Annotated in this window: 52 protein-coding genes (2 of these 52 only partly in view); 15 read left to right on the top strand and 37 right to left on the bottom strand. The window is 74.0% G+C overall.

What is annotated here, in order from left to right; translation table 11 throughout:
* On the top strand, window positions 1-253 hold the 3' portion of the coding sequence (locus tag ABGB11_RS07695; protein WP_347630261.1) for a hypothetical protein. 197 nt of this gene lie to the left of the window's left edge; only the last 253 of its 450 coding nucleotides appear in the window; the start codon falls outside the window, past its left edge; it ends in the stop codon at window positions 251-253.
* Window positions 254-295: 42 nt separating this feature from the next.
* Here ABGB11_RS07695 and ABGB11_RS07690 read toward each other — a convergent pair whose 3' ends face one another.
* Window positions 296-940, bottom strand: a complete 645-nt coding sequence (locus ABGB11_RS07690) for a hypothetical protein (protein WP_347630259.1) — start codon at window positions 938-940, stop codon at window positions 296-298.
* 126 nt (window positions 941-1066) lie between these two features.
* On the opposite strand from ABGB11_RS07690, the gene ABGB11_RS07685 reads away from it, so the two are divergent.
* Together ABGB11_RS07685 and ABGB11_RS07680 are read left to right on the top strand one after the other, a co-directional pair.
* Window positions 1067-1402, top strand: coding sequence for a hypothetical protein (locus ABGB11_RS07685; protein WP_347630257.1), 336 nt, complete (start codon window positions 1067-1069; stop codon window positions 1400-1402).
* A 20-nt stretch (window positions 1403-1422) separates the two neighbouring features.
* Window positions 1423-2598 (top strand): winged helix DNA-binding domain-containing protein, encoded by a 1176-nt coding sequence (locus tag ABGB11_RS07680; RefSeq protein WP_347630255.1) that lies wholly within the window; start codon window positions 1423-1425, stop codon window positions 2596-2598.
* 7 nt (window positions 2599-2605) lie between these two features.
* On the opposite strand, the gene ABGB11_RS07675 is transcribed toward ABGB11_RS07680, so the two are convergent.
* On the bottom strand, window positions 2606-3202 hold the full coding sequence (locus ABGB11_RS07675) for a hypothetical protein (RefSeq protein ID WP_347630253.1): 597 nt from the start codon (window positions 3200-3202) through the stop codon (window positions 2606-2608).
* Between the two features lie 169 nt (window positions 3203-3371).
* On the opposite strand from ABGB11_RS07675, the gene ABGB11_RS07670 reads away from it, so the two are divergent.
* Genes ABGB11_RS07670 through ABGB11_RS07660 form a run of 3 tightly spaced genes read left to right on the top strand, consistent with a single transcriptional unit; the run spans window position 3372 to window position 7228 of the window.
* Window positions 3372-4505: an acyl-CoA dehydrogenase family protein gene (locus tag ABGB11_RS07670; protein ID WP_347630251.1), complete on the top strand. Its 1134-nt coding sequence runs from the start codon at window positions 3372-3374 to the stop codon at window positions 4503-4505.
* Window positions 4505-5458, top strand: coding sequence for an acyl-CoA dehydrogenase family protein (locus tag ABGB11_RS07665; protein ID WP_347630249.1), 954 nt, complete (start codon window positions 4505-4507; stop codon window positions 5456-5458). The genes ABGB11_RS07670 and ABGB11_RS07665 overlap by 1 nt, the downstream gene beginning before the upstream one ends.
* 60 nt (window positions 5459-5518) lie before the next feature.
* Window positions 5519-7228, top strand: coding sequence for a CocE/NonD family hydrolase (locus ABGB11_RS07660; RefSeq protein ID WP_347630247.1), 1710 nt, complete (start codon window positions 5519-5521; stop codon window positions 7226-7228).
* A gap of 9 nt (window positions 7229-7237) precedes the next feature.
* Here ABGB11_RS07660 and ABGB11_RS07655 read toward each other — a convergent pair whose 3' ends face one another.
* The 9 genes from ABGB11_RS07655 to ABGB11_RS07615 all read right to left on the bottom strand — a co-directional run bounded on the left by ABGB11_RS07655 (window position 7238) and on the right by ABGB11_RS07615 (window position 14335).
* A complete protein-coding gene (locus ABGB11_RS07655; protein ID WP_347630245.1) occupies window positions 7238-8083 on the bottom strand; it encodes a hypothetical protein in 846 nt (281 codons plus the stop codon).
* A gap of 15 nt (window positions 8084-8098) precedes the next feature.
* Window positions 8099-8860: an imidazole glycerol phosphate synthase subunit HisF gene (hisF, locus tag ABGB11_RS07650; RefSeq protein ID WP_347630243.1), complete on the bottom strand. Its 762-nt coding sequence runs from the start codon at window positions 8858-8860 to the stop codon at window positions 8099-8101.
* Complete coding sequence (priA, locus tag ABGB11_RS07645; RefSeq protein ID WP_347630241.1) at window positions 8857-9576, bottom strand: bifunctional 1-(5-phosphoribosyl)-5-((5-phosphoribosylamino)methylideneamino)imidazole-4-carboxamide isomerase/phosphoribosylanthranilate isomerase PriA; 720 nt, start codon at window positions 9574-9576, stop codon at window positions 8857-8859. Before priA ends, hisF begins: the two co-directional genes overlap by 4 nt.
* Window positions 9577-9610: 34 nt before the next feature.
* On the bottom strand, window positions 9611-10246 hold the full coding sequence (hisH, locus tag ABGB11_RS07640) for an imidazole glycerol phosphate synthase subunit HisH (protein WP_347630555.1): 636 nt from the start codon (window positions 10244-10246) through the stop codon (window positions 9611-9613).
* The gene (locus ABGB11_RS07635; protein ID WP_347630239.1) at window positions 10243-10413 is read right to left on the bottom strand and encodes a hypothetical protein; all 171 of its coding nucleotides are present in this window, start codon (window positions 10411-10413) and stop codon (window positions 10243-10245) included. The genes hisH and ABGB11_RS07635 overlap by 4 nt, the downstream gene beginning before the upstream one ends.
* A gap of 2 nt (window positions 10414-10415) precedes the next feature.
* The gene (gene hisB, locus ABGB11_RS07630; RefSeq protein WP_347630237.1) at window positions 10416-11009 is read right to left on the bottom strand and encodes an imidazoleglycerol-phosphate dehydratase HisB; all 594 of its coding nucleotides are present in this window, start codon (window positions 11007-11009) and stop codon (window positions 10416-10418) included.
* Complete coding sequence (locus ABGB11_RS07625) at window positions 11006-12151, bottom strand: histidinol-phosphate transaminase (RefSeq protein ID WP_347630236.1); 1146 nt, start codon at window positions 12149-12151, stop codon at window positions 11006-11008. Before ABGB11_RS07625 ends, hisB begins: the two co-directional genes overlap by 4 nt.
* Window positions 12148-13455, bottom strand: coding sequence for a histidinol dehydrogenase (hisD, locus tag ABGB11_RS07620; protein WP_347630234.1), 1308 nt, complete (start codon window positions 13453-13455; stop codon window positions 12148-12150). The genes ABGB11_RS07625 and hisD overlap by 4 nt, the downstream gene beginning before the upstream one ends.
* 67 nt (window positions 13456-13522) lie before the next feature.
* Complete coding sequence (locus ABGB11_RS07615) at window positions 13523-14335, bottom strand: PhzF family phenazine biosynthesis protein (RefSeq protein ID WP_347630232.1); 813 nt, start codon at window positions 14333-14335, stop codon at window positions 13523-13525.
* 191 nt (window positions 14336-14526) lie between these two features.
* On the opposite strand from ABGB11_RS07615, the gene ABGB11_RS07610 reads away from it, so the two are divergent.
* On the top strand, window positions 14527-15189 hold the full coding sequence (locus tag ABGB11_RS07610; RefSeq protein ID WP_347630230.1) for an LON peptidase substrate-binding domain-containing protein: 663 nt from the start codon (window positions 14527-14529) through the stop codon (window positions 15187-15189).
* A gap of 23 nt (window positions 15190-15212) precedes the next feature.
* Window positions 15213-15710: a Cys-tRNA(Pro) deacylase gene (ybaK, locus tag ABGB11_RS07605; RefSeq protein ID WP_347630228.1), complete on the top strand. Its 498-nt coding sequence runs from the start codon at window positions 15213-15215 to the stop codon at window positions 15708-15710.
* Here the strand turns inward: ybaK and ABGB11_RS07600 are convergent.
* Window positions 15594-16196, bottom strand: coding sequence for a hypothetical protein (locus tag ABGB11_RS07600; protein ID WP_347630226.1), 603 nt, complete (start codon window positions 16194-16196; stop codon window positions 15594-15596). The genes ybaK and ABGB11_RS07600 overlap by 117 nt on opposite strands.
* A 128-nt stretch (window positions 16197-16324) precedes the next feature.
* Between ABGB11_RS07600 and ABGB11_RS07595 the strand changes: the two genes are divergently transcribed.
* A complete protein-coding gene (locus tag ABGB11_RS07595; protein ID WP_347630224.1) occupies window positions 16325-17020 on the top strand; it encodes a DUF6882 domain-containing protein in 696 nt (231 codons plus the stop codon).
* Entirely contained in the window at window positions 17007-17465 is a 459-nt protein-coding gene (locus ABGB11_RS07590; RefSeq protein ID WP_347630222.1) for a hypothetical protein, read from the top strand. The genes ABGB11_RS07595 and ABGB11_RS07590 overlap by 14 nt, the downstream gene beginning before the upstream one ends.
* A 4-nt stretch (window positions 17466-17469) precedes the next feature.
* Here ABGB11_RS07590 and dnaE read toward each other — a convergent pair whose 3' ends face one another.
* The 4 genes from dnaE to ABGB11_RS07570 form a co-directional block, all read right to left on the bottom strand.
* Window positions 17470-21000 carry a DNA polymerase III subunit alpha gene (dnaE, locus tag ABGB11_RS07585; protein ID WP_347630220.1) on the bottom strand — a complete coding sequence of 1177 codons (3531 nt, stop codon included), beginning with the start codon at window positions 20998-21000 and terminating at the stop codon, window positions 17470-17472.
* A gap of 173 nt (window positions 21001-21173) precedes the next feature.
* On the bottom strand, window positions 21174-22106 hold the full coding sequence (locus ABGB11_RS07580) for an RluA family pseudouridine synthase (protein ID WP_347630218.1): 933 nt from the start codon (window positions 22104-22106) through the stop codon (window positions 21174-21176).
* Window positions 22106-22714, bottom strand: a complete 609-nt coding sequence (gene lspA / locus ABGB11_RS07575) for a signal peptidase II (protein WP_347630216.1) — start codon at window positions 22712-22714, stop codon at window positions 22106-22108. The genes ABGB11_RS07580 and lspA overlap by 1 nt, the downstream gene beginning before the upstream one ends.
* A 68-nt stretch (window positions 22715-22782) precedes the next feature.
* Window positions 22783-23199, bottom strand: coding sequence for a TraR/DksA family transcriptional regulator (locus ABGB11_RS07570; RefSeq protein WP_347630553.1), 417 nt, complete (start codon window positions 23197-23199; stop codon window positions 22783-22785).
* A 790-nt stretch (window positions 23200-23989) separates the two neighbouring features.
* On the opposite strand from ABGB11_RS07570, the gene ileS reads away from it, so the two are divergent.
* Together ileS and ABGB11_RS07560 are read left to right on the top strand one after the other, a co-directional pair.
* Window positions 23990-27190, top strand: a complete 3201-nt coding sequence (gene ileS / locus ABGB11_RS07565; RefSeq protein ID WP_347630214.1) for an isoleucine--tRNA ligase — start codon at window positions 23990-23992, stop codon at window positions 27188-27190.
* A 105-nt stretch (window positions 27191-27295) separates the two neighbouring features.
* Window positions 27296-28063 carry a DUF1707 domain-containing protein gene (locus tag ABGB11_RS07560; RefSeq protein ID WP_347630212.1) on the top strand — a complete coding sequence of 256 codons (768 nt, stop codon included), beginning with the start codon at window positions 27296-27298 and terminating at the stop codon, window positions 28061-28063.
* Window positions 28064-28124: 61 nt separating this feature from the next.
* Here ABGB11_RS07560 and ABGB11_RS07555 read toward each other — a convergent pair whose 3' ends face one another.
* From ABGB11_RS07555 to mraZ, 19 genes are all read right to left on the bottom strand, one after another.
* Window positions 28125-29510, bottom strand: coding sequence for a hypothetical protein (locus ABGB11_RS07555; protein WP_347630210.1), 1386 nt, complete (start codon window positions 29508-29510; stop codon window positions 28125-28127).
* A 152-nt stretch (window positions 29511-29662) separates the two neighbouring features.
* Entirely contained in the window at window positions 29663-30589 is a 927-nt protein-coding gene (locus ABGB11_RS07550; protein ID WP_347630208.1) for a DivIVA domain-containing protein, read from the bottom strand.
* A 57-nt stretch (window positions 30590-30646) separates the two neighbouring features.
* The gene (locus ABGB11_RS07545; protein WP_021598409.1) at window positions 30647-30943 is read right to left on the bottom strand and encodes a YggT family protein; all 297 of its coding nucleotides are present in this window, start codon (window positions 30941-30943) and stop codon (window positions 30647-30649) included.
* Window positions 30944-30964: 21 nt separating this feature from the next.
* On the bottom strand, window positions 30965-31501 hold the full coding sequence (sepF, locus tag ABGB11_RS07540; protein WP_347630206.1) for a cell division protein SepF: 537 nt from the start codon (window positions 31499-31501) through the stop codon (window positions 30965-30967).
* Window positions 31502-31606: 105 nt separating this feature from the next.
* A complete protein-coding gene (locus ABGB11_RS07535; RefSeq protein ID WP_347630204.1) occupies window positions 31607-32335 on the bottom strand; it encodes a YggS family pyridoxal phosphate-dependent enzyme in 729 nt (242 codons plus the stop codon).
* Window positions 32332-33060: a peptidoglycan editing factor PgeF gene (pgeF, locus tag ABGB11_RS07530; protein ID WP_347630202.1), complete on the bottom strand. Its 729-nt coding sequence runs from the start codon at window positions 33058-33060 to the stop codon at window positions 32332-32334. The genes ABGB11_RS07535 and pgeF overlap by 4 nt, the downstream gene beginning before the upstream one ends.
* On the bottom strand, window positions 33057-34565 hold the full coding sequence (ftsZ, locus tag ABGB11_RS07525; protein WP_347630200.1) for a cell division protein FtsZ: 1509 nt from the start codon (window positions 34563-34565) through the stop codon (window positions 33057-33059). The genes pgeF and ftsZ overlap by 4 nt, the downstream gene beginning before the upstream one ends.
* A gap of 259 nt (window positions 34566-34824) precedes the next feature.
* The gene (locus tag ABGB11_RS07520; protein WP_347630198.1) at window positions 34825-35571 is read right to left on the bottom strand and encodes an FtsQ-type POTRA domain-containing protein; all 747 of its coding nucleotides are present in this window, start codon (window positions 35569-35571) and stop codon (window positions 34825-34827) included.
* Window positions 35572-35632: 61 nt separating this feature from the next.
* Window positions 35633-37042 carry a UDP-N-acetylmuramate--L-alanine ligase gene (gene murC / locus ABGB11_RS07515; RefSeq protein WP_347630196.1) on the bottom strand — a complete coding sequence of 470 codons (1410 nt, stop codon included), beginning with the start codon at window positions 37040-37042 and terminating at the stop codon, window positions 35633-35635.
* Window positions 37039-38133 (bottom strand): undecaprenyldiphospho-muramoylpentapeptide beta-N-acetylglucosaminyltransferase, encoded by a 1095-nt coding sequence (gene murG, locus ABGB11_RS07510; RefSeq protein ID WP_347630194.1) that lies wholly within the window; start codon window positions 38131-38133, stop codon window positions 37039-37041. The genes murC and murG overlap by 4 nt, the downstream gene beginning before the upstream one ends.
* A gap of 38 nt (window positions 38134-38171) precedes the next feature.
* Window positions 38172-39371: a putative lipid II flippase FtsW gene (gene ftsW, locus ABGB11_RS07505; protein ID WP_347630551.1), complete on the bottom strand. Its 1200-nt coding sequence runs from the start codon at window positions 39369-39371 to the stop codon at window positions 38172-38174.
* Window positions 39372-39426: 55 nt separating this feature from the next.
* Entirely contained in the window at window positions 39427-40881 is a 1455-nt protein-coding gene (murD, locus tag ABGB11_RS07500; RefSeq protein ID WP_347630192.1) for a UDP-N-acetylmuramoyl-L-alanine--D-glutamate ligase, read from the bottom strand.
* On the bottom strand, window positions 40863-41921 hold the full coding sequence (gene mraY / locus ABGB11_RS07495) for a phospho-N-acetylmuramoyl-pentapeptide-transferase (protein ID WP_347630189.1): 1059 nt from the start codon (window positions 41919-41921) through the stop codon (window positions 40863-40865). The genes murD and mraY overlap by 19 nt, the downstream gene beginning before the upstream one ends.
* Window positions 41918-43300 (bottom strand): UDP-N-acetylmuramoyl-tripeptide--D-alanyl-D-alanine ligase, encoded by a 1383-nt coding sequence (murF, locus tag ABGB11_RS07490; RefSeq protein WP_347630187.1) that lies wholly within the window; start codon window positions 43298-43300, stop codon window positions 41918-41920. The genes mraY and murF overlap by 4 nt, the downstream gene beginning before the upstream one ends.
* Entirely contained in the window at window positions 43297-44841 is a 1545-nt protein-coding gene (locus tag ABGB11_RS07485; RefSeq protein WP_347630184.1) for a UDP-N-acetylmuramoyl-L-alanyl-D-glutamate--2,6-diaminopimelate ligase, read from the bottom strand. The genes murF and ABGB11_RS07485 overlap by 4 nt, the downstream gene beginning before the upstream one ends.
* An 81-nt stretch (window positions 44842-44922) precedes the next feature.
* Window positions 44923-47193 (bottom strand): penicillin-binding transpeptidase domain-containing protein, encoded by a 2271-nt coding sequence (locus ABGB11_RS07480; RefSeq protein WP_347630182.1) that lies wholly within the window; start codon window positions 47191-47193, stop codon window positions 44923-44925.
* Between the two features lie 34 nt (window positions 47194-47227).
* Window positions 47228-47992: a hypothetical protein gene (locus ABGB11_RS07475; protein ID WP_347630180.1), complete on the bottom strand. Its 765-nt coding sequence runs from the start codon at window positions 47990-47992 to the stop codon at window positions 47228-47230.
* Window positions 47989-48969, bottom strand: coding sequence for a 16S rRNA (cytosine(1402)-N(4))-methyltransferase RsmH (gene rsmH / locus ABGB11_RS07470; RefSeq protein WP_347630178.1), 981 nt, complete (start codon window positions 48967-48969; stop codon window positions 47989-47991). Before rsmH ends, ABGB11_RS07475 begins: the two co-directional genes overlap by 4 nt.
* 243 nt (window positions 48970-49212) lie before the next feature.
* Window positions 49213-49644 (bottom strand): division/cell wall cluster transcriptional repressor MraZ, encoded by a 432-nt coding sequence (mraZ, locus tag ABGB11_RS07465; protein WP_021599720.1) that lies wholly within the window; start codon window positions 49642-49644, stop codon window positions 49213-49215.
* 375 nt (window positions 49645-50019) lie between these two features.
* Between mraZ and ABGB11_RS07460 the strand changes: the two genes are divergently transcribed.
* Genes ABGB11_RS07460 through ABGB11_RS07450 form a run of 3 tightly spaced genes read left to right on the top strand, consistent with a single transcriptional unit; the run spans window position 50020 to window position 54816 of the window.
* On the top strand, window positions 50020-51063 hold the full coding sequence (locus ABGB11_RS07460) for a MoxR family ATPase (protein ID WP_347630176.1): 1044 nt from the start codon (window positions 50020-50022) through the stop codon (window positions 51061-51063).
* Between the two features lie 4 nt (window positions 51064-51067).
* Complete coding sequence (locus ABGB11_RS07455) at window positions 51068-52351, top strand: DUF58 domain-containing protein (RefSeq protein WP_347630174.1); 1284 nt, start codon at window positions 51068-51070, stop codon at window positions 52349-52351.
* Entirely contained in the window at window positions 52348-54816 is a 2469-nt protein-coding gene (locus ABGB11_RS07450; RefSeq protein WP_347630172.1) for a DUF3488 and transglutaminase-like domain-containing protein, read from the top strand. Before ABGB11_RS07455 ends, ABGB11_RS07450 begins: the two co-directional genes overlap by 4 nt.
* 191 nt (window positions 54817-55007) lie before the next feature.
* On the opposite strand, the gene ABGB11_RS07445 is transcribed toward ABGB11_RS07450, so the two are convergent.
* Together ABGB11_RS07445 and ABGB11_RS07440 are read right to left on the bottom strand one after the other, a co-directional pair.
* The gene (locus ABGB11_RS07445) at window positions 55008-55406 is read right to left on the bottom strand and encodes a DUF3040 domain-containing protein (RefSeq protein WP_347630170.1); all 399 of its coding nucleotides are present in this window, start codon (window positions 55404-55406) and stop codon (window positions 55008-55010) included.
* Window positions 55407-55553: 147 nt separating this feature from the next.
* Window positions 55554-56800, bottom strand: partial view of a DNA polymerase IV gene (locus ABGB11_RS07440; RefSeq protein ID WP_347630168.1) — the 3' portion only. Its footprint extends 19 nt past the window's final position; only the last 1247 of its 1266 coding nucleotides appear in the window; its start codon lies beyond the right edge, outside the window; the stop codon is at window positions 55554-55556.

Raw genomic sequence — 56800 nt, 5'->3', positions numbered from 1 at the left:
GGGCAACTGCAAGACCTCCAAGGGACGCTTCGTGCTGGTCAGCTTCACCACCGACAAGGGCATGCACGCCTGGCTGGAGGAGGCCAAGCCCTGGGGCGGGGTGTACCTGGTCGGGGCGCGCTGGGTGATCGTCAGCCAGCTGAAGACGCTCGAGGGCCTGCGCAAGGACCTGGGCGGGAAGATCGTCCACGGGGACGACCACGGCACCGGCGGCGGGGGCGGCGGCCACGGTTCGGGCGGCGGCCACGGCTGATCCTCACCGGACGTCCGGGCGGCGGAGGCCGCATCCGCATACTCAGGGCATGCGGGGCGTGGCCGACCGGTCGCCCGAGTCCTCCTCACCGCGGACGAGCAGGACGCTCCAGCGCTCCAGGGCCGGCCCGATGCGGGCCAGGACGCGGCGTCCCGCCAGCCCGCGGCCGATCATGCCCGGGTGCCACAGCGGGTGGCCGGGCCCGTCGACGATGACGCGGACCGCGGCGACCGGCAGGCCCCCGGCGCGCGCGGCCACGACGGCCGACTCCATGTCCGCCGCCCGGGCGCCGCGCGCGGCCCACAGGGCGCGCTCCTCGCCGCGGACGACGTGGTCGGTGGTGACCAGCGGGCCGGTCTGCACGCTCAGGCCGTCCCGGATCAGCTCCGCGGCGAGCAGCCGCGGCGCCGAGCACGGCGTCGCCGCCGCGTCCGGCCCGGTGCCGCGGATCTCGTCGGCGACGAGCACGTCGCCGGGCCGCAGGCGCTCGTCGAGCGCGCCGCCGAAGCCGACGGTGACGAACGCGGCGCAGGCGTCCGGGAGCCGCCCGGCGCGCCGGGCGCGGTAGCCGACGACCACGACGGGCGTGCGGGTGAGGCCGCGCCGCACCGCCCGCGCCTCCATGCCGAGCGCGGCGCACACCACCGGTCCGAGCACCGGCGCCTCAACGGCATCGTCGATGTTCACCGGTCCAGCGAAACACGGGGTCATCCGGAGATCCAGCGCCATCACCGCGCGGTACGACATTCGCGGTGGACAGTTCCGCCTCACGGAGGGCGCGGCCCCGCGCTCCGCCCGCCTACACTCCCTCGCATGACCTCCTTTCCCGTTCGGCGGAAGCTGGCCGTACTCCCGTTCGCCCTCCTGCCCCTCGGCGTGCTGGCCGGGTGCAGCGGCGAGAACAGCGAGACCAACTGCAGTGTCAACGCCTGCACGGTGACCTTCGACCGCGGCGTGGACGCGAGCGCGTCCATCCTCGGCGTGAAGGCCGAGCTGGTGAAGGTGGAGGGCCAGATGGTCACTCTGAAGATCGGCGGGCAGACCGTCACCGTCCCGGCCGGCGAGGGGGAGCAGGCCGAGGGGTTCGACGTCTCGGTGCAGTCCGTCACCAAGGACCAGGTCGTCGTGAAGATCTCCAACAACGGCTGACCACCCTCTATCATTCGTTCATGCGTTCGATCACCGTGGCGGAGCGGCGGGCCCGGCTCGCGCTCCGCCACCGGCTTTCCGCCCGGGCGAGGACGGACGACGTCCTCGACATCGCCCGCTCGATGGTGGTGCTGCACGCCACGGATCCGGCGACCGTGTTCCTGTCGGTCGCGGCGCGCAGCCGCGGCGCCGTGCCGGAGGCGGTGGAGAAGGCCCTGTACGACGACCGGACGCTGCTGCGGATGCTCGCCATGCGCCGGACGATGTTCGTCGCGCCGACCGAGCTCCTGCCCGTCCTCCAGGCGTCCACCGCGAACGGCCTGGCGGTGAAGCAGCGCGCCACCTACACGCGGATCATCGAGCGCGGCAGCGACGTCGCCGACGTGCCGGCCCTGTTCGCCGAGGCCGCGGAGGCCGCGCACCGGGCGCTGCTGGCGCGCGGGGAGGCGACCGGCGCGCAGCTCTCGGCGGACGTGCCGCTGCTGCGGACGCAGGTCGACCCGGCGCCCGGCAAGTCCTACTCGCGGCCCACGAACATCACCACGTGGGTCCTGGTCACGCTCGGCTGCGAGGGCCGCATCGTGCGGGGCCGGCCGAACGGGTCGTGGGCCAGCAGCCAGTACCGGTGGTCGCCCGTCGAGGCATGGCTGCCCGGCGGCGTCGAGGACCTCCCGGCCACCGAGGCCCGCGCCGAGCTCGCCCGCCGGTGGCTGCGCGCGTTCGGCCCCGCCCCGGCCGCCGACCTGAAGTGGTGGACGGGCTGGAACGCCGGCGACGTCAGGACGGCGCTCGCCCTGCTGGACGTCACCGAGGCCGATCTCGGCGGGACCACCGGCCTCGTCCTGTCCGACGACCTGGAGCCCGCGCCCGCGCCCGAGCCGTGGGCGGCGCTGCTGCCCGCGCTCGACCCGACCCCGATGGGCTGGCGGGAGCGCGGCTGGTTCCTCGGCGACCACGGCCCGGCGCTCTTCGACCGCAACGGCAACATCGGCCCGTCCGTCTGGTGGGACGGCCGCGTCGTCGGCGGCTGGGCGCAGCGCAAGGACGGCGAGATCGCCGTCCGCCTGCTGGAGGACGCCGGCTCCGACGCCGAGGCGGCCGTCGCGCGCGAGGCCGAGCGGATGGCGGCCTGGTACGGCGGCGTCCGCGCGACACCCCGGTTCCGCACCCCGCTGGAGCGGGAGCTGACGGCCTGAGACGCCGTCAGCGGTAGGGCCCGGCGGTGAGGGCGGCGGCCCTGCGCTTGGCGCCGCCGCGGCGCACGAGGATGACGACGAACGCGAGCGCGGCGAGCCCGCCGAGGCCCATCGCGACCAGCAGGGCGAGGCCGAGGTAGCCGTGGGCGGTGTCGTCCGGCGTCACCAGGATCACCCCGTCGGTGCCGCGGCAGGTCAGCCGGGCGGGGCCGGACACCGGCGCCTCGAACGTGGCGGTGTAGCGGTAGGACGCGCGGCTCGAGGCGCTCCAGGAGTTCTTCCTCGTCAGCCGGACCGGCCCGGACTCCTGCCCCGCCTCCACCCGGCACGCGTACGCCGACGGGCCGCCCGTCCGGACGTAGATGAAGTACCCGTAGCCCTCGGTCAGGTCGACGGACACCCCGGTCACCGGGTCGCCCACGGCCGCCGGCCCGTCGGCGACCTCGGAGTCGTCCCACAGGAACGCCAGGAGGGTGAAGAACCCCACGGCGGCCACCACGACCAGGGCGATCGGCAGGAAGTACCAGCCGGCGCCGGGCGTGATACGCGCCGCGGGCGCCCAGCCCGGCGCCGCCGGCCCCGGCCCCGTGGGCGGGGGCCCCATCGGTACGTTCGACCCGGGCCACATGACTCTCTCCCCCCGGCGGAGCGCTTGTCCGGAACGACAACGATCCCAGAGAACCACGGCCCTCGCCAGGGAGCCCCTGGTAAGGGGCCGCTGATCGAGGCTTTGGGGCGCGTCTGTAACGTCCCCCTGGGACAAGGAGGCGGATGTGACGACATCGTCCGACCTGGAGCCCGGGACGCTGCCGCCCGGGACCGCCGACCTGCGGGCGCAGGTCCGGGAGTTCCTCGCGGAGACGCCGTTCACGGCCCGTGCCGACAGCTGGCTGACCGGGGCCGACCCCGCGTTCAGCAGGCTTCTGGGCGAACGCGGCTGGATCGGCATGACCCTCCCCCGGGAGTACGGCGGGCACGGGCGGTCGCCGCTGGAGCGGTTCGTGGTGATCGAGGAGCTGCTGGCCGCCGGGGCGCCGGTGGGCGCGCACTGGATCGCCGACCGGCAGACCGGGCCGTCCATCCTCGCCCACGGCACCGAGGAGCAGAAGCGGCGGTTCCTTCCCGCGATCGCGCGCGGCGAGTGCTTCTTCGCGATCGGGATGAGCGAGCCGGACTCCGGGTCCGACCTGGCGTCGGTGCGCACCCGCGCCGAACGCGACGGGGACGGGTGGCGGCTCCGCGGCACCAAGGTGTGGACGAGCGGCGCGCACATCGCCCACGCGATCCTCGTCCTCGCCCGGAGCGCGCCCGCCTCGCGGAACCGGCACGAGGGCCTCGGCCAGTTCATCGTGCCGCTTCCGGACGAGCGGGTGGCGATCCGGCCGATCCGGGGCCTGTCCGGCGAGCACCACTTCAACGAGGTCGTGCTCGACGGCGTGTTCGTGCCGGACGCGATGGTCCTCGGGCGGGTCGGCGACGGGTGGCGGCAGGTCACCGCCGAACTGGCCTACGAGCGCAGCGGCCCCGAACGGCTGCTCAGCACGTTCATGCTCGTCCGGCTCCTGCACGGCCGCGCCGGCGACCGGGCCGCGCGGCGGGCGATCGGCGGGCTGACCGCGCGGCTGTGGTCGCTGCGGCAGGCGTCGCTGGCCGTCGCGGGCGCGCTGGCCAGGGGCGAGACGCCCGAGCTGCCCGCCGCGCTCGTCAAGGACCTCGGGACGCGGTTCGAGCGCGAGGTGATCGAGGTGGCGCGCGAGCACGCCGGGGTGGAGCCGGATCCCGGCTCGCCCGATCCGCTCGCCCGGGCGCTGGCCGGCGCGGTCGTCCAGGCGCCCGGGTTCACGCTGCGGGGCGGCACGAACGAGATCCTGCGCGGCATCGTCGCGCGCGGGCTGGGGGTGCGGTGATGGAACTGCTGGAGGAGACCGCGGGCGAGATCCTGTCCGGTGCCGACCCGTGGCCCGAACTGGAGGCGTCCGGGCTCGCGCTGGCCGGCGTGCCCGAGGAGGCCGGCGGCAGCGGCGGCACCCTCGCCGACGCCGCCGCAGTCCTGCGCGCCGCCGGATACCACGCCGCCGCCGTGCCGCTCGCCGAGACCCTGGTGGCCGGGCGGCTGCTCGCCGGCGCCGGGCTGCCGGTGCCGCACGGCGCCCTCACCGCCCTGTCCGGCGAGGTCGAGGCCGTCGAGGACCGGGAAGGCTGGACGTTGACGGGAACGTTCCGCCGCGTCCCGTGGGCGCGTTCGGCGCGGTGCCTCGTCGTTCTCGGGGCCGGCCTCGTCGCCACCGCCGACCCCGCGCGGGCGCGGATCACCGCGGGGGCCAACGTGGCGGGCGAGCCCCGCGACGAGGTCGTGCTGTCCGGCGTCCGGGCGCCGGCGGCGGCGCCGTCCCCGGCCGGCGCGGCGGACCTGCGGCGGCTCGGGGCGCTCGCGCGGGCCGTCCAGCTCACCGGGGCGATGCGGCGGGCGCTGGATCTCACCGTCCGGTACGCGGGCGAGCGCGAGCAGTTCGGCCGGCCGATCGGGCGGTTCCAGGCCGTCCAGCAGATGCTGGCCGAGCTGGCCGGCGAGGCGACGGTCGCGGACGTCGCGGTGCGGGCGGCCGTCCGCGCCCCGGACGACCCGGTCGCGGTGGCCGCCGCCAAGGCGAACGCGTCGCGGGCGGCGGGCACGGTCGCGGCGATCGCGCACCAGGTGCACGGCGCCCTCGGCGTCACCGAGGAGCACCCCCTGCGCCAGGTCACGCTGCGGCTGTGGTCGTGGCGGGACGAGTACGGCAACGAGGCCGCGTGGGCGGACGACCTGGGCGCCGCGATCACCGCCGCGCCCGACCCGTGGGCGCTCATCACCGGGGCCTGACGGTTGCGCACCGGCGCGGCCGGTTACCTTACTAGGGAGTAGCCGACGTACGGAGGCAGCATGGCGCCCTGGGACCGACTGCCGGCCCCGCAGCTCAGGCTTCCCCGCCCCCGTGGGCTGGCCCGCTACAGCGTCGAGCGCGACCTGCCGGTGACCATGCCGGACGGCGTGACGCTGCTCGCCGACCGGTACGCCCCGACCGGGGTGGAGCGCCCGCCCACGATCCTCGTCCGGACCCCCTACGGCCGGCGTGGCCCCGCCGCCCTCGCCAACGGCCTGCTGTTCGTCCCGTTCGGGTTCCAGCTGGTCGTGCAGAGCGCCCGCGGGACGTCCGGGTCCGGCGGCGAGTTCGACCCGCTCGGCAGCGAGCGCGACGACGGGCTCGCCACCGTCGGGTGGCTGAAGCGGCAGCCCTGGTTCCACGGCGCGTTCGCCATGTTCGGACCCAGCTACCTCGGCTACGCGGCGTGGGCGGTCGCGGCGGAGGCGGGCCCCGAGCTGAAGGCGATGTCGGTGCAGATCACCGCGTCGTCCTTCCGCGACGCCGCCTACGTCGGCGGGTCGTTCGCGCTGGAGTCCACGCTCACCTGGACCGACCTCACGCACCGGCAGCAGCGGCCGTTCGGCATGCTGACCGCGCCGCTGCTGTCGCGGCGCCGCGCCGTCCGCGCCGCCACGTCCGGCCGCCCGCTGGCCGAGCTGGACGTGCTGGCCGGCGGCGCGCCGATGCGCTTCTACCAGGACCTCCTCGCCAACCACGCCGACCACGCCGACCACTCCGCCTCCGGCGGCTACTGGGACCGGCGCGACTTCAGCGGCACCGTCGGCCAGGTCGCCGCGCCCGTCAGCCTGCTCGGCGGCTGGTACGACGTGTTCCTGCCGTGGCAGATCAAGGACTACCTCGCGCTGCGCGCGGCCGGCCACTCCCCCTACCTGACGATCGGGCCCTGGTGGCACACCGACGCCCGCCACGGGCTGCCCGCGATCCGCGAGTCGCTCGCCTGGTTCCGCGCCCACCTGCAGGGCGACCCGTCCGGGCTGCGCCGCGACCCCGTCCGCGTCTACGTCACCGGCGCCCGCGAGTGGCGGAGCTACCGCGACTGGCCCCCGCCGGGCATGCGGCAGGCGCGCTGGCACCTGCACGCCGGCGGCGGCCTCGGCGAGGACGGCCCGCAGGACCGTCCGGCGAGCACCTACACCTTCGACCCGGCCCGCCCCACGCCCGCGCTCGGCGGCCCCACCCTCCTCGGCAGCTCCCGCCCGGTCGACAACCGGCCCCTGGAGCGGCGCCCGGACGTCCTGGTGTTCACCTCGCCCGCCCTGCCCGCCGACCTGGACGTCATCGGCCCCGTCGGCGCCGACCTGTTCGTCCGCTCCGACCGGGAGCACACCGACTTCGTCGTCCGGCTCTGCGACGTCGCCCCGGACGGGACGTCCCGCAACGTCTGCGAAGGGGGCCTGCGCCTGCCCGCCGCCGCGGTGAAGCCCGTGGGGACGGACGGCGTGCTCCGGGTGGCGGTCGACCTGTGGCCCACGGGCCACCGCTTCCAGCGCGGGCACCGCGTCCGCGTCCACGTCACCAGCGGCGCCCACCCCAAGGTCGCCGCGAACCCCGGCACCGGAGACCCCCTGGCGACCGCGGGCACGCGCATGGTCGAGGCCCACCAGGAGGTCTTCCACAGCCCCGACCACCCGTCCGCGATCATCCTCCCCATCGCCGAGCGCTCCCCCGAGAGCGCGGCCCCGGCCCCCGAGGAGGACGTGGCCTGACCGGACGGGCTACACCTGCGCCAGCATGGCCTTCGCGAGCTTCTCGGCCGCGGCGGGGGCGTGCCGGAGGTAGAGGTCGGGCTCGGTCAGCTCCAGCTCGATGATCAGCGGGACGCCGTCCGGACCGGGGATCATGTCGACGCGGGCGTAGAGGAGGTCCTCGCCGCCGGGGACGGCGGCCAGGGCGCGCCTCGCCAGGTCCAGCTCGGCGTCCGTCGCCGTGCACGGGGTGACCTGCCCGCGCGTGGTGTCGTCCCGGACGGGGCCCTCGACGCCGGCGCCGGCGGTGAGGATCCGCGCCTTGCGGGCGGCGTGGCTGTACTCGCCCGCGCAGAAGACCAGCGCCGTCTCGCCGGCGGTGTCGACCGCGGGCAGGTACGGCTGGACCATCGCCGTCCGGTCCGTGTCGCGGAGCGAGCGCAGGTGGGCGCGGGCCGCGTCCTCCTCGCCCGGCCCCCAGCGGGCGGTGTCGGCGGAGCCGACCGAGACGGCCGGCTTGATGACGTACTCGGGCCATTCGGACGGGACGTCGTCCGGGTCCCACAGTGTCGGGACGACCGGGACGCCCGCGGCGGCGAGGTCGCGGAGGTAGCGCTTGTCGGTGTTCCAGCGGATGATCCCGGCCGGGTTGAGGACGCGCGGCAGGCTCTCCGCCCACGCGACGAACCGGTCACGCTTGCCCGGGTAGTCCCAGGTGGAGCGGATGACGACCAGCTCGTGGCGGGACCAGTCGACGTCGGCGTCCCAGACGGCGGGCTCGGCGTCGGCGCCGAGGCGCGCGAGGGCGCCGATCAGGATGTGGGCGTCGTCGCTCCCGCCGGGCAGCAGGGAGCACGTCGCGAATGCGATGGTCATCGGGGGGTTCCTCTGTCAGCGGACCGGGTGGCCGGTCTCGCGCAGCGCGGCCTTGACCTCGGGGATCTTCAGCTCGCCGAAGTGGAAGACGCTGGCGGCGAGGACGGCGTCCGCGCCCGCGTCCACGGCCGGGGCGAAGTGCTCCACGGCGCCGGCGCCGCCGCTCGCGATCACCGGGACGGAGACGGTCTCCCGGACGCGGCGGATCATCTCCAGGTCGAACCCGGCCTTGGTGCCGTCGGCGTCCATGGAGTTCAGCAGGATCTCGCCGACGCCGAGCTCCTCGCCGCGGCGGGCCCACTCAATCGCGTCGATGCCCGTCCCCTTGCGCCCGCCGTGCGTGGTGACCTCGAACCCGGAGTCGGTGCCCTCGGCGCGGCGGGCGTCCACCGACAGGACGACGCACTGGGAGCCGAACCGGTGCGCGGCCTCCCGCAGGAACTCCGGGCGCGCGATGGCGGCGGTGTTGATCGAGACCTTGTCGGCGCCCGCGCGCAGCAAGCGGTCGACGTCCTCGACGGCGCGGATGCCGCCGCCGACCGTCAGCGGGATGAACACCTGCTCGGCGGTGCGCCGGACCACGTCGTAGGTCGTGGAGCGGTCGGCACTGGACGCGGTGATGTCCAGGAACGTCAGCTCGTCGGCGCCCTCGGCGTCGTAGCGGGCGGCCAGCTCGACGGGGTCGCCGGCGTCCCGGAGGTTCTGGAAGTTGACGCCCTTGACGACGCGCCCGGCGTCGACGTCCAGGCACGGGATCACCCGCACGGCGACGGTCATTTGACCGCCTCCAGGGCTTCCTCCAGCGTGAACGCCTGGGCGTACAGGGCCTTGCCGACGATCGCGCCCTCGACGCCGTCGGCCACGAGCCCGGCCAGGGCGCGCAGGTCGTCCAGCGAGGACACGCCGCCGGAGGCGATGACGGGCCGGTCGGTGCGGGAGCAGACCTCGCGCAGGAGGTCGGTGTTGGGGCCGCGGAGGGTGCCGTCCTTCGTGACGTCGGTGACCACGTACCGGGGGCAGCCGTCGTCCTCCAGGCGGGCGAGGACCTCCCAGAGGTCGCCGCCCTCCCGCGTCCAGCCGCGCGCGGCCAGCGTCGTGCCCCGCACGTCCAGCCCCACCGCGATCTTGTCGCCGTGCGAGGCGATGATCGTGCGGCACCAGTCGGGGTTCTCCAGCGCGGCGGTGCCGATGTTGACCCGGGCGCAGCCGGTGGACAGCGCCGCCTCCAGCGACGCGTCGTCGCGGATGCCGCCCGACAGCTCCACCTTCACGTCCAGCTTCCCGGTGACCTCGGCGAGCAGCTCCCGGTTGGACCCGCGCCCGAACGCCGCGTCCAGGTCGACCAAATGGATCCACTCCGCCCCCGCCTCCTGCCAGGCCAGCGCCGCCTCCAGCGGGGCGCCGTAGGAGGTCTCGGTGCCGGCCTCGCCCTGGACCAGGCGGACCGCCTGGCCACCGGCGACGTCGACCGCGGGAAGGAGCGTCAGAGTCATGCGGAAACCTTATCGATGCGGATGAGACGGGCGGTCAGGCGAGGGTGGCGAGCCAGTTGCGCAGGAGCGCGGCGCCGGCGTCGCCGGACTTCTCCGGGTGGAACTGGGTGGCGCACAGCGGGCCGTTCTCGACGCCCGCGACGAAACGGTCGCCGTGCTCGGACCAGGTGACCAGCGGCGGCCGGATCGTGCCGGTCGGGTCCGGTTCCAGCTCCCAGCCGCGCGCCGCGTAGGAGTGGACGAAGTAGAAGCGCTCGTCCTCCAGGCCGCGGAAGAGGGCGGAGCCGTCGGGGACGTCGACGGTGTTCCAGCCCATGTGCGGGACGACCGGTGCGTCCAGGCGGTCGACCGTGCCCGGCCACTCGTCGCAGCCCTCCGTCGTGACGCCGTGCTCGATGCCCCGGGAGAACAGAATCTGCATGCCGACGCAGATGCCGAGGACGGGGCGCCCGCCGGCGAGGCGGCGGCCGATGATCTGCTCGCCGCGGACGGCGCGCAGCCCGGCCATGCAGGCGGCGAACGCGCCGACGCCGGGGACGACCAGGCCGTCGGCGGCGAGCGCGGCGTCCCAGTCGGCGGTGACGGTCACCTCCGCGCCGGCGCGGGCGACGGCGCGCTCGGCGGAGCGCAGGTTGCCCGAGCCGTAGTCGAGGATGACGACGTCCTTCACAGCCACATCACTCCGCCGGCGAACGCCAGCCCGGCGAGGACCAGCAGGAGCAGCGCCGCGATCTTGAGGCCCTGCTTGACGAAGCTGTAGACGCCCGCCAGCAGGAACACCGCGACCGCGAAGATCGCCACGTTGCCGTAGGTGACGTGCAGATCGCCGATGTGCACGGTTACAGAGCCCCCTTGGTGGACGGGATGCCGTGCACCTTCGGGTCGAACGCCACGGCGTCGCGCAGCGCGCGGGCGAGGGCCTTGAACTGCGCCTCCACGATGTGGTGCGCGTTGCGCCCGTACGGGACGTGGACGTGCAGCGCCACCTGCGCGTTCGACACGAACGACTCGAAGATGTGGCGGGTCAGGGTGGTGTCGTACTCGGGGCCGATCATCGGGGCCATGCCGTCCGGCTCCACGTGCACCAGGTAGGGGCGGCCGGAGACGTCCACGGTGACCTGCGCGAGCGCCTCGTCCAGCGGGATGGAGGCGTCGGCGAAGCGGCGGATGCCCGCCTTGTCGCCGAGAGCCTCGCGGAACGCCTGGCCGAGCGCGATGGCCGTGTCCTCGATCGTGTGGTGGCTGTCGATGTGCAGGTCGCCCGACGTCTTGACGGTCAGGTCGAACGAGCCGTGCTTGCCGAGTTGGGCCAGCATGTGGTCGAAGAACCCCACGCCGGTCGCGACGTCGACCTGGCCGGTGCCGTCCAGGTCGATCTCGACGAGGACCTGGGTCTCCTTGGTCCCGCGTTCGATGCGGCCCTTGCGTGTCACAGGATCTCCTTCGATGTCGACGACGAAGTCGTCTCGGGGGGCGTGGGGGGTCGTCCCCCCTCGGAGAGGAGGGCGGTCCGGAATGCGGCCATCTCTTCTGGGGTGCCGACGCTGACCCGCAGCCATTCGGGCGGGCCCACCTCCCGGATCAGCACGCCGCGGTCGAGGAGGCCCTCCCAGACCGTCCGGCGGTCGGGGAACGTCCCGAACAGGACGAAGTTGGCGTCGGAGTCGGCCACCCGGAACCCCTCGGCGCGCAGCCACGCGACCAGGTCGTCCCGCTCGCGGCGGAGGGCCTCGACGCCGCCGAGCAGCTCCTCGCCGTGGGCGAGGGCGGTGCGCGCGACGGCCTGGGTGACGGCCGACAGGTGGTAGGGCAGCCGGACGAGCAGCAGCGCCCGGACGACGGCCGGGTCGGCGGCGAGGTAGCCGAGCCGCGTTCCGGCCATCGCGAACGCCTTCGACATCGTCCGCGTGACGATCAGCCGCGGGTCGCCGTCCAGCAGCGTCAGCGCGGACGGGGTGCCCTGCCGGCGGAACTCGGCGTACGCCTCGTCGACGACGACCATGCCGGGCGCGGCCTCGAGGACGGCCTCGATGGCGCCGAGCGGCAGCGCGGTGCCGGTGGGGTTGTTCGGCGAGGTGAGGAACACGATGTCGGGGCGGTGCTCCTCGACGGCGGCGACGGCGCGGCCGGGGTCGAGGCCGAAGTCCTCGTCGCGGAAGGCGTTCACCCAGCGCGTCCCGGACACCCCGGTGATGATCGGGTGCATCGAGTAGGACGGCTCGAAGCCGAGCGCGGTGCGGCCCGTCCCGCCGAACGCCTGCAAGATCTGCTGGATGATCTCGTTGGAGCCGTTGGCGGCCCACACCCGGCCGGCGTCGAGGCCCGCGCCGGGCGTGTCGGCGTTCAGGAACGCGGCGAGGTCCTCGCGGAGCGCGACCGCGTCCCGGTCGGGGTAGCGGTTCAGCGACCCGGCGACGTCCATGACGGCCTCGCCGATGGCCTTCACCAGGCGCTCGGACGGCGGGTACGGGTTCTCGTTGGTGTTCAGCGCGTACGGGACGTCCAGCTGCGGGGCGCCATAGGGCTCCTTGCCGCGCAGGTCGTCCCGGAGCGGCAGGTCGTTGAGGGACGTCACGAAGGGATCTCCCAGTCGAAGCGGGCCTTCAGGGCGGCGCCGTGCGCGGGCAGGTCCTCGGCCTCGGCGAGCGCGACCACCCGGGAGGTCGCCTCGGCGAGGGCGTCGCGGCCGTACTCGACGACGTGCACGCCGCGCAGGAACGACTGGACCGACAGCCCGGACGAGTGGCAGGCGCACCCGCCGGTCGGCAGGACGTGGTTGGACCCCGCCAGGTAGTCGCCGAGGGACACCGGCGCGTGCGGGCCCACGAAGATCGCGCCGGCGTTGCGGACGCGGGCGGCGACGGCGGCGGCGTCCGCGGTCTGGATCTCCAGGTGCTCGGCGGCGTAGGCGTCCACGACCTTCAGGCCGTCCTCGACGCCGTCCACCAGGACGATGCCGGACTGCCGCCCGGCGAGCGCCTCGGTGATCCGCTCGGTGTGCCTGGTGCGCGCGACCTGCGCCTTCAGCTCGGCCTCGACCTCCTCGGCGAGCCGAGGCGAGTCGGTGACGAGGACGGCGGCGGCGAGCGTGTCGTGCTCGGCCTGGCTGATCAGGTCTGCGGCGACGTGCACCGGGTCGGCGGTGCCGTCGGCCAGGATCGCGATCTCCGTCGGGCCGGCCTCGGCGTCGATGCCGACCACGCCCTTGAGCAGCCGCTTGGCCGCGGCGACGTAGACGTTCCCGGGACCGGTGACCAGGTCGGCGCGGGGGCACTCGTCCGTCCCGTAGGCGAACATCGCGATCGCCTGCGCGCCCCCGGCGGCGTGCACCTCGTCGACCCCGAGCAGCGCGCAGGCCGCGAGGATGGCCGGGTGCGGGAGGCCGCCGTGCTCCTTCTGGGGCGGCGAGGTGACGGCGAGGGAGCCGACGCCCGCCTCCTGCGCGGGGACGACGTTCATCACCACGCTGGACGGGTACACGGCGCGGCCGCCCGGTACGTACAGCCCGACCCGCCCGACCGGGATCCACTTCTCGGTGACGGTGCCGCCGGGCACGACCTGCGTGGTCACGTCGGTGCGGCGCTGGGCGCGGTGCACGGTCCGGGCCCGGCGGATGCTCTCCTCCAGCGCGTCCCGGACGGCCGGGTCGAGCTCGGCGAGCGCCCGGTGGACGGTCTCGACCGGGACCCGCGTGCCGTCCAGCGCGACCCCGTCGAACGCCTTCGTGTGCTCCCGGACCGCCTCCGAGCCGCGATGGCGCACGTCCTCGCAGATGGGCCGCACCTTGTCCAGGGCGGCCTCGACGTCGAGTTCGGCGCGGGGCAGCACGGAGCGCAGCTCGCGGGGAAGCGAGCCGCGCAGGTCGATACGGGAAATCACCCGTCCAGTCTACGGAGTGCCACCGGTCCCCCGCGCACCGTCTCACGTGCCGAGACGCGGCGCCGGGTCACGCGGTGAGGGTGCCGTCCAGGACGGTGACGGCCCGGCCGGACAGGATCACGCGGTCGCCGCGCAGGGCCACCCGGACGTACCCGCCGCGCTCGGACGCCTGGTAGCCGGTCATCGCGTCGCGGCCGAGGCGCTCCGCCCAGTAGGGCGCGAGGGCGCAGTGCGCGGAGCCGGTCACCGGGTCCTCGCCGTCGCCGTGCAGGAGGCGGGCGGCGAAGAACCGGGACGTGAAGTCGTGCTCCCGCCCGGGATCGGCCGCCGCGGTGACGATCACTCCGCGGGCGTCGATCCGGCGGAGCGCCGCCGTGTCGGGGGCGAGGCCGCGGACCGCCGCCTCGTCGCCGACCTCGGTGAGGACGTCGTTCTGGACGTTGCGCCCGGCGGCGGACACCGGGACGCCGAGCGCCTCGGCGAGCCCGTCGGGGACATCGATCGGTTCCGGCGGGCACGACGGGAAGTCCATCGACAGGCCGCCGTCGCCGTCGCGGATCACGGTGAGGACGCCGCTCTTCAGGGTCCTGAACCGGATCGGGGCGCCGGCCTCGACGATGCCGGTCTCGTAGAGGGCGTGGGCGGTGCCCATGGTGGCGTGGCCGCACAGGGCGACTTCCGTGTTCGGGGTGAACCAGCGCAGCTCGAAGTCGGCCCCGGGGTCGTCGACCGGGCGGACGAACGCGGTCTCGGAGTGCTTCATCTCGGCGGCCACCCGCTGCATCCACGCGGGGTCGGCGGCGTCCGCGAGCAGGCACACCCCGGCCGGGTTGCCGGCGAACGGGCGGGCGGTGAAGGCGTCGACGATCAGCATCCTCATGGCCCCGACGCTACCGACGGGCGCCGGCCGGGCGGCATGGCCAATACGCCGGAAGTGGCCCGCGGGACATATTTCCACCGCCCATCCTCTTCACACTGTGAAAAACCAACCATTACCAAGATCATCAATATGGACGTACCCTGACGGCGAAGGGGCGTCTCCCGGTGCGCCCGGCAGCGTGGGAGTGAACTGTGACCGAGCGGCTCGCCCTGTTCCCCCTGGGCACGGTCCTGTTCCCGGGGCTCGTGCTCCCCCTCCACCTGTTCGAGGACCGGTACCGCCGGCTGATCGCCGACCTTCTCGAACAGCCCGAGCCCCGCGGGTTCGGCGTCGTCGGCATCGAGCTCGGCCACGAGGTCGGCGAGGGGGCCGCGCACCGCCTCGCCGAGATCGGGTGCGTCGCCGAACTGCGCGAGGTGACGCCGCACCCGGACGGGCGCTACGACATCGTCACGGTCGGCACCCGGCGGTTCCGGCTGAAGGAGCTGGACCGCTCGCGGCCCTACCTGCGCGGCGAGGTCGAGTTCCTGCCCGAGGAGGCCGGCGCCGAGGCCGGCGCCCTCGCGACCCGGGTCCGCCGGCTGTTCCGGCTCTACCGGCACCGGCTCGGCGCGGCCGGCGCCGTGCCGTTCGACCGGGCCGAACCGCCCGGCGACCCGGTCGCGCTGTCGTACGCGGTCGCCGCCGCGCTCGTCCTGGACGGGCACGACAAGCAGCGCCTGCTGGAGTGCGAGGACGCGGCGCTGCGGCTGGAGGCCGAACGCGACCTGCTGGCCCGGGAGAACCGCATCCTGGACGTGCTCCCGACGATCCCCGCCGGGCAGTTCCTCGACGGGTCGTTCACACCCAACTGATCGCGCACGGCAGACTCTCCCCCATGAGCACTGCCAAGACCAAGGGCGGCAAGGGGACCCCGGCGACCGTCGCCGCGGCGAAGGCCGGCATCGAGTACACGCTGCACACCTACGAGGTGGACGCGGACGCCGCGTCCTATGGCGAGGCCGCCGCCGACGCCCTCGGCATCCCGCACGACCAGATCTTCAAGACGCTGCTCGCCGAGGTCGACGGGAACCTGACGGTCGGCGTCGTCCCCGTCTCCGCCAGCCTGGACCTCAAGGCTCTCGCCGCGGCGGCGGGCGGCAAGAAGGCCCGGATGGCCGACCCCCGGGACGCCGAGCGCGCCACCGGGTACGTCGTCGGCGGGATCAGCCCGCTCGGCCAGCGCCGGCGGCTGCCGACCGTGGTCGACGCGTCGGTGTCAGCGCTCGGGACCGTCTACGTCTCGGCCGGCCGGCGCGGCCTCCAGATCGAGCTCGTCCCCGCCGACCTCGTCCGCCTCACCGGCGCCCGCGTCGCCGTCATCGCCCGCGGGTAGCCGCCGGACGACCATCTCCAGCAGCCCGTACGTCGCTACCGCGGGCAGGGCCCAGAACACGAGCAGGCCCTTGGCTCGCAGGTCGGCGACGCCCTCGACGGTCGTGCCGTCGCGCCCGTGCCGGACGGCGTCCTGGAAGTGGCCGAGCCCGATCATGTGGCCGGTCCGCCAGGCGAGCACGGCCGCGGCGGCGCCCCCGGCGGCCAGCCCGAGCAGCAGCGCGACGTCGTTGCCGCGCCCGCCCGCCAGGTAGGCGACGACGCCGCACAGCATCCCGGCGACGAGCGCGATCAGCGCGAACCGGGCGTCGATGCCGATCGGCCCCTGGCTTTCCGGTTCGGCCAGAAGTGCCTCACCCTGCACGACCACATACGACACCTTGGGGGCGGTGACCGCCCACAGCAGTCCCGCGAGCGGCCCCAGCAGCGCGACGGCGGCGCTGGTGACCGCCCAGATCGTCAAGAGCCTCCCGGTCGGTCGCCGCACCTCGTACGCTCCTAGGTGGAAGTCCTCTGACAGCGAAAGCCTAGCCTGCCCAGGTCAGCCGATCGACTCTCGAAGGGTGTCCGATTCCCGCCCACGACCGCCCCGACAACTGGGATAATGTGCCCGACATGTCCGGATTCAGTCCCGCGTTCGAACGCCTCGGCGCCGCGCTGGCGGCCGTCGTCCTGCAGCAGCAGGAGACGCTCGCCGAGTTCCTGCCGCGCGAGGACTGGAGCGCCGACCTGACCGCCCGCACCTACACCAGCGGCGGCGTCACCGTGCGGGTCTCCCTGCTCGGCAGCTACGCGGCGCGCGAGCGCACCTGGCTGTGGGGATGGGCCAACCCGCAGTTCGGCGACGCGCACCCCGCGGTCACCCCCACCCTGGTGATCCGGACGATCGGCGAACGGCTCGGCATCACCGAGTTCACCACCCCCGAGGTCGACCTGTCCTGGTACGAGGGCCCGGCCGGGCACGGCGGCGAGCTCATCGCCATGGCCGCCGGCGGCGTCCTCGGCGGAGGCGGCTACATCGGCGCCGGCTACGACGGCGGCTCCGCCTACCTGCACGTCGACGACCCGCAGGCGCCGCCCGCCCAGTGGGACCCCGTCCCCCTCCCCCGCCTGCTCGCGAACGCGACCGCGCTGTTCCCCCACGAGCCGCGCCTCACTCTCGCCGGCCTGCTCTCCCACCACCGCGTCCCCTACCGCCAGACCGACCTCCTCACCGAGGTCGCCCTCCCCGGCGGCGGCACCGCCCAGGCCCGCTTCGACGGCCTGGGCCGCTTCGTGGATTGGAAAGCCGAACTGATTGCGGTTTCTTAGTCCCGGCGGGGTCCACGCGGGTCTCGCGCCCGCGCATCCGGTCGGCATCTGGGTCGGCGCCGTCGGCCCCGAGGCGCCGGCCTTCACCGGGCGTGTCGGGGACGGGTGGGCGGCGCCGATCCCGCACTACCTGCCGTACGAGAAGTGGCGCGCATCGCAGGACGCGATCACGCGCGCCGCCGAGGACGCCGGGCGGGCCCCGTCCGGCATCACCCGCGTCGCCCAGCTCGTCGGCGACATCACCGAGGAGCCCGGCACCGTCCGGCTCCGGGGTGAGAAGCCGGTCCGCGCCGACGCCGCGGGCTGGGCGCGCGTGCTCGCCGACCTCGCCACCGAGACCGGGTTCGACTCCTTCGTGTACCGGCCGGAGGGCAACGGCGAGACGCAGGTCCGCCGGTGGGCGCGGGAAGTCGTCCCCGCGGCCCGCACCCTTCTGGAGGCCTGACCTCTCAGCCCAGGCACGAAGGGCCGAGGAGCTGTTTCAGGTCGCCCATCAGGGCCGGGGACGGGGCCACGCGGAGCTTGTCGTCCAGCCGGACGACCGTGGTGCGCGGGCCGTTCTGGACGTGCAGGTGGACCTCGGCGGTGCCCGGGTGGGTGACCAGCACCTCCTTGAGCCGCGACACCGTCGGGGGCGTGCAGCGGCCGAGGGGCAGCGTGACCGAGAACGGGCCGGTCGCGTCGGTGACGGTCAGGTCCGGCTGGGTGACCTCCATCGCGATGATCTTCGCGACGTCCTCGCGGCGGTCCAGCCGGCCCTTGACGATCAGGATGGCGTCCTCGGCGAGGAGCGTGGAGCACAGCTGGTAGGACGAGGGGAAGCACAGCACCTCGATGGAGCCGGCGAGGTCTTCCAGCTGGAACATGGCCCAGGAGTTGCCCTGCTTGGTGACCTTGCGCTGCAGCCCGGACAGCAGGCCCGCGATGACCACGACCTGGCCGTCGGGGCGCTCGCCCTCGTTCAGCGCGGCGATGGCGCAGTCGGCCTCGCGTTCCAGGATGTGCTCGACGCCGAGGAGCGGATGGTCCGACACGTACAGGCCGAGCATCTCCCGCTCGAAGGCGAGCAGGGTGGTCTTGTCCCACTCCTCGCCCTCGGGGATCGCGACGGCGAACGCGTCCTCGCCGCCCTCGTCCTCCAGGGCGCCGAAGAGGGAGTCCTGCCCCACGGCCTCCTTGCGCTTGATGTCGATGACGGAGTCGATGGCCTGCTCGTGCACCATCAGCAGCGCCTTGCGCTGGTGGCCGAGCTCGTCGAACGCGCCCGCCTTGATGAGCGACTCCACGACCCGCTTGTTGCAGACCTGCGGCGGGACCTTGTTCAGGAAGTCGTTGAAGTCGGTGTAGGCGCCCTTCTCCCTGCGGGCCGCGACGATCCCGTCGACCACGTTGTGGCCGACGTTGCGGACGGCCGACAGCCCGAAGCGGATCTCGGTGTCGCCGAGCGGGGTGAAGTCGGCCTCGGACGTGTTGACGTCCGGCGGCAGCACCTTCAGGCCCATCCGGCGGCACTCCGACAGGTACAGGGCGCTCTTGTCCTTGTCGTCGCCGACGGACGTGAGCAGGCCCGCCATGTACTCGGCCGGGTAGTTCGCCTTCAGGTAGGCCGTCCAGTAGGAGACCAGCCCGTACGCGGCGGAGTGCGCCTTGTTGAACGCGTAGTCGGAGAACGGGACGAGGATGTCCCACAGCGTCTTCACGGCCTCCTTGGAGAAGCCGTTGTCGAGCATGCCCTTCTCGAAGCCGACGTACTGGGCGTCCAGCTCGGCCTTCTTCTTCTTGCCCATGACGCGGCGGAGCAGGTCCGCTTTGCCGAGCGTGTAGCCCGCCACCTTCTGCGCGATCGCCATGACCTGCTCCTGGTAGACGATCAGGCCGTAGGTGGTGTCGAGGATCTCCTTGAGGGGTTCCTCCAGCTCCGGGTGGATCGGGGTGATCTCCTGCTGCCCGTTCTTGCGGAGCGCGTAGTTGGTGTGGGAGTTCGCGCCCATCGGGCCGGGCCGGTAGAGGGCGCCGACGGCGGAGATGTCCTCGAAGTTGTCCGGCTTCATCAGCCGGAGCAGGGAGCGCATCGGGCCGCCGTCGAACTGGAACACGCCGAGGGTGTCGCCGCGGGCGAGCAGGTCGTAGGTCTTCTTGTCGTCCAGCGGCAGCGCCAGCAGGTCGACCTTGACGCCCTTGTTCTTCTCGATGCCCTTGAGCGCGTCATCGATGATCGTCAGGTTCCGCAGGCCCAGGAAGTCCATCTTCAGCAGGCCGAGCGTCTCGCAGGTCGGGTAGTCGAACTGCGTGATGATGGCGCCGTCGGCGTCCCGGCGCATGATCGGGACGTGGTCGGTGATCGTCTCACCGGACATGATGATCCCGGCGGCGTGCACCCCGGTCTGGCGGATCAGGCCCTCCAGGCCCTGCGCCAGGTCCATGATCTGCTTGACGTCGGTCTCTTCCTCGTACAGCTTGCGCAGCTCGCCGGCCTCGCCGTGGCGGGGGTGCTTCTCGTCGAAGATGCCCGACAGCGGGATGTCCTTGCCCATCACGGCGGGCGGGAACGCCTTGGAGATCCGGTCGCCGAGGGCGTAGGGGAACCCGAGGACGCGGCCGGCGTCCTTGATGGCGGCCTTCGCCTTGATGGTGCCGAACGTGGCGATGAACGAGACCTTGTCGGCGCCCCACTTCTCCGTCGTGTACTTGATGACCTCGGCCCGCCGGTCTTCAGGGAAGTCGATGTCGATGTCGGGCATGGACGCGCGCTCGGGGTTCAGGAACCGCTCGAAGATCAGCCCGTGCGGGATCGGGTCGAGGTCGGTGATGCCCATCGCGTAGGCGATCAGGGAGCCGGCGGCGCTGCCGCGGCCGGGGCCGACCAGGATGCCGTTCTGCTTGGCCCACATGATGAAGTCGGCGACGACGAGGAAGTAGGACGGGTACCCCTTGCCGAGGATGACGTCCATCTCGTACTCGGCCTGCTCCTTGTAGCCCTCCGGGAGGCCGTCCGGGAAGCGGCGCTCCAGGCCCCTCCAGACCTCCTTGCGGAACCAGCTCTCCTCCGTCTCGCCCTCGGGGACGGGGAAGCGGGGGCTGAGGTCGCGGTACTCGAACATCCCCGCCGGGTCGACCCTCTCGGCGACGAGCAGGGTGTTCCTGCACCCCTCCAGCCAGATGTCGGACGAGTCGATGCCGCGCATCTCGTCGGCGGTCTTCAGGTAGTAGCCGGACCCGTCGAACCGGAACCGGTCGGGGTCGGCGAGCTGCTTGCCCACCTGGACGCACAGGAGCGCGTCGTGCGCGGTCGCCTCGGACTCGTGGGTGTAGTGCGAGTCGTTGGTGACGACCGGCGGGATGTTCAGCTTCTTGCTGATCTCGATGAGCCCGTCGCGGACGCGGCGCTCGATCTCCAGCCCGTGGTCCATCAGCTCCAGGAAGTAGTTCTCCTTGCCGAAGATGTCCTGGAACGTGGCGGCCGCCTTGAGCGCCTCGTCGAACTGGCCGAGCCGCAGCCGGGTCTGGACCTTGCCGGACGGGCAGCCGGTGGTGGCCATCACGCCCTCGGCGTGCTCGGCGAGGAGCTCCTCGTCCATGCGCGCGTACTTGAAAACGAAGCCCTCGGTGTAGGCGCGGCTGGACAGCTTGAACAGGTTGTGCAGACCGGTCCTGTTCCGCGCCCACAGCGTCTTGTGGTTGATCAGCCCGCCGCCGGAGACGTCGTCGCGCTTCTGGCTCGGCTCACCCCACTGGACCTTCTTCTTGTGGTACCGCGACTCGGGCGCCAGGTAGGCCTCGATGCCGATGATGGGCGTGACCCCGGCGGCGGTCGCCTGCTTGTGGAAGTCGTAGGCGCCGTGCATGTTGCCGTGGTCGGTCATGGCGATCGCCGGCATCTTCTGCCGCCCGACCTCCTCGAACATCTGCTTCAGCCGGGCGGCTCCGTCGAGCATGGAGTACTCGGTGTGAACGTGCAGGTGAACGAAAGAGTCGGCCATGCGTGCTGCGCCTCCTGCTCGTCGCATGCGACCGCCCACGTGCGTGGCTCGCACGTGTCGGCATCTCGGTACCGGGGGAAGGTCGCCGGCCCGGGCGCGGTGCCGGGACGACGCGGTGCTGAGAGCCTAACTCGCTTCTCCCGTCACTCGCGCCCCCGACGCGCCCATCGCGCTCAGGACTCCGCTTCGACGATCTCCAGCGCGCGGGCGAGGTCGTCGGGGTAGGGGCTCTCGAACTCCACCCACTCGCCCTTGGTGGGGTGCTCGAACCCCAGCCGGACGGCGTGCAGCCACTGCCGCCTGAGCCCGAGCCGCTCCGCCAGGGTCGGGTCGGCGCCGTACGCCAGGTCGCCCACGCACGGATGCCTGATCGCGGACATGTGCACGCGGATCTGGTGGGTGCGCCCCGTCTCCAGGTCGATGTCGAGCAGCGTCGCCGCCCGGAACGCCTCGACGGTGTCGTAGTGGGTGACGGACGGCTTGCCGCCCGCGACGACCGCGAACCGGCCGTCGCCGGAGGGATGCCGGTCGATGGGCGCGTCGACCGTCCCGCGGAACGGGTCGGGATGCCCCTGGACGAGCGCCCGGTAGCGCTTGTCGATCCGGCGCTCCTTGAACGCGCGCTTGAGCCGCGAGTACGCGACCTCGCTCTTGGCCACGACCATCGCGCCGGTCGTGTTGGCGTCCAGCCGGTGCACGATGCCCTGCCGCTCGGACGCGCCGCTCGTGGCGATCGTGTGCCCGGCCCCGAGCAGCCCGCCGAGGACGGTCGGGCCCGTCCAGCCGGTCGTCGGGTGGGCGGCGACGCCGACCGGCTTGCCGACCACGACGATGTCGTCGTCCTCGTACAGCACGCTCATCCCGGGGACGGGCTCGGCGACCGGCGCGGGCGGGGCGGGCGGGGGCGGGAGGGTGACCTCCAGCCAGGCGCCCGCGTGCAGGCGCTCCGACTTCGTGGCCACCCGGGCGCCGTCCAGCAGGACGTCGCCCGCGGCGATGATGTCGGCGGCGCTGCCCCGCGACACGCCGAAGAGGCGGGTCAGCGCGGCGTCGATCCGCTCGCCTTCCAGGCCGTCGGGCACGGGAAGGCTGCGCACCTCCCCCATCAGGACTTCTCTTCCGGGGCCTTCGCCCCGGCCTCGTTCTCGGAGGCGGGCTCCGGGTCGGCGGCCTCGGGCTCGCGCACCTCGGGCTCGCGCACCTCGGCCCCGGGCGCCTCGGGGGCGTCGGGCTCGACGGCCTCGTCCTTGCCGGGGAGGCGCGTGCCGTCCACCTGCAGCCCGCGCGCCGCCAGCAGGACGGCCAGCACGCCGCCGCAGACGATCGCCGAGTCGGCCAGGTTGAACACCGGCCAGTGCGGCAGCTGGATCCAGTCGACGACGTGCCCCTTCAGCGGGGCCGGGGACCGCAGCAGCCGGTCGAGGAGGTTGCCGATCGCGCCGCCGAGCAGCATGCCGAGGCAGACCGCCCACGGGACGCTGCGCAGGTTGCGGGCGGTGCGCAGGATCGCCACCACCACGCCGCAGGCGATCAGGGTGAACACGATGGTGTAGCCGGTGCCGATCGAGAACGCGGCGCCGCTGTTGCGGGTCTCGCGCAGCGTCAGCAGGCCGCCGAGCAGGCGGACCGGCTCGCGGTCCTGCAGCGTCGCCACCACGATGATCTTGGAGACGATGTCGGCGGCGAGCGCGGCCACGGCCACGGCGACCAGCACGCCGACGCGGCGCGGCCGAGGAGACCCCGTGGTCCCCCCGGCCTCGCGCTCTGGGTTCGTTGAGTCGCTCAGCGACGTTCCTCGCGTTGTTTGCATGTCACACATAGGGTCGCACGCGGGAAGACCTGGAGTCGCGCCTTACCGATCGGTTTGGCGCAGGACTCGCAGATCCCGTACGTGCCGGCGTCCATCCGCTGGACGGCGCGCTCGATCTGGGCGAGCAGGTCCTGTGAATTGTAGGCCAGCGCGAGCTCGTGCTCCCGCTCGTAGGTCTTGGCGCCCGCGTCCGCCTGGTCGTCGCCCGCGCCGTCGCTGCTGTCGCCCTCGGCGATCTGGCTCGCGGACGCGGCGATCTCCGCGCGCAGCGTCTCGATCTGCTCCTTCAGCCCGGCCCGCACCTCGGCGAGCTCGCCCGCCGTCCACCGGTGCTCGCCCTCGCGGACCGGCAGCTCCGCCGCCGCGGCCTTCGGCGCCGCCTCGTCCAGCGCGTCCCCGTCCAGCGCGTCCCCGTCCAGCGCGTCCCGGTCCAGCGCGTCCCGGTCCCGCACGTCGCGCCCGGACGCCGCGCGCCCGCCCGGACGTCCCTGCTTCGCGGCGCCGCCCTTGGTCGCGGGCCCCTTCGCGCCCGGGGTCTTCGCCGCCGGGGTCTTCGCCGCGGGCGTCTTCGCGCCCGCCGCCCTGCTCTGGGACGGCCGTGCCGTGCCCCGGGTCTTGCTCGCGGCGGGCGGCGTGCCCCTCCTCGCGCCGGCCATGTCGGCCTCCCTCGCGGTGATCGCCTCGATGGGCAGTGCGGGCAGCATAGGTCCCCTCTCTCGGGCACGGTAAACAAGCTGGGCCGTGTTACCGACCGCTTATGCCCGGTCGCCGATCGCGGAAAAACCCCGGGCCGGCGCACGAGATCGCAAAGGAACCGTGTGCGCCGCGGCGGAAAAGGGGAAGAGCGGCGTGCCGGGGTGCGTTAGAGTCTGGACGAGCAGTCGTATGGCAGGCGCTGATGGGGACACCTGCCGCCGCACGCAGCCATGAGCGACCCGGGGACGGTGCGAGCCCGGGGGCGAGCGCGGCGGTCTGATCACCCCGGAGCCGCCGGAAGAACCGCCCCCGATGTCCGTCGCGGGGCCCAGTAGACCCGGTGGCCGAGACTGGAACGAAGCGGGCCGCGCCGGATCCGGGGCGGTCAAGGAGGGTGGTACCGCGGGGCCGCTCGGGCCGAGTCCGGGCACGCGCCTCGTCCCTCCGGTCAACGTGCCCACGTCGATCCGGAGGTCCGCCATCGTGAGCCGAGCCTTTCGGCCACTGCCCGCGCAGGTCGATCTGCCCGCCCTGGAGCGGGACATGCTGCGCCGCTGGCAGGAGAACAAGGTTTTCGAGCGGTCGCTGGAGCGCACCGCGTCCGGCACCCCGTGGGTGTTCTACGAGGGGCCGCCGACCGCCAACGGCATGCCGGGCGTCCACCACGTCGAGGCCCGCGTGTTCAAGGACGTCTTCCCGCGCTTCAAGACCATGAAGGGCCGCCACGTCCCGCGCAAGGCCGGCTGGGACTGCCACGGCCTGCCCGTCGAGGTCGCTGTGGAGAAGGAGCTCGGCCTCACCGGCAAGAAGGACATCGAGGAGTACGGCGTCGCGGAGTTCAACGCCCGCTGCCGCGAGTCGGTCCTGCGCCACGTCGACGCGTTCGAAGAGATGACCGAGCGCATGGGCTACTGGGTCAACACCGACGAGGCCTACCGCACGATGGACTCCGACTACGTCGAGTCCGTCTGGTGGTCCCTCAAGCAGGTGTTCGACAAGGGCCTGCTGTCCCGCGACTTCCGCATCACCCCCTACTGCCCGCGCTGCGGGACGGGCCTGTCCGACCACGAGCTGGGCCAGCCCGGCGGGTACGAGACGGTCACCAGCCCGTCGGTGTACGTGCGGATGCCCGTCACGTCCGGCCCGCTCGCCGAGATGGGCGCCGCGCTGCTCATCTGGACCACGACCCCGTGGACGCTGGTCTCCAACACCGCCGTGGCCGTCCACCCGGACGTCACCTACGTCGCCGCCCGGCCGCAGGGGTCCGACGAGGTGCTCGTCGTGGCCGAGCCCCTCCTCGGCCAGGTGCTCGGCGAGGGCGCCGAGCGGCTGGCCACGTTCCAGGGCACCGAGCTCGAACGGACCACATACCAGCGGCCGTTCGAGCTGGTCGACATCCCGGACGCGCACTACGTCGTCCTGGGCGACTACGTCACGGTGGAGGACGGCACCGGGCTCGTCCACCAGGCGCCCGCGTTCGGCGGCGACGACATGACCGTCTGCAAGAGCTACGGGATGCCGATCGTCAACCCGATCGGGCCGGACGGGCGCTTCCTGCGCGAGGTGCCCCTGGTCGGCAACAAGTTCTTCAAGGACGCCGACGAACCGCTCACCGAAGACCTGCGCGCGCGCGGACTGCTGTTCCGCGGCGGCCACTTCGACCACAGCTACCCGCACTGCTGGCGCTGCCACACGCCGCTCCTCTACTACGCGCTGCCCGCCTGGTACATCCGGACGACGCAGATCAAGGACCGGCTGCTGGAGGAGAACGAGAAGACCAACTGGTACCCCGAGACCGTCAAGCACGGCCGGTACGGGGAGTGGCTGCGCAACAACGTCGACTGGTCGCTGTCCAGGAGCCGATACTGGGGCACGCCCCTCCCCCTGTGGGTCTGCGGCGACGACGAGGAGCACATCACCTGCGTGGGTTCGCTGAAGGAACTGGGCGAGCTGGCGGGGCGCGACCTGTCCGCGCTCGACCCGCACCGCCCCTACGTGGACGACGTCACGTTCCCGTGCCCCGCTCGTGTCGGTGACGCGGAATCAGGCACGTGCGGGACGGAGACGCGCCGCGTGCCCGACGTCATCGACGCCTGGTACGACTCCGGGTCGATGCCGTTCGCGCAGTGGGGCGCCCCCTACCGCAACAACGAGGTGTTCGACGAGTCCTACCCGGCCCAGTACATCTGCGAGGCCCAGGACCAGACCCGCGGATGGTTCTACTCCCTCATGGCCGTCGGGACGCTGGTGTTCGACCAGTCGTCCTACGAGAACGTCGTGTGCCTCGGCCTGATCCTCGCCGAGGACGGCCGCAAGATGAGCAAGCACCTCGGGAACGTCCTGCGGCCCATCCCGCTGATGGACCAGCACGGCGCCGACGCGGTGCGCTGGTTCATGGCCGCGAGCGGGCTGCCCTGGGCGTCCCGCCGCGTCGGGCACGGCGCCCTGGAGGAGATCGTCCGGAAGGTCCTGCTCACCTACTGGAACACCGCGTCGTTCTTCGTCCTGTACGCGAACGCGGCCGAGGCGCAGGGCCGCGCGTGGACGCCGGACCGGCTGTCCGAGGCGTCCGCGCCCGCCGACCGCCCGCTCCTGGACCGCTGGGCGCTCGCCGAGCTGCACCGCACCGTCCGCGAGGTCGACGCGGCCCTGGAGGAGTTCGACACCGCCCGCGCCGGCCGGCGCCTCTCGCAGTTCGTCGACGACCTGTCCAACTGGTACGTCCGGCGCTCGCGCCGGCGCTTCTGGGAGGGCCCGGAGACGCCCGACGGCTCGGCCGCGTTCGCGACGCTCTACGAGTGCCTGGAGACGCTCACCCGCCTCATGGCGCCGATCGTCCCGTTCATCACCGACCACGTCTGGGACGTCATCCGCCCCGAGGACGGCCCCGAGTCGGTGCACCTCGCCGACTGGCCGGCCGTGGACGAGACGCTGCTGGACGAGGAGCTGACCGCGCAGATGGCGCTCGTCCGGCGCCTGGTCGAGCTCGGCCGCTCCGCCCGCGCGGCGAGCGGGGTCCGGACCCGCCAGCCGCTCGGCCGCGCCCTCGTCGGCGCCGCCGGGTGGGCGGCGCTGCCCGGGCAGCTGCGCGCCCAGATCTCCGAGGAGCTGAACGTGCTCGGCTTCGAGGAGCTGTCGTCGATCGGCGGCGACCTGGTCGAGTACGAGGTCAAGCCGAACTTCCGCGAGCTCGGCAAGCGGTACGCCAAGGACACCCCGAAGGTGGCCAAGGCGATCACCTCCGCCGACCCGGCGGACCTCGTGCGCGCGCTTCGCGCGGGCTCGGCCGAGGTCGGGGCCGAGGGGCTCGGCACGGTGCCGCTCTCCCCGGACGACGTGATCGTCACCGAGCGCCCGCGCAGCGGCTGGGCCGTGGAGAGCGCCGCCGGCGAGACCGTCGCGCTCGACCTCACCGTCACGCCCGAGCTGCGCCGCGCGGGCCTGGTGCGGGAGGCCGTCCGGCTCGTCCAGGAGGGCCGCAAGGCCGCCGGGCTGGAGGTGACCGACCGCATCGAGCTGTGGTGGGAGGCCACCGGCACCGAGCTCGCCGAGGCCCTGCGCGCCCACACCGCGGAGGTCGCCGCCGAGGTGCTCGCGACCACGGTGACCGAGGGCCGCCCCGAAGGCCTCAAGGCCGCGCGCGACGAGGAGCTCGGCCTCACCTACTACCTCCGCAAGGCGTGAGACCCGCCGCCGCGGCCGGCCCCGGAGCCGTCCGGGCCCGGCCGCGGCGGAGAACTTTCCGCGATGGGGTTCATCGCGACACATCGCGTTTGCGATGATGGTCCCGTGAACCTTCCCGAGCAGCCCTCCGGGCCCGAACCACCGGCGCGGCCGTCGCCCGCCGGCATGCGCGCGTCGGACGCCGACCGCGACCAGGTCGCCGACCGCCTGCGCGAGGCGCTCGCCGAGGGGCGCATCACGCCGGAGGAGCACGCCGAGCGCATCGACGCCGTCTACAAGGCCAAGACGTACGCCGAGCTGGAGCCGGTCCTCAGCGACCTGCCGGGCGAGCTGGCCCCGGGGCCGCGCGTCGACCTGCGCAAGGACACCCGGCCGCCCGCCCCGCCCCCGCCGCAGTCGCCGAACCTGGTGGCGATCTTCTCCGGGGTGGAGCGCAAGGGCCGCTGGCTGGTCGAGCCGACCACCAACGTGTCGTGCGTGTTCGGCGGCGCCGACCTGGACTTCCGGCAGGCGGTCCTCAGCCGTGGCGAGGTGACCGTCAACGTCACCTGCGTCTTCGGCGGCGTGACCATGACCGTGCCGCCCGGCGTCCGGGTCATCGCGTCCAACACCGCGGTCTTCGGCGGCAACGACCTGCCGGAGGACGACACCACCGACCCGGACGCGCCCGTCATCCGCGTGACCGGCATGCTGCTCTTCGGCGGTGTCACCGTCACCCGCCGCGCGGCGGGTGAGAAGGGCGGGCGCCGCGCCCGGCGCCGCGAGATGCACCGGTTGCACCACGAGGAGGCGGGGCGCCTGCACTCCGAGATGCGGGACGAGCGCCGTGACCGGCTGCGCGAGCTCCGCCGCGAGCGGCGCCACGGCCACTGACCCCGCCACGGACCTTCGAACCGGGCCCCGGGGCGGCGCCCGCCGCCCCGGCCGGGTCCGGTCAGTCGCGGGCGTGCTCGCGGTCGGGCTGGCAGACCAGGCAGGGCGTGCAGCCCCGTGACTTGGCCTCCGCGCGGGACAGCGACTCCAGGTCGTCGGCCTCGTCGCCGATGTCCTCGATCAGGGCGCAGTCGACGCGGTGGTAGCGCTTGGTGCCGCTCAGGATGCGGACCTGCGGGCCCTCGTCCTCCGGCTCGCCGGACTCGGACGGCTCCGGATCGTCCACGGTGGCGGGCTCGTCCTCGTCCGCCGCGGTGTCTCCGTCGTCCAGGGGTGCCGGGGCCGGCTCGCGGCCGGTCTCCAGGGGGTCCTCGTCGTCGGCGTCGCGGGGGCGCGGGGCGGCGGGGGCGCCGAGCGGCGCGGGGCCGAGGTCGACGGTGACGTCCGACGGGGCGGATTCGGTCTCAGCGGTCCGTTCCCAGGTGGGCCGGTCCTCGGAGTCCTCCGCGGCGGGTTCGGCGCTCTCCGTGGCCGTGGGCGCCTCCCCCGCGGAGCCGACGACGCCCGCGACGGGGATGTCGGTGAGGGTGGGCCCCGCCGCGCGGGGCGCCGGCGCGTCCGGCTCGGGCTCGTCCTGCCGCGGGATCTCGGCCGTCAGGTCGGACGAGCCGGGCTTGTCGAAGGACCCGGGCTTCTCGAGAGAACCGGGCTTGTCGAAGGACAGCGCCGAGGACGCCGGCCTGGCGATGCCCGCCAGACCGCCCTCGGTGCGCTCCGCGCCCGGGCTGGGCGCCGCCGCCGCGTGCCTGGCCCCCGCGGGCCTGCTCGCTTCCCTGCCCGCGTCCTTGCTCGCGTCCTTGCTCGCGTCCCTGCTCGCGTCGGGGGACGCGGGTGCCGACGCCGCGGCGCGCGCCGCCAGTGCGGTGTCGGGCATGCAGGCGGTGCAGGAGCTGAAGCCCTCTTCCCGGGCCTCGGAGTAGGTGAGCTCCTCGGTCTCCCGGCCGGCGAGCTGCCGGCAGGTGTCGAGGTGGTAGCGCTTGCGGCCGCGGACGACGAACACCAGGGCGTCGTCCGGCACGTCCGCGGGCGGGGCGGGGACCTCCACCTCGTCGTCGGCCGGCTCCGCCGGCGTGGACGCGGCCTCCGGCACGCTCGGGGCGGCCTTGGCCGGCGCGGGAGGCGTGCTCTTCTTGCGCTTGTCCTTCTTGGGCTTCTTGGTCGTACGGGCGGGCGCGACCGGGACTGCCGGGCCGAACAGCTCCTTGCGCCGCAGGAACACCCCGATGGCGAGGCACAGCGCGGAGACGATGCTCACGGCGATCGAGATGTAGATGACCACCAGCGCGTCCAGGCCGAAGACCTGGGCGCTGTCTCCGTTGCCGGCGACGATTCCCGCTACCAGCAGGGCGATCGCCACCACCACGAGAACGCCACTCAGGATGATCACAGGGTCTCTCCCACTCGTTCGGACCGCTCGGCCTCGGGCCGCGCGAGGCCCGGCGGCCGGCGCACAGGATGGCCGTCCGGCGCCGCGGGGATGGCGGAGCCGCCATCCCCGGCGCGGCGATCAGGACGACACTATCGCCTGTGGCGGCCGGATCAGCGCCTGTCGTGCGGCGGGTTGTCGCCACCCGCGTGGAACGCGCCGGTCGCCGAGTGCTGGACCTGCTGGGCGTGCTCGGGCGACGGGAACTGGCCCGGTGCCGGGGCCGGGCCGCCGGCGCCGTTGCGGGTGTCGGCGTGCTGCAGCTGGCCCTGCGGCCCCGTCTGCGGGCCGGCCTGGGGAGCGGTCTGCTGGGCCTGCGAGGGCGCGGCGCCCGGGACGGCGGCGAACGCGCCCGTCTCGGTGCTGCCCGCCTCCAGGTCGCGCAGCTGGCCTTCCAGGTACACCTTCAGCCTGCTGCGGTACTCGCGCTCGAACGCGCGCAGGTTGTCGACCTCGCGCTCCAGCTCCTCGCGCTGCTGCACGAGCGAGCCCATGACCTGGCGGTGCCGCTCCTGGGCGTCGCGGTCGAGGGCCTCGGCGCGGGAGCGGGCCTCGCTGACGATCTGGTCGGCCTGCCGGCGGGCCTTGCCGAGGATCTCCTCGGCCTCCCGGCGGGCGCGGCCGAGCGTCTCGTCGGCCTCCCGGCGGGCGTCGGCGATCGCCTGGTCGGCGGTCTGCTGCGCGAGCGCCAGCACGCGGGCCGCGGTGTCCATGTTGTCCTCGCCGGTGGGCGCGGCGGCCATGCCGAGGCCGCCGAGCGCGGGCTCCGGCTCGGGCTGCGGCTGCGGCTCGGGGCGCGGCGGCTCGGGGATCTTCTGGACGTCCGGCTTCGGCTCCACGATGGGAGCGGCCATGGCGGGAACCTTGCCGCGCAGGCATTCGGCCAGCTTGGCCCGCAGCTCCTCGTTCTCCTGGATGAGGCGGTCCAGCTCTGCCTCGACCTCGTCGAGGAAGGCGTCCACCTCCTCCTCGTCGTACCCCGGCCTCAGCCTGGTGGTACTGAACTGCTTGTTCCGCACGTCGGCGGGTGTCAGCGGCATGTTCTCGTCTCCTTGGCGCGCTTGGAGTCTGTCCCCGAAGGACGGTATCCGATCGACCTAGCCTCCGCCGAATATCGAGCCGACGAAGATGATCAAGACCCAGACCACAAGGATGAGGACGGTGAAGCTGAGGTCGAGTGCAACGTTACCCAGCCGGATGGGCGGGATGAAACGCCTGAGCAGCTTGAGCGGCGGATCGGTGACCGTGTAGGTCGCCTCGGCTATCACCAGCACCACCCCGGTCGGCTTCCATTGCCGGGCAAAGGACTGCAGGACCTCCAGGACCAGCCTCCCGATCAGGAACAGGAGGAACAGGTACAGGATGCCCTGCAGGACGGATCCAACGATGTTCACGGATACTCTCGCATGTGCTTCTCAGCTTTGGTTGAAGAACCCTCGTTCTGCCATCCGGGCCTTGTCCTCCGCCGTCACCTCGACGTTGACGGGCGACAGCAGGAACACCTTGTTCGTAACACGCTCGATGCTCCCATGGAGGCCGAACACGAGACCAGCCGCGAAGTCGACGAGACGCTTGGCGTCGCTGTCGACCATCTCGGTCAGGTTCATGATCACGGGTGTGCCCTCCCGGAAGTGCTCCCCGATGGTCCTCGCCTCGTTGTAGGTCCTCGGGTGCAGCGTAGTGATACGAGCGAGGTCGGTGGTACCGGACTCGTAGAGCGCCACGGAGCGTCGCTCGATCGTGGACGTGGAGTGATGGTCGCGATCCCGGTCCGCGGCCTCGTCGGCTCGGGTAAGCTGACCGCCGGATTCGTCATCGCGACGGCGGCCCTGCCCGGTGTCGGTCTCCTCGTCGTAGACCTCGTACTCGTCGTACTCGCCGTACTTGTCGTCGTAGCGGTCGTCCTCCACAAGGCCGAGGTAGACCGCCATCTTGCGCATCGCGCTGGCCATACGTCCCTCCGTGTCCTGTGGTGGCGGTACCGGGCGCGTCCGACCCCGCCGATGGACTGATCCGTCGTGGCGCCCCACGTTCGGGCAGGTACCACTGGGGGGACATTACCTGACGATTGCCCGTCGGCCGCCGAGCAACGCCGTACCGACCCGCAGGTGTGTCGCGCCGCACGCGATCGCCTGCTCCAGATCGCCGCTCATACCCGCACTGACGATCCGGGCGTCCGGATGGTTCCGCCTGATCTCCGCCGCCGTCCCGGCGAGCCGGGTGAAGGCCGGCAGCGGGTCGGCGCCGAGCGGCGCGACGGCCATCACGCCGCCGAGCACCAGGCCGGGCGCCCCGGCGATCTCGTCCGCCAGTCCCGGAGCGTCGGCCGGGAGCACCCCGCCGCGCCCCCGCTCCTCCGCGGGCTCGTCCAGCGACACCTGGACGAGGCAGCGCAGCGTGCGGCCCGCGCGGACGGCGGCGTCCGACAGCGCGGCGACCAGCCGTGACCGGTCGACCGAGTGCACGACGTCGGCGTAGCCCGCGACGGCGCGGGCCTTGTTGGTCTGCAGCCGCCCGACGAAGTGCCAGGTGAGGGGGAGGTCGGCGCATTCGGCGGCCTTGGGGCGGGCCTCCTGGTCGCGGTTCTCGCCGACCTCGGTGAGGCCGAGTCCGGCCAGCAGCCGCACATCGGACGCGGGGAAGGTCTTGGTCACCGCGATCAGCGTGATCTCGCGCTCGTCGCGCCCGGCGGCGGCGCACGCGTCGGCGATGCGCCCGCGGACCGCGGCGATGCCCTCGGCGATCTCGGCGCGGCGGCGCTCGGAGCCGGGTTCCGCGCCGGTCACCCGTCGCCCTTCAGCCAGACATATCCGGCGAAGCGCCCGGTGCGTCCCTCGCGGCGGTAGGAGAACAGTCCCGGGTCCTCGATCGTGCAGCGCGGGTCGGTCTGCACGCGGCCGACCCCGGCGGACGCGAGCTGCTCGGCGACGCCGGCGCGGATGTCGAGGCCGGGGGTGCCCTTGGCGGTGGTGGCGTAGGCGGCGGGCACGGCGGCGGCGACCTCGTCCCGCATCGCGGCGGGCACCTCGTAGCAGCGGCCGCACGCGGCGGGACCGATGGCGGCGGCCATCCGCGCGGGCTCGGCGCCCCGCTCGCACATCGCCTTCACCAGGGCCGGGACGACGCCGGCGGCCGTGCCGGGCCGGCCGGAGTGCGCGGCGCCGACGACCCCGGCGACGGGGTCGGCCAGCAGCACGGGCGCGCAGTCGGCGACGAGGACGGCGAGCGCGAGGCCGGGCACGGTCGTGACGACCGCGTCGGCCTCGCCGGGAAGGTCGGGGGAGGTGGCGTGCGCGACGTCCGCGCCGTGCACCTGCCGCATGAACACGGTGCGCTCGGGGTCGGCGCCGAGCGCGGCCGCGGCGCGGCGCCGGTTGCCCAGGACGGCGGCGGGGTCGTCGCCGACCGCGCCGCCGAGGTTCAGGGAGTCGTAGGGGGGCCCGCTCACGCCGCCGGCGCGGGAGGTGAAGCCGGCGCCGACGCCGCCGCCCAGGGCGACGGTGGTGATCACTTCAGGAAGTCGGGGACGTCGAGGTCGTCGTCCTCGTCGAACACCACGGGACGGCGGCGCTGCCCGGAGGAGGCGGGGCCGCCGTCGTTCTCGCCCGCGTGGACGCGGGACGAGGGCTGCTCGGAGGACGGGCGGGGAGCGGGGGCCCGGGAGCCGCCGGACTCGCCGGGCGGGCCGGCCTCCCGGTCGCCGGGCGGGCCCGGCTGCCCGGACGGCGCGCCGTCCTGCGAGGCCTGCCGGTCGCCGCGCCCCGAAGGCCGGGCGTCCTGCCCCTGCCCGGACGGTTGCGGCCGGTCGCCTTCGGATCGCTGCGCCGCCGGCGCGGACTGGCCGGACTGCGCGGACTGGGCGGACTGGGCGGACTGGGCCGGCGCGGCGGCGGCCTGCGCCACCGACGGCTGCGTGCCCTGCTGGGCCGACGCCTGCTGCCCGGCGGGCTCGGACCGCCCGACCCGGCTGGGGATCGGGTTGACCGGCGCGGCCGGGGAGGGCGGCGGGACCGGACGCGGGGGCGGGGGCAGCCGCTTGCTCTCCGGCTCCGGTGCCGGTTTGGAAGGGCGCCCCTCGTCAAAACCCGCCGCGATCACCGTGACCCGGACCTCGTCGCCGAGCGCGTCGTCGATGACCGCGCCGAAGATGATGTTGGCGTCCGGCGCGGCCGCGTTGGAGACCAGCTGCGCGGCCTCGTTGATCTCGAAGAGGCCGAGGTCGGAGCCGCCGGAGATGGACAGCAGCACGCCGTGCGCGCCGTCGATGCTGGCCTCCAGCAGCGGGCTGGAGATCGCCATTTCGGCCGCGGCCACCGAGCGGTCGTCGCCGCGCGCCGAGCCGATGCCCATCAGCGCCGAACCGGCGCCCGACATGACGGACTTGACGTCGGCGAAGTCCAGGTTGATCAGGCCGGGTGTGGTGATGAGGTCGGTGATGCCCTGGACACCGGACAGCAGCACCTGGTCGGCCGCCTTGAAGGCGTCCAGCACGCTGACCTGCCGGTCGGAGATCGACAGCAGCCGGTCGTTGGGGATCACGATGAGGGTGTCGACCTCGTCGCGCAGCGTCTCGATGCCGGCCTCGGCCTGCATGGCGCGGCGCTTGCCCTCGAAGCTGAACGGCCGGGTCACGACGCCGATGGTGAGCGCGCCGAGCGAGCGGGCGATGTTGGCGACGACGGGCGCGCCGCCGGTGCCGGTGCCGCCGCCCTCCCCGGCGGTGACGAACACCATGTCGGCGCCCTTGAGGACCTCCTCGATCTCCTCCCGGTGGTCCTCGGCGGCCTTGCGGCCCACGTCCGGGTTGGCCCCGGCGCCGAGGCCGCGCGTGAGCTCGCGGCCCACGTCCAGTTTCACGTCGGCGTCACTCATCAGCAGCGCCTGGGCGTCCGTGTTGATCGCGATGAACTCGACGCCCTTGAGTCCCTCTTCGATCATCCTGTTGACGGCGTTGACGCCGCCGCCGCCGATTCCGACGACCTTGATGACCGCGAGGTAATTCTGCGGTGCTGCCACGACGAGGGGCCTTTCCGCTCTCTCCGACCGCCCTGCCCGGTCTGCCGACCGTGCCGTCGCGGTGTTTCCCGACCTGTGAGCATGTGGGTGCGGGACGAACCCTCACCCTCAACTTGAGGCTTACACTTATGTCAACCTGAGGACTGATACGGACAGTAGGGCGGCCTTACCGCCAGGGTCAACTAACCTCCCCCGAACTCCACCGGCGTGTCGCGGCCGGCACGGGTTCGCCCAGGTTGCCCGGTTCCTCGGCGGTGGTTCATTTGGTCTTCAGCACCTCGGGCGAGCTGATGTCGACGGTGCGCACGGCGCGCCCGGCCGCGGTGCGCCGCAGGGCGTCCAGCAGCCGGATCTTCTCCTGTGCCCGCTCCGCCGCGCCCCACACCACCGTCTGACCGCCGTCCATGTGCAGGGTGACGGCCTCCGGGCCGGTCGCCTCGACCTCGGCGACCTTCGCGGCGAGCCGTTCGGGCAGGTCGGACAGCACACCGAGCGCCGCGAGGGTCGCCCGGTCGGACGGCCCGGGCGAGGCGACCGACAGCGCCGGAAGCCCGGACGGACGGGTCGCGCGGTCGGCGACGGCGACGCCGTGCTCGTCGAGCAGCTGGAAGCGCCCGCGGCGCTCGAAGACGGCCACCGGCACCCGTTCCCGGACGACGATGCGGACCGTCCCCGGCCACTGCCGCTCGATCCTCGCCGACTCGACCTCGCGCAACCGCTCCACCCGGGCCTGGACGGTGCCCGTCGCGAGCCGCGCCATCGGCGTGCCGAGATCGATCCCGGCGGCGGCGACCACCCGGTCGCGCGGCGCCAGGTGGGTGCCGGTCACCTCGACGTGCCGGACCACCAGAAGCCGGGACCCGAGCAGCACCCACGACACCGCGCCGAGCGCGCCGACCACCAGCAGGGCGACGAAGACGACCTTCCACCGGCCCGGGCGGCCGCGCGGGGCCGCCGCGGCGTCCTCGCCCGGCGCCTCCCGCCGCTCCGCCTGCGCCTCGGTCATGGTCCAAGCTTGGCAGCGATCCCCCCGTCCGCCGCCGACCCCGCGGGCGGCGGCGTGTCACTCACGCGCCCGCGAGCCGCTCCAGCACGAGCGGGCCGAGCTGCGTCACGTCGCCGGCGCCGAGGGTGATGACGATGTCGCCGGGTCGGGCGAGCGCGGCGGCGGTGCCGGGCGCCTCGTCCCGGACGGGCACGTAGACGGCCTCGGTGCCGGCCGGGACGGCGTCCGCGACCAGCGCGCCCGTCACACCGGGCTCGGGATCCTCGCGGGCGCCGTAGACGTCGAGGACGACCGCGGCGTCGGCGAGGCCGAGCGCCGCGCCGAACTCGGCGGCGAAGAACCGGGTGCGGCTGTACAGGTGCGGCTGGAACACCGCGACGATCCGGCCCTGCCCGCCCTTCTCCCCGAGGTAGCCGCGGGTCGCCTCCAGATCGGCGATCAGCTCGGTCGGGTGGTGGGCGTAGCTGTCGAACACCTCGACGCCGCCCGCCTCGCCCTTGCGCTCCAGCCGCCGCATCGCGCCGCCGAACCCGGCGAGGCCCTCCCGGACGGACGCCTCGTCCACGCCGAGGGACCGGGCGACCGCGACGACGGCGGCGGCGTTCAGCGCGTTGTGCCGCCCGGGGACGGCCAGCGCCACCTCGCCGGCGCCCTCGATCTCGAACCGGGAGCCGAGGCCGCGCGGGGTGAACCCGGACACCCGCAGGTCGGCGCCCTCGGCCTCGCCGTAGGTCAGCACGGTCAGCCCGCGCGCCCGCGCCCGGCCGGCCAGCTCCATCGCGACCGGGTCGTCGGCGCCGGCGACGAGCGTCCCGCCCGGCTCGATCCGGTCGACGAACCGCGCGAAGTTCTCCCGCACCATCTCGAAGCCGCCGTAATTGTCGAGGTGGTCGGCCTCGACGTTGGTGACGACCGCGACGTGCGGGGTGTACATGAGGAACGAGCCGTCGCTCTCGTCGGCCTCCGCGACGAACACGTCCCCGGAGCCCTCGTCGGCGCCGAGGCCCGTGGTGACGAGCTGCCCGCCGATGCAGTAGGACGGGTCCGCGCCGGCGTGCTGGAGCGCCACCGTGAGCATCGACGTCGTGGTGGTCTTGCCGTGCGTGCCGGCGACGGCCACCGCGCGGCGGCCCGCCATCAGCGAGGCCAGCGCCTCGGAGCGGTGCAGGACGCGCAGGCCCCGCTCGCGCGCCGCGACCAGCTCGGGGTTGTTCTCCCGGATCGCCGTGGACACCACGACCGTGTCGGCGTCGCCGACGTGCGCGGCGTCGTGCCCGACGAAGACCTTGGCGCCGAGGTCGCCGAGCTGGCCGAGCAGCTCGGAGTCGCGGGCGTCGCTGCCGGACACGCCGATCCCGCGGCGCAGCATGATGCGGGCGATGCCGGACATCCCGGCGCCCCCGATCGCGATGAAGTGGACCCGGCCGAGCTCGCCGGCGGGTACCACCTCCCCCGGGCCGATCAGGCTCATCGTGCGGCGCCCGCGGAGTGGACCACCTCGTGGACCATCCGGGCGAGCGACACGTCGGCGTCGCGGCGGCCCATCCGGCCGGCGGCCTCGGACATGTGCGCGACGCGGGCCGGGTCGGCCAGCACCGGCAGCAGGTTCCGGGCGATCCAGTCGGGCGACAGCTCGGCGTTGTCGACCAGCATGCCGCCGCCCGCCGCGACGATCGGCTCGGCGTTCAGCCGCTGCTCGCCGTTGCCGATCGGGAGCGGGACGTACACCGCGGGCAGCGCGACCGCGGCCAGCTCGGCGCACGTCATCGCGCCCGCCCGGCACATCGCCATGTCGGCGGCGGCGTAGGCGAGGTCCATCCGGTCGCAGTACGGGATCGTGACGTACTGCGGGCCGTCGGACGCCGGCTCGGGCTCCTCGGTGTTCTTCGGCCCGACGATGTGCAGCACCTGGATGCCCGCCTGCCGGAAGTACGGCGCGGCGGCCACCGCGGCCTGGTTCAGCGAGCGGGCGCCCTGCGAGCCGCCGAAGATCAGCAGCGTGGGCAGGTCGGGGAGCAGGCCGAAGTAGGAGCGGGCCTTGTCGCCCATCGCGAGGCGGTCCAGCGTCGCGATCTCGCGGCGCAGCGGGATCCCGACGAACGTGGCGTTCGGCAGCGGCGAGTCGGCGTGCGACACCGCGACGTGCTCGGTGAAGCGGGCGCCGAGCTTGTTGGCCAGGCCCGGCTTCGGGTTGGCCTCGTGCACGATGATCGGCACCTTGCGCTTGCGCGCGGCGAGGTAGCCGGGGGTGGCGACGTAGCCGCCGAACCCGACCAGGATGTCGGCCTGCGCCTGGTCGAGGACGGACGCGGCCGCGTTGATCGCCCCGCGCAGGCGGCCGGGCACCGACAGCAGCTGCGGGGTCAGCGTGCGCGGCAGCGGCACCGGAGGGATCAGGGCGAGCTCGTAGCCCCGCTGCGGGACGAGCCGGGTCTCCAGCCCCCGCTCGGTCCCGAGGCAGACGATCCCGGTGTTCGGGTCGTTGCGGCGCAGCGCGTCGGCGAGCGCCAGGGCGGGCTCGATGTGTCCGGCGGTGCCGCCGCCGGCCAGGACAACCCTCATGCTCCTTGACAACTCCTCAGCGTGTTCGAAGGGGGGATTCAACGCCGTGCCAGACCCAGCCAGCTTAGAGCCCTCACGACCGGTCCGGGACCCCGTGCGGAGAGTGCTTGCCGCGCGCCCGGCTCGCGTTTGGCGAACGCGAGCAGCATCCCGAGCGCGAACAGCGTCGGGATGAGCGCCGAGCCCCCGTAGGAGACGAGCGGGAGCGGGATCCCGGTGATGGGGAGGACGCCGATGACGGCGCCGATGTTCACGATCGCCTGCACGACCAGCCATGCGGTGGCGCCCGCGGCGGCGAGCCGGGTGAACGGGTCCTTCACCCGGCGGGCGATCCGCAGCCCCGCGTAGGCGAGCATCCCGACGAGGGCGAGGACGACGAGGGTGCCGACGAGCCCGAACTCCTCGCCCACGATCGCGAAGATGAAGTCGGTCTCGGCGTGCGGGAGGTAGTCCCACTTGGCGCGCCCCTCGCCGAGGCCCGTGCCGAACAGGCCGCCGGAGGCGACCGCGAACAGCCCCTGCGTGCCCTGGTAGTTGGTGGTGAGCTGGTTTCCGGACGGGTCGAGGAAGCCGGTGAGCCGCTGCATCCGGTACGGCTCGACGACGATGAGGATCGACACGAGCAGGCACACCAGGCCGGCGATGCCGACGAACAGCCGTCCGGGCGCGCCGACCACCCACAGCAGCGCCAGGAAGATCGTGAGGAGGACCAGCGTGGTGCCGAGGTCGCTGCCCAGCATGACCAGCAGGACGAGCACCCCGGCCCCCGGCATCAGCGGCACCAGCAGCGGCCGCCATTCGGTGAGCTGGCCGAGCCGGTCCTTGCGTGCCAGCAGGTCGGCGCCCCACAGCACCAGGGCGAGCTTGGCCAGCTCGGACGGCTGGATCTGCACCGGGCCGAGGTCGACCCACCGGGTGGCGCCGCCCGCGCTGCGGCCGAGGCCGGGCACCAGCACCAGCGCCAGCGCGACGACCGACAGCAGCAGCAGCGGGTAGGCGAGCGCGCGGAACGTCTTGACCGGCAGCCGGGACGCCACCCACATGCCGGGCAGCCCGATCGCCACCCACATGGCCTGCTTCTGGAACAGCGTGTAGGCCGAGCCCGTCGCCTGGAGCTGCTTCACGCTGGACGCCGACAGCACCATCGTCAGGCCGAGCGCGAGCAGCATGACCGAGCAGCCCAGCACCAGGTAGTAGGAGGTGAGGGGCCGGTCGAGCAGCCCGACGGCGGCGACCACCTGCTCGCGCGGCCCGGGGCGCCGGGCGCCCTCCTCCCCCGCGGCGGCGGTCACGTCATCGGGTGCCGCCGGGGGCGTCCCCCGGGCGGGCGGGCCGGGCGGCCTCGGCGAGGCGCTCGACGGAGGCGATGAAGGCGTCCCCGCGGGCCGGGTAGTTGGCGAACATGTCGAAGGACGCCCCGACAGGGGCGAGCAGCACGGTGTCCCCGGGGCGGGCGAGGCCGGAGGCTTCGGTGACGACGCGGTCCATGGCCCCAGTGTCGGTGTCGGGGACGTCCACCACGGGGACATCCGGCGCGTGTCGCGCGAGTGCCTCGGCGATCCGGTGCCGGTCGCGTCCCATCAGCACCACGCCGCGCAGCCGCCCGGCGCACGAGCGGACCAGGTCGTCGACGTCCAGCCCCTTGAGGAGGCCGCCGGCGATCCACACGACCGGCTCGTAGGCGGCGAGGGACGCGGCGGCGGCGTGCGGCTGGGTGGCCTTGGAGTCGTTGACGTAGGCGACGCCGCCGACGTCGGCGACGTGCTGGATGCGGTGCGGGTCGGGGACGAACGCGCGCAGGCCCTCGCGGACGGCCTCGGGCGGCACCCCGAACGCGCGGGCGAGCGCGGCGGCGGCGAGCGCGTTGGCGACGTTGTGCGGCGCGAACGGGCGGACGTCGGTGAGCGCGGCCAGCTCCGCCGCCTCCCGCGCGGGGTCTCCGGTGAAGGCCCGGTCGACGAGCAGCTCCTCGACGACGCCGAGCTCGCCGGCACGCGGCACCTGGAGGGTGAAGCCGGCCCGGCCGCGCACGCCCCCGGCGCGTTCGGCCAGCGCGGCGGACGTGGCGTCGTCGGCGTTGAACACCGCGACGCAGCCCGGTGCGAAGATCTTGGCCTTGGCCCCGACGTAGGCGTCCATGGAGCCGTGCCAGTCGAGATGGTCGGGCGCGATGTTCAGCACCGCCGCCGCCTGCGGGGCGAGCGAGTTCGACCAGTGCAGCTGGTAGCTCGACAGCTCCACCGCGAGCACGTCGTGGTCCCCGCTCACGGCCTCCACGATGGGCGTGCCGACGTTGCCCACGGCGAGCGCCCTGTGGCCGGCGGCGGTGAGCATGCACGCCAGCATCCGGACGGCGGTCGTCTTGCCGTCCGTCCCGGTGATGGCCAGCCACGGCGCGGCGCCCTCGGGACGCAGCCGCCACGCCAGCTCCACCTCGCCGATGATCTCGATGCCGGCCTCGGCGGCCGCGGCGAGCAGCGGCACGTCCGGCCGCCAGCCCGGCGAGGTCACGACGAGCCCGGTGCCCGCCGGGAGGCTCTCGCCGTCGCCGAGCCGGACGGCGGCCCCGCGGGCCTCCAGCTCGGCGGCGTGCCCGCGCTGCTCCTCGCCGTCGCGGGCGTCCACGACGGTGACGCGGGCGCCCCGCGCGGCGAGGGCGCGGGCGGCGGCGCGGCCGGACACACCGAGCCCCGCCACGCACACGGGCAGGCCGTCCCAGGGGCGGTCGCTCACTTCTTCGGCATCCATTCCAGGTAGAACAGCCCGATGCCCATCGCGGTGAACAGCGCCGACATCAGCCAGAAGCGCACGACGATCGTGGTCTCGGCCCAGCCGGACAGCTCGAAGTGGTGCTGCAGCGGGGCCATCTTGAAGACCCGTTTCTTGGTCAGCTTGAACCCGCCGACCTGGATCATCACCGACAGCGTGATCATCACGATGAGGCCGCAGAGGATGGCGAGCAGGAACTGGGTGCGGGTGAGGATGGCCAGGCCGACCAGCACGCCGCCGAGGGCGAGCGAGCCGGTGTCGCCCATGAAGATCTTCGCGGGCGGGGCGTTCCACCACAGGAACCCGAACACGCCGCCGAGCACGGCCGCGGCGACCACCGCGAGGTCGAGGGGGTCGCGGACGCTGTAGCAGTTGGGGGCGAGGGCGGCGGCGCAGCTGTTGCGCAGCTGCCAGTTGCCGATGATCACGTAGGCGGCCAGCACCATGCCGGCCGGGCCCGCGGCGAGGCCGTCCAGCCCGTCGGTGAGGTTCACGCCGTTGGACATGGCCGCGATGAGCAGCAGCGCCCACACCACGAACAGGTACGGGCCGATCGAGGGGCCGAAGTCGCGCAGGAAGGACAGGTGGGGGTCGGCGGGGGTGATGTCGTAGCCGTTCGGGAAGTTCAGCGACGCGACGGCGAACACGACGCCGACGAGGACGATGCCGATCATCTTGGCGCCGCTGCGCAGGCCGAGGCTGCGCTGCTTGAACACCTTGATGTAGTCGTCCACGAACCCGACCAGGCCGAGGCCGCTCATCAGGAACAGCACGAGGAGGCCCGAGATGGTGGGCGCCTCGCCGGTGACCAGGTGCGCCGCGGCGTAGCCGACCAGCGAGCCGACGATGAAGACCGTCCCGCCCATCGTGGGGGTGCCGCGCTTGTTCAGGTGCGCCTCGGGGCCCTCGTCCCGGATCATCTGGCCGTAGCCCAGCCGGTTCACGATCCGGATCCACACCGGCGTGCCGACCATCACGAAGATCAGCGCGATCCCCGCGGCGAGGATGATGTTGGTCATCGGCCGTCCTCCGCGAGGATCGCCTCGGCCACCCGTTCCAGGCCGGCCACCCGGGAGCCCTTCACCAGCACGACGTCCCGCGGCGCGAGCCGCTCCCTGAGCACGGTCACCGCCGCGCCGACGTCATCCACCTGTACGCACTCTCCCGTCCATGACGCCACCTGCCCGGCCCCTTCGGCCATCGCCGCCGCGTTCGCGCCGACCACGACGAGTCCGGCGATCCCGCTGCGCGCGACATGCTGCCCGATCTTGGCATGTTCCGCCACGGACGAGTCACCCAGTTCGGCCATCTCCCCCAGGACCGCGTACGCGCGGCGCCCGCGGGCCATGTGGACGAGCACGTCGAGCGCGGCGCGGGTCGAGTCGGGGTTGGCGTTGTAGGCGTCGTTCACCACGGTCACGCCGTCGGCCCGCTCGGTGACCTCCATCCGCCACCGGCTGACCGGCACGGCCTCCGACAGCGCCGCGGCGACCGCGTCCGGGGCGAGCCCGGCCGCGCGGGCGGCGGCGGCCGCGGCGAGCGCGTTCGGGACGGCGTGCGCGCCGTGCAGCCGCAGCGCGACCGGCGCCGCCCCCTCCGGCGTGACGAGGGTGAACCGGGCCCGGCCCTGGTCGTCGAGGGTCTCGTCCTCGGCGCGCACCACCGCGTCCGGGGAGCGGCCGAAGGTGACGACCTCGCCCTCGGTGCGCGCGGCCATCGCGGCGACCAGCGGGTCGTCCGCGTTGAGGACGGCGGTCCCGCCCGGCGGCACCGCCTCCACGATCTCGCCCTTGGCGCGGGCGATGTTCTCTCGGCTTCCGAACTCGCCGACGTGCGCGGTGCCGACGTTCAGCACGACGCCGACGTCCGGGCGCGCGATGCCGGTCAGGTAGGCGATGTGGCCGATCCCGCGGGCGCCCATCTCCAGGACGAGGTGGCGGGTCTCGGCGTCGGCGCGCAGCACGGTGAGCGGCAGCCCGATCTCGTTGTTGAACGAGCCGGGCGGGAAGACCGTCGGGCCCGCGGTGCTCACGACCTGCGCGATGAGGTCCTTGGTGGAGGTCTTGCCGGCCGAGCCGGTGACCGCGACGACGGTCAGGTCCGGCAGCCGCTCCAGCAGGCCCCCGGCGAGCCGTCCGAGCGCCTCCTGGACGTCCGGGACGAGCACGCACGGCCCGTCCGCCGGGCGCTGCGCGAGCACCGCCGCGGCGCCCGACGCCAGCGCCCCGGACGCGAAGTCGTGCCCGTCCGCGCGCTCGCCCTTCAGCGCCGCGAACAGCGCCCCGGGCTCCACCACGCGGGAGTCGATGACCACGGGACCGCTCACCACGACGTCCGGAGGCCCGTGAACGGTGCCTCCCGTGATCTCCGCGATCGTCGACAGCGGAAGTGGGATCACGCCTGCGTCCCGTCCCCTCTGATTCCCTCGGTACGGCGCCGGAGGGCCGCGCGGACGACCTCGCGGTCGTCGAACGGATGCACCTCGCCCGCCACGTTCTGGCCCTGCTCATGTCCCTTGCCCGCGACGACGAGGACGTCGCCGCGGCGGGCCCGGCCGACGGCCAGGCCGATCGCGGCGGCGCGGTCGGGCTCCACGACGATGTGCGCGCGCTCCGGCTGCGGCACCTTCAGCCCGCCCTCGACCATAGCGGCGAGGATCGCGAGCGGATCCTCCGACCGCGGGTTGTCGTTGGTGAAGTACGCGGTGTCGGCGAGCCGGGCGGCGGCCTCGCCCATCAGCGGGCGCTTGCCCCGGTCGCGGTCGCCGCCGCAGCCGAGCACGACGACGAGGTCGCCCTCGGTGACCGGCCGCAGCGCGTTCAGCACGGCCTCGACCGCGCCCGGCTTGTGCGAGTAGTCGACCAGGGTCACGAAGTCCTGGCCCTCGTCGACCCGCTCCAGGCGGCCGGGGACGCCGGGCAGGGACGCGACCCCGCGGACCGCGGCCTGCAGCGGGATGCCCGCCTCGACCAGCGCCACGATCGCGGCGAGCGCGTTGGCGACGTTGAACGGGCCGGCGAGCCGGACCTCCCCGTCGGCCTCGATGCCGCCGGGCCCGACGACGCGGAACACGCCGCCGTCGGCGCCGACGCGCACGTCCTCGGCCCGCCAGTCGGCGGCCGGGTCTCCGGTCGGCGAGAACGTCGTCGCCGGGACCGTGGCGATCTCCAGCAGCTCGCGGCCGTAGTGGTCGTCGAGGTTGATCACGCCGACGCGGGAGTACTCGGGCGTGAACAGCCTCGCCTTGGCGAGGAAGTAGTCCTGCATGGTCGGGTGGTAGTCCAGGTGGTCCTGGGACAGGTTGGTGAACACCGCGACCTCGTAGCGTGCGCCGCCGACCCGGCCCTGCACGAGGGCGTGGCTGGAGACCTCCATCGCGGCGGCGCCGACCCCGCGCTCGCGCATCATCGCCAGGAGCGCGTGCAGGTCGGTGGCCTCCGGCGTGGTCAGCGCGCTCGGCACCCGGTCGCCGCCCACCCGGATCTCCACGCCGCCGACCAGCCCGGTCTCGATCCCCGCCGCGCGCAGGCCCGCGTCCAGCAGGAACACCGTGGTGGTCTTGCCGCTGGTGCCGGTGACGCCGATGAGGGTGATGTCGCGCCCGGGCTCCCCGTACACCCAGGACGCCGCGTCGCCGAGCCGCGCCCGGACGTCGGAGGTCACGAGGACCGGCAGGCCCGTCGCCGAGGCCCGGTCGTGCCCGTCGGGGTCGGTGAGGATCGCGGCCGCGCCGGCCCCGGCGGCCTGGGCGGCGAACTGGGCGCCGTGCGCGCGGGCGCCGGGCAGCGCCGCGTAGACGTCGCCGGGCTGCACCGCCCGGGAGTCGTGCGTGATCCCGGTGACCCGGACCCGGTCCCATCCGTCCCGTTCGTCCCGTCCGATGCCGAGGAGCGCCGCGAGCCCGCTCAGCGGGCGAGCCGGATTGGTGGTGGGACGCATGGCTGTTCTTTCGGTGCGAGCGGAACGGGACTGCTGGGACACGGGTGGTGGACTCACAGGCGAGGAGGGTACTCGCTGCCGTCAGTCTCGGGCGTGGATCTCGATGATCGGCGGGCGGCTCCCCGTCGGCGGGATCTTCTCGGACTGCAGAGCGAAGCTCATCACGTCCTTGAAGACCGGAGCGGCCGCATCGCCACCATAGTGGCTGCCCCGCTTCGGGTCCTGCAGGACCACCTGGACGACCAGCCGCGGATCGTCCGCGGGCGCGAATCCGGCGAACGACGCGGTGTAGCCGCCGCCGTCGTAGCAGCCGCAGCGCGGGTTGACGATCTCGGCGGTGCCGGTCTTGCCGGCGACGCGGTAGCCCTTGATCTGGGCCTTCGGAGCGGTGCCCTCCTTGGTCGTGACGCCCTCCAGCATGTCGCTGATCTGCCGCGCGGTCCGCGCGCTGATGACCTGCCTGCGCTCGGGCGCCGGCGCGGGCGTGAACCTGTCGTGCTCACCGACGGTGCCGGCGATCAGGTTCGGCGCGACGCGGACGCCGCCGTTGGCGATGGTCGCGTACACGCTCGCCATCTGCACCGCGTTGACCGACACCGTCTGCCCGAACGCGATCGGGTAGCGGTCGGTGCCGGACCACTCGGCCGGCGGCTCCAGCAGGCCGGGCGTCTCGCCCGGCAGCGGCAGCCCGGTCTTCTGGCCGAACCCGAAGTCGCGCAGCGTCTGGTAGAGCCGCTGCGAGGTGATGCTCTCGCTCGCCATGATGGTGCCGACGTTGCTGGACTTGGCGAGCACGCCGGCGAACGTGAGCCGCTCGGGCGCGTGGCGGTGCGAGTCGCGGAACGTCACGTCGTACTTCTTGATCCGGTCGGGGACGGTGTAGGGGGTCCGCGGCGTGACGCCGCCGTGCTCCATGACGGCGGCTGCCGTGACGACCTTGCCGGTGCTGCCCGGCTCGTAGGCGTCCTGGACGAGCGGACTGCCCCAGCGGGACCGGGAGGACCGGGCGTAGCGGTTCGGGTCGAACCCGGGCGCGGAGGCCATGGCGAGCATCCGGCCCGTGCGCGGGTCCATGACGATCACGCTGCCGCCGTCCGCGCGGGTGGCCCGGACCTGCTTCTCGATCGCCTCCTGCGCCTCGAACTGCAGGTCGCGCTGCAGCGTCAGGCGGACGCCCCGGCCCGGCACGGAGGGGCGCTTCTGGTCCTCGCCCATGGGGATGTGCTGGCCCTCGGGGCTGATCTCCACCCGCTGCCAGCCCGCCTTCCCGGCGAGCAGGCCGTTCAGGGAGCTCTCCAGCCCCGCGGCGCCCTTCCCCGAGTCGTTCACGAACCCTATGACGCTCGCGGCCAGCGAATCGTTGGGATACTCCCGGCGATATTCCGGCAAAGTCCCGATGCCGAGGAAGTTCCACGAGCTGACCAGCCGCGCCTGGTCGGGGCGGACGCCGTGCGCCAGGTACACGAACCGGGTCCCGGTCTTGCTGATCTGCTTCATCAGGGTCGCCGGGTTCAGCCCGAGCGTCGGGGCGAGCGCGTTGACGATCGGCTGCCGCTTCTCGGGCTTGATCAGCGACGGGTCGGCGAAGATCGCCCGCGCCTCCACGGTCATCGCGAGCGGGTTGCCGTGCGCGTCGGTGATGTCGCCGCGGACGGCGGGCAGCGTGATGTCGCGCACCCGCTGCTTCATCGCCTGCTCGGTGTACTTGCCGGACTCGATCGTCTGGAGCTGGACGAGCCGCCCCGCGAACAGCGACAGCACGAACGCGACGACGAGCAGCCCGACGTTGAGCCGCTTGAGCGGGTCGCGCCGGTGGAACGGCATCCGGGGGCGCGGCCCCTGCCCCGGCGACCGCCTGCCGCCGGACCCGCCGGGCCGCGGGCCGCGCGGCGCCGCGCCGCCGGCCCCCGCGCGCGGAGACCGGCCGTCGCGCGCCGTCCGGGCGGTGTCCTTCTTACCGGGCGCGGTTCTGGCCGCCCCCTTCCGCGCGGGCTGCCGGACGGGCGCCCCTGCGGCGCCCTTGGGCCGCGTTTCCTTGCGGGAGGCCTCCTTACGGGGGGCCTCCTTGCGAGAAGCCTCCTTGCGGGAGGCTTCTTTGCGGGGGGCGGGCACCATGCCGCTGCGCGCGGGACGGCGGGCGGCGCTGCCCTTCTTGCCCGGCCGTCCCGCGCCGTCGGCGCGCCCGCCGGCGGGCGGGCGGGGCGTTCCTCCGGTCTGACGCCCGGACGCGCGCGCCGCGCCCGGGCCGTTCTTGTCGTCCCGCCCGGCCGCGCCGCGGGGACCGCGCCCGTCCGAGCCGCGTTTCCGGCCGGGCGGGGGCCCGGCGGCACCGCGTCCCGGCCGTTTCGTCACCGTGTCCCCCGCTCCCCGATGGGCCCGCGTCCGATCACGGCGCCCCGTTCCCGGTGCCCTGGCCCGTGCGGTGGCCCGCCCCCTGGCCGGAGCCCTGACCGGCGCCCTGGCTGGCCCCGGTGCGGGGGTCGGCGGGCGGGACGCCGTCGCCGGGCACCACGGTGCCGGGGACGCCGAGGACGCCCGCCGCGCCGGCCGACGCCGCGGCCGCGTGCGGGACCGGTCGGATCCGGCCGCCGTTCGCGCGGCCGGTGTCGGTGGAGAAGAAGGCCGGGTTCTCGCCCTTCTTCATGCCGAGCGCCTCGGCCTTGTTCGACAGCTGCTGCGGGGAGCCCTCGCGCGCGATCTCCTCCTCGTAGGCCTGACGCTGCTGTTCGAGCTGCTTGTTGCTCTGCTGCAGCCGCGTCAGCGTGAACGCGTCCTTGGCGAGGACGGTGTTGAGCAGCAGCAGGCTGACCAGGGCGCCGCCGAGCAGGCCGACGATGAGCAGCACGAACGGCGTCCGCGGCGCCGCCTGGGCGGAGCGGCGCGACGCGGCCGGCCTCGAACTCTTGGCGTCCGTGCTCTTGGCGGGCGCGGCCTTCGCCGTCTTCGCGGCGGTGGACTCGCCCCTGGCCGGCGCGTCCTTGACCGGCGCCTTCTTGGCGGGTGCCTTCTTGACCGGCGCCTTCGTGGCGGGCGCCTTCGTGGCGGGCGCCTTCGTGGCCGGTGCCTTCGTGGCCGGGGCGGCGCCGTCCGGGCGCTCCGGGGCCCGCTTCTTCGGCGTCCTGGCCGGCGGGCGCCTGCTCGTCGTCGTCATGTCGCCTCCCGGACCCGCTCCGCGGCGCGCAGCCGCACCGATCCGGCCCGTGGGTTGGTCGTGGTCTCCTCGTCGGACGGCACCTCGGCCCCGCGGGTCAGGAGCCGGAACCTCGGCTCGTGCTCCGGCAGCGGGACGGGCAGGTCCGGCGGGGTGGTGTCGGCCGCCTGGGCGGCGAGGACCTGCTTGGTGATGCGGTCCTCAAGGGAGTGGTAGCTGAGGACGGCGACCCGGCCCCCGACCGGGAGCGCGTCCAGGGCGGCGGGCAGCGCCCGGCGCCAGATGTCGAGCTCGCCGTTCACCTCGATGCGCAGCGCCTGGAACGTCCGCTTGGCCGGGTTGCCGCCGGTGCGGCGCGTCGCGGCCGGGATGGAGGTGCGCACCAGGTCGGCGAGCCGCCGGGTGGACTCCAGCGGGGCGCGCTCGCGCTCCCGGACGATCGCCGCGGCGATCCGCTGGGCGAACCGCTCCTCGCCGTACTCGCGCAGGATTCGGGCGAGCTCGGCGGGCGGGTAGCCGTTGACGACCTCCGCCGCGGTGAGGCTCTGCGTGCGGTCCATCCGCATGTCGAGCGGGGCGTCGTACGAATAGGCGAAGCCGCGGCCGGACTCGTCCAGTTGCGGAGAGGAGACGCCGAGGTCGAACAGCACGGCGTCCACCGCGGGGACGCCGAGCCTGCGCAGCACCGCGGGGATCTCGTCGTAGACGGCGTGCTCCAGGGTCGCGCGGTCCCCGAACGGGGCGAGGCGGCGCGCGGACCGCTCCAGCGCGGTGGTGTCCCGGTCGAGGCCGATGAGGCGCAGCTCCGGGACGGCCCGCAGCATCGCCTCGGCGTGGCCGCCCATGCCGAGCGTGGCGTCGAGGTACACGGGCGCGCGGCCGGTGACGGCCTCGGCGGCGGGGACGAGCAGCTCCAGAACGCGACCGAGCATCACCGGTACGTGACCGGCGCCGTTCGCGTGGTTCCCCACGTCCATGCTTCACCCCCTGTACTGCCACCTCGCTCGCGGACTGTGTGGCATCGCCGGACCGGACCGTCCCACCCCCGGCGGCGGCCTCGCCCGGCCAGGTCCCCATCCGCTGCCCTGAGGAAGATCACCGCGTTGCCCGCGGGGGGTCGCCGTCTGGCACCGGGGAAGCTGCGCCAGCTGGCTCGGAGAGCGGCTGGAGACCTGGCCGAACGTGGGCCAGTGCCGGTCAACGGACCGACGAGTCGTTTCTCAGAGGATCCCTGGCAACACCTCCTCCGAGACGTCGGAGAACGTCTGCTCCTCCTGCTCCAGGTAGGTCTCCCAGGCCTGGGCGTCCCAGATCTCCAGACGCGTGTTGGCCCCGATGACCGTGCAGTCGCGGGTAAGCCCCGCGTACTTGCGCAGAGGCGGAGGAATGGTGACGCGGCCCTGTTTGTCGGGCACCTCGTCGGAGGCGCTGGCGAAGAAGACCCGGCTGTAGCCCCGCACCGCCTTCTCGGTGACCGGGGCGGCACGCAGGGCTTCGGTAATCCGCTGGAACTCCGCCATGGGGAAGACGTACAGGCAGCGTTCCTGGCCCTTCGTGATCACCAATCCCCCCGACAGCTCCTCGCGGTACTTCGCCGGCAGGAACAGTCGTCCCTTGTCGTCGAGGCGCGGGGAATGGGTGCCGAGGAACACCGGCCCCACCTCCCGCGCCGCATGGGGCGCTACCGCCCCCCACGGCGCCCCACTCTACTCCACTCTTCCCCACCGTCAACAAGGAAAACACCGTCCGTGCGCCGTTTTGCCGCGCGAAACCGCAGGTCAGGAAGGGTGGTGCGGAGTGGGGCCCAGCGGGGCCCGCCCGCGCGGCGCGGCGGCGCGCCGGCGCGGGGTCCGGCCCCCGGAGGCGCGCCGGGCGGGGCCCGGAGGGGCGGGGGTGGAGGGAAGTGGTGAACCGGGAGTGGCGTTCGCCGTCCTTCCCGTAGAGCACAATTGGCTCGCGTTCCACATGAACATCGCAGTGGGCCTTCCGACGACGTACTGTCGTTTGGAACGGCTGAGGAGGGTTTGGTGGCAGTAGGCACGCACGGCGAGTCGTTCATGGAGACCGACCCCCCGGCATCCCACCCGGCCCGGCGCGGCGCGCGGGGCCACGACGCGCCGGGCGGTCTCGACGGGCTCGCCCAGGTCGCTAACAAGATCCGGGACGCCGTGGAGTCGGTGATCGAGGGGAAGCCCTCGGTGGTGCGGCTGGCCCTGACGGTGCTGCTGGCCGAGGGGCACCTGCTGATCGAGGACGTGCCCGGGGTCGGCAAGACGATGCTCGCGAAGGCGCTCGCGCGCTCGGTCGACTGCTCGGTGCGCCGGGTGCAGTTCACCCCCGACCTGCTCCCCAGCGACATCACCGGCGTCAGCGCCTACAACCAGGAGCTGCGCGAGTTCGAGTTCAAGCCGGGGCCGATCTTCGCCAACATCGTGGTCGGCGACGAGATCAACCGGGCGTCGCCGAAGACGCAGTCCGCGCTGCTGGAGTGCATGGAGGAGCGGCAGGTCACGGTCGACGGGACCACCTACACGCTCGAGCCGCCGTTCATGGTGATCTCCACGCAGAACCCGGTGGAGATGGAGGGCACCTACCCGCTGCCCGAGGCCCAGCGCGACCGTTTCACCGCCCGCATCTCGATGGGCTACCCGGACCCGGCCGCGGAGCTGGAGATGCTCGACAATCACGGCGAGACGTCCCCGCTCGACCGGCTCACCCCGGTCGCGCACGCCGAGGACGTCCGCGACCTCATCGAGGTCGTGCGGCGCCAGCACGTCGCGCCCGCGGTGCGGCAGTACGCCATCGACCTCGTCTCCGCCACCCGGCGGCACCCGGAGCTGCGGCTCGGCGCGTCCCCGCGGGCGACGCTGCACCTGGTGCGGGCCGCGCGGGCGTACGCCGCGCTCGACGACCGCGACTACGTCGTCCCCGACGACGTCCAGGAGCTCGCCGTCCCCGTCCTCGCGCACCGGCTGCTGCCGACCGCCGAGGCGCAGGTCGAGCGGCGCCGTCCCGAGCAGGTGGTCGCCGACCTGGTGAAGCGGCTGCCGGTGCCCTCCCCCGGGAAGTGACCCGGTGCGACGGGCGCTGGCCGGCCTGACCACCCGCGGGCGGTCCTTCGTGGCGGCGGGGGCGACGGCGATCGTCTGCGCGGTCGTGCTCGGCGAGCGCGACCTGCTGCGCGCCGGGGTGCTCGTCCTGGTGCTGCCGCTGCTGTGCACGCTGGCGGTGTCGCGGACCCGGTACCGGCTGGCGTGCGCGCGGCGGCTGGAGCCGGCGCGGCTGCCGGTCGGCCGCGAGGCCCGCGTCGACCTGCGGCTGGAGAACGTGTCGCGGCTGCCGAGCGGGCTGCTGATGGTGGAGGACCGCGTCCCCTACGCGCTCGGCGGGCGGACCCGGTTCGTGCTGGAGCGCATCGAGCCGCACGGCACCCGCGAGCTCGGCTACCGGATCCGCTCGGACGTGCGCGGGCGGTACCGGGTGGGGCCGCTGACGGTCCGGCTCGCCGACCCGTTCGGGATGGTGGAGCTGCTCCGCTCGTTCAGCCTGTCCGACACGCTCACCGTGACGCCGGCGATCGTCCCGCTGCCGGCGAGCCGGCTGGCCGGCGGGTGGACGGGCGGCGGCGACAGCATCGCCCGCGCGGTCTCGGCCGCGGGCGAGGACGACGTCGCCCCCCGCGACTACCGGCACGGCGACGACCTGCGCCGCGTGCACTGGCGGTCCACCGCCCGGCGCGGGGAGCTGATGGTGCGGCGCGAGGAGCAGCATTTCCAGAGCAGCGGGACCCTGTTCCTGGACACCCGCCGCTCCGCGCACTGGGGCGACGGGCCGGGCGGCTCGTTCGAGCAGGCCGTGTCGGCGACCGCGTCGATCGGCGTCCACCTCGTCCGCACCGGGATGAGCCTGCGGTACGTCACCGACCGGGGCGAGGCGCTGGCCGCCGCGCCGTCGGAGGGGGCGTTCGAGGGGCTGCTGCTGGACGCGCTGGCCGTGGCCCGCCGGTCCAAGAGCGGGTCGCTGTCGGCCGGGCTGGCCGCGCTGCGCGGCGGGCCCGGCGAGCACGGCGGCCGGGAGGGCGGCGGGCTGGTCATCGCGGTGTTCGGCACGCTGTCGGACGAGGAGGCCCGGACGGTGGCGGCGATGCGCCGCGGCACCGGGACGTACGTGGCGGTCCTGGTGCAGGGCGGGCCGGCCGCCGGGGTGTCCGAGAGCGACGGAGCGGGCGACGGGACGGCGGCGGGGCTGCTGCGCGCCGGCGGCTGGCGGGTCGTCACCGTCCGGTCCGCGGCGGAGCTGGCCGGGGCGTGGACGCAGGCCGGCAAGGCAGGCGAGGACTTCGTCAAGGACGGTGCATGAGGATCCGGATGACGGTGATGGCCGCGCTGGCGACGCTCGCCGGCTCGCTCGGCCTGTACCCGCTGTTCGAGAAGGCCGGATGGTTCTGGGCCGGGTTCGGCGCGGTGCTGGCGGCGTCCGGTGGCGGGCTGCTGGCCCGGCGGATGCGGATGCCCGCGCTGGTCGGGTTCCTGATCGGGCTGGTCTCCCTGATCCTGTACCTCAACCTGGCCTACGCCGCCGACAGGTCGTGGCTGGGGTTCGTCCCGACCCCGGAGTCGATCCAGTACCTCGGCGCCCTCACCGACGAGGGCTGGCGGGCGGCGAACCGGTACGCGGCGCCCGTCCCGCTCGTCCCGGGGATCTCGATGCTGACCGCCGCCGGGATCGGCCTGGTCGCCGTCCTGGTCGACCTGCTGGCCGTACGGCTGCACCGCACCGCGCCCGCGGGGCTGCCGCTGCTCGCCATGTACAGCGTGCCCGCCGCGGTCCGCGAGGACGGCGTCGGCTGGCTCGCGTTCGGCCTCGGCGCGTTCGGCTTCCTGGCCCTGCTGATGGCCGACGCCCGCGAGCAGGTCGGCGGGTGGGGCCGGACGGTGACGACGCGGCGCCGCCCGCGGGTCGTCCCGATGGCCGGGACGGCGCCGCTGCCCGGGGAGGCCGCCGCCCTCCCGGAGACGTCGTCGCTGGCGGCGAGCGGCCGCCGGATCGCGGCCGGCGCGGTCGCCGTCGCGGTGCTGCTGCCCGCGGCCGTCCCGGGCCTGCAGCCGCGCGGCTTCTTCGGCTTCGGCGGCGGCGCGGGCCAGGGCACGCAGACCGTGACGACGCCCGACCCGCTGGTCAGCCTGAAGCGGGAGCTGACCCGGCTGGACGACTCGGTCGTCCTCACCTACCGGACCGACGACCGGGAGAGCCCCGGCTATCTGCGCCTTTACGCCCTCGACCAGTTCGACGGCGACCGCTGGACCTACAGCCCGCTGAAGAGCAGCTCCCGGGACCGGGTGAGCGACGACCGCGAGCTGCCGCCCCCGCCCGGGCTGGGCACCGCGCCGGTGCACGAGGTGACGACCCAGGTGCGGGTGCGGCCCGAGGTGAGGAACATGACGTTCCTGCCGGTGCCGTACGCCCCGTCCCAGGTCTCGATCAGGGGCGACTGGCGGGTGCACGCCCCCTCGCTCATGGTCTACTCGCTGCGCGACTCCGCGGGCGGGCGCTTCTACACCGTCAAGAGCCTGCGCGCGACGCCGTCGGCCGGCCAGCTGGCCGCCGCGGGCGCCTACCCGGCCGACATCGTCTCGCACTACACCGCGGTGCCCAAGAACGTCCCGCCGCAGGTCAGGCGGCTCGCCGCGCAGGTCACCGCCGGGTCGGCCACCGCGCTCACGCAGGCGGTGCGGCTGCAGCGCTGGTTCACCGTGAACGGCGGGTTCACCTACGACCTGTCCGCGCCGGCGCCGCAGCACGGCAGCGACCTCGTCGACTTCCTCCTGCACAGCAAGCGCGGCTACTGCGAGCAGTTCGCCGCGGCGATGGCGCTGATGGCCCGGATCCTCGGTATCCCGTCCCGGGTCGCGATGGGCTACACCCCGGGCTCGCAGGTGAGGCCGGGCGAGTGGGTCGTCCGGTCGCGCGACGCGCACGCCTGGCCGGAGCTGTACTTCGAGGGCTCCGGATGGGTGCGGTTCGAGCCGACGCCCGCCGGGGCCGCCGGCCAGGGCACCGCCGTCGCGCCCGGCTACAGCGAGCCCGCCATCAGCACGACCGGCCCCGAGAGCGAGACCGCGCCGTCGCCGGAGAGCTCCTCCCCCGAGGACTCCGCGACCGCGTCCCCGACCACCGGGCCCCGCCACCGCAACGACGAGGGCCCGGGCGGGTCCACCGCCGCCCGGGACGACGACGAGGGCGGCTTCGCCGCGGCGCCCTGGCTCGCGGGCGCGGTGCTGGCGCTGCTGCTGACGGCCGTGCCGATGGCGGTGCGGATGCTCACCCGGCGCCGCCGCTGGACGGCGCTCGCCCCGCCGTCGTCCGGGCCGTCGCCGCGCCGGCCGGGCCGGGCGCGGGCGCCCGCCGGCGACCCGGCCGGCGCGGCGCACGCCGCCTGGCGGGAGCTGCGCGCCGACGCGCTCGACCACGGGCTGGAATGGCGGGCCAGCGACTCCCCCCGCGCCACCGCGCGCCGGCTCGGCGAGCTGCTCGAACTGGACGCGGAGGGGACGCGCGCCCTCACCCGCATCGCCAAGGCCGAGGAGCTGGCGCGCTACTCGCGGACCCGTCCCAGCGAGCCGGCGGAGCGGCTGCGCGCCGATGTCCGGACGGTCCGGGAGGCGTTCGCCGCGTCCGTGGGGCGCCGCGCCCGGTGGCGCGCCCGGCTGATGCCGCCGTCGACGGTGGCGCAGACCCGCTCCGCGTTCCGCACGGCGGCGGACCGGGTCCTCGACGTCACCGCCCGCCTGAACGAGCTGCCGGCCCGCCTGCGCCGCCGGTAGGCGGCCGACCTCGGATACACGGGACCCCGGACACAGGACCCCGGACACGCGTTCGTCCCGGCCTCGCGGTCAGCCCGCGAACGGCCGGGACGATCTGACGAGTCCACGCCGGCCAGGCGCCGTCCGGGCACACACCCCGGAGAGCCCTCGGCCGCTGGTCGCCTTCGGTGCTCAGTCGCCTCGGTGGGTGCTCAGTCGCCCTCGGTGCGGCGGCGCCAGCGCTCTTCCATGCGCTCCATGAAGCCCGCCTTGGCGGGACGGGCCTGTGGGCTCCCGCCGCCGCCCTGCGCGGGCTCGCTGCCGATCCCGGTCATCCGCTTCCAGCTCGTCAGCGCCCAGACGCAGCAGACGACCATGAGCAGGAAACCGGTCACGCTGATGGCGATGGTGACCGTGCCCTCGTTGATGACAAGACCGGCCATCAGGGCGCTCACGCCCACGACGAACCCGAGGGCCGCCTTGACGATCCGGCGCTTGTAGTGGACCTGGGGGTTGGTCGAGCGAACCGCGTGAGCGAACTTCGGATCCTCGGCGTACAACGCCGATTCGATCTGTTCGAGCATGCGCTGCTCGTGCTCAGAGAGCGGCACGGCACCTCCCAACGACAGCTCCGCGACGGGGTATCCGATGCGGGACGCGAACGTCAACGGTGATATGCCCAGAATACGAGCACTGTCGAGCGTACGAAAGCGAACGGCCCGTCGAGGGCCCGGTGCCGGTCACCCCACAGCCTTCTTTCATTGTCTTCCGTCCCTGCCGTCACGTCCGTCACCGTCCGCCGCACGCCGCACCAGCGCGGCGGGGCGAACCGCGCCGCGGCCGAACCGGTGCGCGACCTGGTCCATGGCTCGCTCGGCCTCACGCCAGCCGCTGTCCGGCTCGTCGAGGGCGAGCTGACGGGGGGCCTCGCCGGCGGGACGCAGGTTCTCCACCCGCACCCCGACCAGACGGAGTCGTACCCGTTCCAGCCCGGCCCCCTCGTACAGCTCGCATGCTGTGACATAGATCACACGAGCGAGGTCGGTCGGCTCGGGGAGCGTGCGCGCCCGGGTGATCGTCCTGAAGTCGGCCATCCGCAGTTTGACGCTGACCGTCCGGCCGGCGTTCCCGCTCTCGCGCAGGCGCGCGCCGACCTTCTCCGCCAGCCGCAGCAGCTCCCGCCGGACGACCTCCGGGTCGTCGACGTCGACGTCGAAGGTCTCCTCCGCGCCGATGCTCTTGTCGGGCGTGTGCGCGACGACCTCCCGCGGGTCGCGTCCCCAGGCCAGCTCGTGCAGGTGCGACCCGAGCGCGTTGCCCAGCTCGCGCCGCAGGGTGGCCGGCGGGACCTGGGCGAGCTGCCCCACGGTCCGCAGGCCGAGCCGGGTGAGCGCCTGCTCCGTCCGCTCTCCGACGCCCCAGAGCGCCGCGACGGGCAGCGGATGGAGGAAGCCGGTCACGCCGTCGGCGGGCACGACGAGCAGCCCGTCCGGCTTGCACCGGGTCGAGGCCAGCTTGGCGACGAACTTGGCGCTCGCCACCCCGACCGAGCAGGTGATGCCCTGCTGGGCCCGGACCTGCTCGCGGATCAGCGCCGCGATCTCGGCGGGGCGGCCGAGCCGGCGCCGCGCGCCCGCCACGTCCAGGAACGCCTCGTCCAGGGACAGGCCCTCCACCAGCGGGGTGATCGCCCGGAAGATCTCGAACACGGCCGCCGACACCCGGGCGTACTTGGCGTGGTCGACCGGCAGCACCACCGCCCGCGGGCACAGCCGCCGGGCCCGCGACATCGGCATCGCCGAGTGCACGCCGAACGTCCGCGCCTCGTAGGACGCCGCGGACACGACCCCGCGCGGCCCGGCGCCGCCCACGATCACCGGGCGGCCGCGCAGCTCGGGGCGGTCGAGCAGCTCCACGCTGACGAAGAAGGCGTCCATGTCGACGTGCAGGACGGCGCAGCCGGTGTCGTCGGCGGGCGGGCCCGGCTGCGGGCCGGGCCGGTGCA

The sequence above is a fragment of the Actinomadura sp. B10D3 genome, assembly GCF_039871695.1.
Lineage (GTDB): Bacteria > Actinomycetota > Actinomycetes > Streptosporangiales > Streptosporangiaceae > Spirillospora > Spirillospora madurae.
This window is presented reverse-complemented; position numbering and strand designations above follow the sequence as displayed.

What these genes read in the sequence shown, in the direction of transcription:
- ABGB11_RS07595 (WP_347630224.1), top strand. Translation starts at nt 16,325, where the DNA reads ATGTCCGGATTCAGTCCCGCGTTCGAACGCCTCGGCGCCGCGCTGGCG.
- ABGB11_RS07475 (WP_347630180.1), bottom strand. Translation starts at nt 47,992, where the DNA reads ATGACGACGACGAGCAGGCGCCCGCCGGCCAGGACGCCGAAGAAGCGG.
- mraY (WP_347630189.1), bottom strand. Translation starts at nt 41,921, where the DNA reads ATGACCAACATCATCCTCGCCGCGGGGATCGCGCTGATCTTCGTGATG.
- ABGB11_RS07685 (WP_347630257.1), top strand. Translation starts at nt 1,067, where the DNA reads ATGACCTCCTTTCCCGTTCGGCGGAAGCTGGCCGTACTCCCGTTCGCC.
- sepF (WP_347630206.1), bottom strand. Translation starts at nt 31,501, where the DNA reads ATGGCCAGCGCGATGCGCAAGATGGCGGTCTACCTCGGCCTTGTGGAG.
- ABGB11_RS07485 (WP_347630184.1), bottom strand. Translation starts at nt 44,841, where the DNA reads ATGCGTCCCACCACCAATCCGGCTCGCCCGCTGAGCGGGCTCGCGGCG.
- ABGB11_RS07655 (WP_347630245.1), bottom strand. Translation starts at nt 8,083, where the DNA reads ATGACCATCGCATTCGCGACGTGCTCCCTGCTGCCCGGCGGGAGCGAC.
- dnaE (WP_347630220.1), bottom strand. Translation starts at nt 21,000, where the DNA reads ATGGCCGACTCTTTCGTTCACCTGCACGTTCACACCGAGTACTCCATG.
- ABGB11_RS07680 (WP_347630255.1), top strand. Translation starts at nt 1,423, where the DNA reads ATGCGTTCGATCACCGTGGCGGAGCGGCGGGCCCGGCTCGCGCTCCGC.
- murD (WP_347630192.1), bottom strand. Translation starts at nt 40,881, where the DNA reads ATGGATGCCGAAGAAGTGAGCGACCGCCCCTGGGACGGCCTGCCCGTG.
- ABGB11_RS07675 (WP_347630253.1), bottom strand. Translation starts at nt 3,202, where the DNA reads ATGGGGCCCCCGCCCACGGGGCCGGGGCCGGCGGCGCCGGGCTGGGCG.
- ABGB11_RS07660 (WP_347630247.1), top strand. Translation starts at nt 5,519, where the DNA reads ATGGCGCCCTGGGACCGACTGCCGGCCCCGCAGCTCAGGCTTCCCCGC.
- ABGB11_RS07550 (WP_347630208.1), bottom strand. Translation starts at nt 30,589, where the DNA reads ATGCCGCTGACACCCGCCGACGTGCGGAACAAGCAGTTCAGTACCACC.
- ABGB11_RS07615 (WP_347630232.1), bottom strand. Translation starts at nt 14,335, where the DNA reads ATGAGGATGCTGATCGTCGACGCCTTCACCGCCCGCCCGTTCGCCGGC.
- hisF (WP_347630243.1), bottom strand. Translation starts at nt 8,860, where the DNA reads ATGACCGTCGCCGTGCGGGTGATCCCGTGCCTGGACGTCGACGCCGGG.
- ABGB11_RS07450 (WP_347630172.1), top strand. Translation starts at nt 52,348, where the DNA reads ATGAGGATCCGGATGACGGTGATGGCCGCGCTGGCGACGCTCGCCGGC.
- ABGB11_RS07580 (WP_347630218.1), bottom strand. Translation starts at nt 22,106, where the DNA reads ATGGGGGAGGTGCGCAGCCTTCCCGTGCCCGACGGCCTGGAAGGCGAG.
- rsmH (WP_347630178.1), bottom strand. Translation starts at nt 48,969, where the DNA reads ATGGACGTGGGGAACCACGCGAACGGCGCCGGTCACGTACCGGTGATG.
- murG (WP_347630194.1), bottom strand. Translation starts at nt 38,133, where the DNA reads ATGAGGGTTGTCCTGGCCGGCGGCGGCACCGCCGGACACATCGAGCCC.
- murC (WP_347630196.1), bottom strand. Translation starts at nt 37,042, where the DNA reads ATGAGCCTGATCGGCCCGGGGGAGGTGGTACCCGCCGGCGAGCTCGGC.
- ABGB11_RS07520 (WP_347630198.1), bottom strand. Translation starts at nt 35,571, where the DNA reads ATGACCGAGGCGCAGGCGGAGCGGCGGGAGGCGCCGGGCGAGGACGCC.
- ABGB11_RS07665 (WP_347630249.1), top strand. Translation starts at nt 4,505, where the DNA reads ATGGAACTGCTGGAGGAGACCGCGGGCGAGATCCTGTCCGGTGCCGAC.
- priA (WP_347630241.1), bottom strand. Translation starts at nt 9,576, where the DNA reads ATGACTCTGACGCTCCTTCCCGCGGTCGACGTCGCCGGTGGCCAGGCG.
- ybaK (WP_347630228.1), top strand. Translation starts at nt 15,213, where the DNA reads ATGAGCACTGCCAAGACCAAGGGCGGCAAGGGGACCCCGGCGACCGTC.